The sequence below is a fragment of the Streptomyces sp. NPDC088354 genome (assembly GCF_044753585.1).
Taxonomy (GTDB): Bacteria; Actinomycetota; Actinomycetes; order Streptomycetales; family Streptomycetaceae; genus Actinacidiphila.
This window is the reverse complement of sequence record NZ_JBIVNJ010000006.1, coordinates 57,099-113,222: the sequence shown is the minus strand read 5'-3', so window position 1 is coordinate 113,222 and position 56,124 is coordinate 57,099. Positions and strand designations below refer to the sequence as shown.

Annotated in this window: 53 protein-coding genes (2 of these 53 running past the window's edge); 16 read left to right on the top strand and 37 right to left on the bottom strand. The window is 71.7% G+C overall.

Annotation, left to right across the window (positions count from 1 at the left end; genetic code table 11):
• Positions 1-322, bottom strand: partial view of a TDT family transporter gene (locus ACIP98_RS12265; protein WP_401975372.1) — the 5' end (the start) only. The gene continues 827 nt to the left of window position 1, outside the view; 322 of the gene's 1,149 nt are visible here — the first part of the coding sequence; it begins with the start codon at positions 320-322; its stop codon lies off the left edge, out of view.
• 70 nt (positions 323-392) lie between these two features.
• On the opposite strand from ACIP98_RS12265, the gene ACIP98_RS12260 reads away from it, so the two are divergent.
• From ACIP98_RS12260 to ACIP98_RS12250, 3 genes are all read left to right on the top strand, one after another.
• Positions 393-1,319 carry a LysR family transcriptional regulator gene (locus tag ACIP98_RS12260; RefSeq protein ID WP_319659619.1) on the top strand — a complete coding sequence of 309 codons (927 nt, stop codon included), beginning with the start codon at positions 393-395 and terminating at the stop codon, positions 1,317-1,319.
• Between the two features lie 80 nt (positions 1,320-1,399).
• On the top strand, positions 1,400-1,879 hold the full coding sequence (locus ACIP98_RS12255) for a MarR family winged helix-turn-helix transcriptional regulator (protein WP_401975369.1): 480 nt from the start codon (positions 1,400-1,402) through the stop codon (positions 1,877-1,879).
• A 544-nt stretch (positions 1,880-2,423) separates the two neighbouring features.
• Complete coding sequence (locus tag ACIP98_RS12250) at positions 2,424-3,143, top strand: hypothetical protein (RefSeq protein WP_401975366.1); 720 nt, start codon at positions 2,424-2,426, stop codon at positions 3,141-3,143.
• Positions 3,144-3,158: 15 nt separating this feature from the next.
• On the opposite strand, the gene pip is transcribed toward ACIP98_RS12250, so the two are convergent.
• Complete coding sequence (gene pip, locus ACIP98_RS12245; protein ID WP_401975363.1) at positions 3,159-4,124, bottom strand: prolyl aminopeptidase; 966 nt, start codon at positions 4,122-4,124, stop codon at positions 3,159-3,161.
• A gap of 180 nt (positions 4,125-4,304) precedes the next feature.
• Here pip and ACIP98_RS12240 point away from each other — a divergent pair, with 180 nt between their 5' ends.
• The 3 genes from ACIP98_RS12240 to ACIP98_RS12230 all read left to right on the top strand — a co-directional run bounded on the left by ACIP98_RS12240 (position 4,305) and on the right by ACIP98_RS12230 (position 11,200).
• Positions 4,305-4,997, top strand: coding sequence for a hypothetical protein (locus tag ACIP98_RS12240; RefSeq protein WP_401975360.1), 693 nt, complete (start codon positions 4,305-4,307; stop codon positions 4,995-4,997).
• 205 nt (positions 4,998-5,202) lie between these two features.
• A complete protein-coding gene (locus ACIP98_RS12235; RefSeq protein WP_319659624.1) occupies positions 5,203-6,366 on the top strand; it encodes an AI-2E family transporter in 1,164 nt (387 codons plus the stop codon).
• A gap of 535 nt (positions 6,367-6,901) precedes the next feature.
• The gene (locus tag ACIP98_RS12230; RefSeq protein ID WP_401975357.1) at positions 6,902-11,200 is read left to right on the top strand and encodes a discoidin domain-containing protein; all 4,299 of its coding nucleotides are present in this window, start codon (positions 6,902-6,904) and stop codon (positions 11,198-11,200) included.
• Positions 11,201-11,507: 307 nt separating this feature from the next.
• Here ACIP98_RS12230 and ACIP98_RS12225 read toward each other — a convergent pair whose 3' ends face one another.
• From ACIP98_RS12225 to ACIP98_RS12150, 16 genes are all read right to left on the bottom strand, one after another.
• Positions 11,508-12,716 (bottom strand): NAD(P)-binding domain-containing protein, encoded by a 1,209-nt coding sequence (locus ACIP98_RS12225; RefSeq protein WP_319658412.1) that lies wholly within the window; start codon positions 12,714-12,716, stop codon positions 11,508-11,510.
• On the bottom strand, positions 12,713-13,849 hold the full coding sequence (locus ACIP98_RS12220; RefSeq protein WP_401975355.1) for an ATP-grasp domain-containing protein: 1,137 nt from the start codon (positions 13,847-13,849) through the stop codon (positions 12,713-12,715). The genes ACIP98_RS12225 and ACIP98_RS12220 overlap by 4 nt, the downstream gene beginning before the upstream one ends.
• Positions 13,850-14,264: 415 nt before the next feature.
• A complete protein-coding gene (gene nuoN / locus ACIP98_RS12215; RefSeq protein ID WP_319658410.1) occupies positions 14,265-15,917 on the bottom strand; it encodes an NADH-quinone oxidoreductase subunit NuoN in 1,653 nt (550 codons plus the stop codon).
• Positions 15,914-17,509 carry an NADH-quinone oxidoreductase subunit M gene (locus ACIP98_RS12210; RefSeq protein WP_319658409.1) on the bottom strand — a complete coding sequence of 532 codons (1,596 nt, stop codon included), beginning with the start codon at positions 17,507-17,509 and terminating at the stop codon, positions 15,914-15,916. Before ACIP98_RS12210 ends, nuoN begins: the two co-directional genes overlap by 4 nt.
• Positions 17,510-17,591: 82 nt before the next feature.
• Positions 17,592-19,490, bottom strand: a complete 1,899-nt coding sequence (gene nuoL / locus ACIP98_RS12205; RefSeq protein WP_401975352.1) for an NADH-quinone oxidoreductase subunit L — start codon at positions 19,488-19,490, stop codon at positions 17,592-17,594.
• A gap of 12 nt (positions 19,491-19,502) precedes the next feature.
• Positions 19,503-19,802 carry an NADH-quinone oxidoreductase subunit NuoK gene (gene nuoK, locus ACIP98_RS12200; protein ID WP_319658407.1) on the bottom strand — a complete coding sequence of 100 codons (300 nt, stop codon included), beginning with the start codon at positions 19,800-19,802 and terminating at the stop codon, positions 19,503-19,505.
• On the bottom strand, positions 19,799-20,599 hold the full coding sequence (locus ACIP98_RS12195) for an NADH-quinone oxidoreductase subunit J (protein WP_319658405.1): 801 nt from the start codon (positions 20,597-20,599) through the stop codon (positions 19,799-19,801). Before ACIP98_RS12195 ends, nuoK begins: the two co-directional genes overlap by 4 nt.
• Positions 20,596-21,252: an NADH-quinone oxidoreductase subunit NuoI gene (nuoI, locus tag ACIP98_RS12190; protein WP_319658404.1), complete on the bottom strand. Its 657-nt coding sequence runs from the start codon at positions 21,250-21,252 to the stop codon at positions 20,596-20,598. Before nuoI ends, ACIP98_RS12195 begins: the two co-directional genes overlap by 4 nt.
• Positions 21,245-22,570, bottom strand: coding sequence for an NADH-quinone oxidoreductase subunit NuoH (gene nuoH, locus ACIP98_RS12185; RefSeq protein WP_319658403.1), 1,326 nt, complete (start codon positions 22,568-22,570; stop codon positions 21,245-21,247). The genes nuoI and nuoH overlap by 8 nt, the downstream gene beginning before the upstream one ends.
• The gene (locus ACIP98_RS12180; RefSeq protein ID WP_401975348.1) at positions 22,570-25,053 is read right to left on the bottom strand and encodes an NADH-quinone oxidoreductase subunit G; all 2,484 of its coding nucleotides are present in this window, start codon (positions 25,051-25,053) and stop codon (positions 22,570-22,572) included. Before ACIP98_RS12180 ends, nuoH begins: the two co-directional genes overlap by 1 nt.
• Positions 25,050-26,381, bottom strand: coding sequence for an NADH-quinone oxidoreductase subunit NuoF (nuoF, locus tag ACIP98_RS12175; RefSeq protein WP_401975624.1), 1,332 nt, complete (start codon positions 26,379-26,381; stop codon positions 25,050-25,052). Before nuoF ends, ACIP98_RS12180 begins: the two co-directional genes overlap by 4 nt.
• A gap of 2 nt (positions 26,382-26,383) precedes the next feature.
• On the bottom strand, positions 26,384-27,211 hold the full coding sequence (nuoE, locus tag ACIP98_RS12170) for an NADH-quinone oxidoreductase subunit NuoE (RefSeq protein ID WP_319658807.1): 828 nt from the start codon (positions 27,209-27,211) through the stop codon (positions 26,384-26,386).
• 26 nt (positions 27,212-27,237) lie between these two features.
• On the bottom strand, positions 27,238-28,584 hold the full coding sequence (locus tag ACIP98_RS12165) for an NADH-quinone oxidoreductase subunit D (protein WP_319658401.1): 1,347 nt from the start codon (positions 28,582-28,584) through the stop codon (positions 27,238-27,240).
• A complete protein-coding gene (locus tag ACIP98_RS12160) occupies positions 28,581-29,318 on the bottom strand; it encodes an NADH-quinone oxidoreductase subunit C (protein WP_401975345.1) in 738 nt (245 codons plus the stop codon). The genes ACIP98_RS12165 and ACIP98_RS12160 overlap by 4 nt, the downstream gene beginning before the upstream one ends.
• Positions 29,315-29,869: an NADH-quinone oxidoreductase subunit B family protein gene (locus tag ACIP98_RS12155; protein WP_319658399.1), complete on the bottom strand. Its 555-nt coding sequence runs from the start codon at positions 29,867-29,869 to the stop codon at positions 29,315-29,317. The genes ACIP98_RS12160 and ACIP98_RS12155 overlap by 4 nt, the downstream gene beginning before the upstream one ends.
• 15 nt (positions 29,870-29,884) lie before the next feature.
• A complete protein-coding gene (locus tag ACIP98_RS12150) occupies positions 29,885-30,244 on the bottom strand; it encodes an NADH-quinone oxidoreductase subunit A (protein WP_401975342.1) in 360 nt (119 codons plus the stop codon).
• Between the two features lie 555 nt (positions 30,245-30,799).
• Here ACIP98_RS12150 and ACIP98_RS12145 point away from each other — a divergent pair.
• Positions 30,800-31,621, top strand: a complete 822-nt coding sequence (locus tag ACIP98_RS12145) for a C40 family peptidase (RefSeq protein WP_401975340.1) — start codon at positions 30,800-30,802, stop codon at positions 31,619-31,621.
• A gap of 193 nt (positions 31,622-31,814) precedes the next feature.
• Here the strand turns inward: ACIP98_RS12145 and ACIP98_RS12140 are convergent, their stop codons facing one another.
• Complete coding sequence (locus tag ACIP98_RS12140; protein ID WP_401975338.1) at positions 31,815-32,105, bottom strand: hypothetical protein; 291 nt, start codon at positions 32,103-32,105, stop codon at positions 31,815-31,817.
• 176 nt (positions 32,106-32,281) lie between these two features.
• Here ACIP98_RS12140 and ACIP98_RS12135 point away from each other — a divergent pair, with 176 nt between their 5' ends.
• A complete protein-coding gene (locus ACIP98_RS12135; protein WP_401975335.1) occupies positions 32,282-33,670 on the top strand; it encodes an aminotransferase class V-fold PLP-dependent enzyme in 1,389 nt (462 codons plus the stop codon).
• 19 nt (positions 33,671-33,689) lie between these two features.
• On the opposite strand, the gene ACIP98_RS12130 is transcribed toward ACIP98_RS12135, so the two are convergent.
• The 10 genes from ACIP98_RS12130 to ACIP98_RS12085 form a co-directional block, all read right to left on the bottom strand.
• Positions 33,690-34,052, bottom strand: a complete 363-nt coding sequence (locus ACIP98_RS12130; RefSeq protein ID WP_319658394.1) for a DUF4180 domain-containing protein — start codon at positions 34,050-34,052, stop codon at positions 33,690-33,692.
• A complete protein-coding gene (locus ACIP98_RS12125) occupies positions 34,049-34,504 on the bottom strand; it encodes a helix-turn-helix domain-containing protein (protein ID WP_401975332.1) in 456 nt (151 codons plus the stop codon). The genes ACIP98_RS12130 and ACIP98_RS12125 overlap by 4 nt, the downstream gene beginning before the upstream one ends.
• Positions 34,505-34,566: 62 nt before the next feature.
• Complete coding sequence (locus ACIP98_RS12120) at positions 34,567-36,120, bottom strand: ABC transporter permease (protein WP_401975330.1); 1,554 nt, start codon at positions 36,118-36,120, stop codon at positions 34,567-34,569.
• Positions 36,117-37,409 (bottom strand): geranylgeranyl reductase family protein, encoded by a 1,293-nt coding sequence (locus tag ACIP98_RS12115; protein WP_319658391.1) that lies wholly within the window; start codon positions 37,407-37,409, stop codon positions 36,117-36,119. The genes ACIP98_RS12120 and ACIP98_RS12115 overlap by 4 nt, the downstream gene beginning before the upstream one ends.
• A 62-nt stretch (positions 37,410-37,471) precedes the next feature.
• Positions 37,472-38,161, bottom strand: coding sequence for a demethylmenaquinone methyltransferase (locus tag ACIP98_RS12110; RefSeq protein ID WP_319658390.1), 690 nt, complete (start codon positions 38,159-38,161; stop codon positions 37,472-37,474).
• Positions 38,162-38,216: 55 nt separating this feature from the next.
• The gene (locus ACIP98_RS12105; protein WP_401975327.1) at positions 38,217-39,272 is read right to left on the bottom strand and encodes a calcium-binding protein; all 1,056 of its coding nucleotides are present in this window, start codon (positions 39,270-39,272) and stop codon (positions 38,217-38,219) included.
• Between the two features lie 62 nt (positions 39,273-39,334).
• Positions 39,335-39,739: an imidazolonepropionase-like domain-containing protein gene (locus ACIP98_RS12100; protein WP_401975324.1), complete on the bottom strand. Its 405-nt coding sequence runs from the start codon at positions 39,737-39,739 to the stop codon at positions 39,335-39,337.
• Between the two features lie 19 nt (positions 39,740-39,758).
• Complete coding sequence (gene mqnC, locus ACIP98_RS12095; protein ID WP_319658387.1) at positions 39,759-40,958, bottom strand: cyclic dehypoxanthinyl futalosine synthase; 1,200 nt, start codon at positions 40,956-40,958, stop codon at positions 39,759-39,761.
• Between the two features lie 53 nt (positions 40,959-41,011).
• Positions 41,012-42,661, bottom strand: coding sequence for a protein kinase (locus tag ACIP98_RS12090; protein WP_401975321.1), 1,650 nt, complete (start codon positions 42,659-42,661; stop codon positions 41,012-41,014).
• Positions 42,662-42,745: 84 nt separating this feature from the next.
• The gene (locus ACIP98_RS12085; protein WP_319658385.1) at positions 42,746-43,606 is read right to left on the bottom strand and encodes a menaquinone biosynthesis protein; all 861 of its coding nucleotides are present in this window, start codon (positions 43,604-43,606) and stop codon (positions 42,746-42,748) included.
• A gap of 308 nt (positions 43,607-43,914) precedes the next feature.
• On the opposite strand from ACIP98_RS12085, the gene ACIP98_RS12080 reads away from it, so the two are divergent.
• Entirely contained in the window at positions 43,915-44,118 is a 204-nt protein-coding gene (locus ACIP98_RS12080; RefSeq protein WP_018558781.1) for a cold-shock protein, read from the top strand.
• Positions 44,119-44,268: 150 nt separating this feature from the next.
• Positions 44,269-45,120 carry a MaoC family dehydratase gene (locus ACIP98_RS12075; RefSeq protein ID WP_401975318.1) on the top strand — a complete coding sequence of 284 codons (852 nt, stop codon included), beginning with the start codon at positions 44,269-44,271 and terminating at the stop codon, positions 45,118-45,120.
• A 22-nt stretch (positions 45,121-45,142) separates the two neighbouring features.
• Here the strand turns inward: ACIP98_RS12075 and ACIP98_RS12070 are convergent, their stop codons facing one another.
• The 5 genes from ACIP98_RS12070 to ACIP98_RS12050 form a co-directional block, all read right to left on the bottom strand.
• Positions 45,143-45,439, bottom strand: a complete 297-nt coding sequence (locus ACIP98_RS12070) for a DUF4229 domain-containing protein (RefSeq protein ID WP_319658805.1) — start codon at positions 45,437-45,439, stop codon at positions 45,143-45,145.
• Between the two features lie 113 nt (positions 45,440-45,552).
• Positions 45,553-46,071 carry a GNAT family N-acetyltransferase gene (locus ACIP98_RS12065; protein ID WP_401975317.1) on the bottom strand — a complete coding sequence of 173 codons (519 nt, stop codon included), beginning with the start codon at positions 46,069-46,071 and terminating at the stop codon, positions 45,553-45,555.
• A gap of 148 nt (positions 46,072-46,219) precedes the next feature.
• Entirely contained in the window at positions 46,220-47,383 is a 1,164-nt protein-coding gene (gene mqnE, locus ACIP98_RS12060; RefSeq protein ID WP_319658382.1) for an aminofutalosine synthase MqnE, read from the bottom strand.
• A gap of 57 nt (positions 47,384-47,440) precedes the next feature.
• Positions 47,441-47,896: an Lrp/AsnC family transcriptional regulator gene (locus ACIP98_RS12055; protein ID WP_319658381.1), complete on the bottom strand. Its 456-nt coding sequence runs from the start codon at positions 47,894-47,896 to the stop codon at positions 47,441-47,443.
• 97 nt (positions 47,897-47,993) lie between these two features.
• Positions 47,994-48,746 carry a UbiX family flavin prenyltransferase gene (locus ACIP98_RS12050; protein ID WP_319658380.1) on the bottom strand — a complete coding sequence of 251 codons (753 nt, stop codon included), beginning with the start codon at positions 48,744-48,746 and terminating at the stop codon, positions 47,994-47,996.
• A 103-nt stretch (positions 48,747-48,849) separates the two neighbouring features.
• On the opposite strand from ACIP98_RS12050, the gene ACIP98_RS12045 reads away from it, so the two are divergent.
• From ACIP98_RS12045 to ACIP98_RS12035, 3 genes are all read left to right on the top strand, one after another.
• On the top strand, positions 48,850-49,926 hold the full coding sequence (locus ACIP98_RS12045; RefSeq protein WP_319658379.1) for a hypothetical protein: 1,077 nt from the start codon (positions 48,850-48,852) through the stop codon (positions 49,924-49,926).
• 210 nt (positions 49,927-50,136) lie between these two features.
• A complete protein-coding gene (locus ACIP98_RS12040; RefSeq protein ID WP_319658804.1) occupies positions 50,137-50,673 on the top strand; it encodes a rhomboid family intramembrane serine protease in 537 nt (178 codons plus the stop codon).
• Positions 50,674-50,716: 43 nt separating this feature from the next.
• Complete coding sequence (locus ACIP98_RS12035; protein ID WP_319658378.1) at positions 50,717-51,394, top strand: DUF4870 domain-containing protein; 678 nt, start codon at positions 50,717-50,719, stop codon at positions 51,392-51,394.
• A gap of 43 nt (positions 51,395-51,437) precedes the next feature.
• Here the strand turns inward: ACIP98_RS12035 and mqnP are convergent, their stop codons facing one another.
• Together mqnP and ACIP98_RS12025 are read right to left on the bottom strand one after the other, a co-directional pair.
• A complete protein-coding gene (mqnP, locus tag ACIP98_RS12030; RefSeq protein WP_319658377.1) occupies positions 51,438-52,361 on the bottom strand; it encodes a menaquinone biosynthesis prenyltransferase MqnP in 924 nt (307 codons plus the stop codon).
• Complete coding sequence (locus ACIP98_RS12025; protein WP_319658376.1) at positions 52,358-53,809, bottom strand: menaquinone biosynthesis decarboxylase; 1,452 nt, start codon at positions 53,807-53,809, stop codon at positions 52,358-52,360. Before ACIP98_RS12025 ends, mqnP begins: the two co-directional genes overlap by 4 nt.
• Before the next feature lie 88 nt (positions 53,810-53,897).
• Here ACIP98_RS12025 and ACIP98_RS12020 point away from each other — a divergent pair, with 88 nt between their 5' ends.
• The 3 genes from ACIP98_RS12020 to ACIP98_RS12010 are packed head-to-tail and all read left to right on the top strand — an operon-like array spanning position 53,898 to position 55,730.
• The gene (locus tag ACIP98_RS12020) at positions 53,898-54,311 is read left to right on the top strand and encodes a PLDc N-terminal domain-containing protein (protein ID WP_319658375.1); all 414 of its coding nucleotides are present in this window, start codon (positions 53,898-53,900) and stop codon (positions 54,309-54,311) included.
• A gap of 22 nt (positions 54,312-54,333) precedes the next feature.
• Positions 54,334-54,780, top strand: a complete 447-nt coding sequence (locus ACIP98_RS12015) for a nucleoside deaminase (protein ID WP_319658374.1) — start codon at positions 54,334-54,336, stop codon at positions 54,778-54,780.
• Entirely contained in the window at positions 54,777-55,730 is a 954-nt protein-coding gene (locus tag ACIP98_RS12010; protein WP_319658373.1) for a 2-oxoglutarate and iron-dependent oxygenase domain-containing protein, read from the top strand. The genes ACIP98_RS12015 and ACIP98_RS12010 overlap by 4 nt, the downstream gene beginning before the upstream one ends.
• Positions 55,731-55,747: 17 nt before the next feature.
• Here the strand turns inward: ACIP98_RS12010 and ccsB are convergent, their stop codons facing one another.
• A protein-coding gene (ccsB, locus tag ACIP98_RS12005; RefSeq protein WP_401975310.1) for a c-type cytochrome biogenesis protein CcsB crosses the window boundary here: on the bottom strand, positions 55,748-56,124 show its 3' end. It continues 703 nt past the right edge of the window; 377 of the gene's 1,080 nt are visible here — the last part of the coding sequence; its start codon lies beyond the right edge, outside the window; it ends in the stop codon at positions 55,748-55,750.

Genomic DNA, 56,124 nt, shown 5'->3' with positions numbered 1-56,124 from the left:
CCCAGAAGTGCGCCATGACCGGGTTGCCGGCGTGCGCCCGGCCCCGTTCGGGGTGGCGCGTCCAGTGCACGGACCAGGCGGCGGTGAGCACGACGAGCCAGGCGGCGGCCAGGGCCCAGACGGCGGTGGCGAAAATGCGCAGTCCCGGCACGTGCACCGGGAGGCCGGCCGCCGCGACGGCGACGATGCCGGTGCCCATGACGGAGGCGTACCAGTTGGGACCGAGGTCGCGGAAGAGCTGGGAGGGGTGGTCCAGCTCCCGCGGCAGGCCGGTGCGCGGGTGGGCGCCGGTTCTGGGCGGGGCGGTGAGCGAGCTGTGCATGGCCTCAGCCTCCCGCCGCCGGAAGGGCCGCGGTAGGGATCATTCCGCGATGGGGCCATAGACTCGACCTATGCCCCTGCCCGAGCGTGTGAGCGACCTGGCGGCGTACGACCTGCTGCTCTCCGTCTCCCGCCTGGGCAGTGTGGGCGCGGCCGCCCGCGCGCACGGCATCAGCCAGCCCTCCGCCAGCTCCCGGCTGCGTCATCTGGAACGCCGGCTCGGACTCCAGCTGCTGGAGCGCTCCCCGCGTGGCTCGCGGCTCACCGAGCAGGGCGCGCTGGTCGCCGGCTGGGCGCGGACCGCGGTGGACGCGGCGGCCTTCCTGGACGCGGGCGTGACCTCGCTGCTGGGCACCACGGAGAGCCGGCTGCAGGTCGCGGCCAGCATGACGGTGGCCGAGTACCTGCTGCCCCAGTGGCTCGCGGCCCTGCGGGCCCGCGCGCCGCACACCTCGGTCGCCCTGACCGCGGGCAACTCCGACGAGGTCGCCGCCGCCGTACGGGAGGGCCGGGCCCACCTCGGCTTCGTGGAGGCCCCCGACGTCCCACGCGGACTGACCGCCCGCACCGTGGGACGCGACGAGCTCACGGTGATCGTGGCCCCGGCGCATCCCTGGGCCGGGCGCCGCTCCGGGATCACCGCCGACGAGCTGTCCGCCACGCCGCTGGTCAGCCGTGAACGCGGCTCCGGCACCCGGCGCTACCTGGAACGGGCCCTCGACGGGGTGGGCGCCGTCCCCCTCGCCGCTCCCCTGCTCGAACTCCCCTCGACGACCGCCATCAAGACCGCCGTGGCCGACGGCGTCGCCCCCGCGGTCCTCAGCTCGCTCGCGCTGACCGCCGAACTGGCCAACGGCACCGTGGTCGCCGTCCCCGTGCGTGACCTCGATCTCACCCGCGCCCTGCGGCTGGTCCACCCCCGGACCAGCCCGCCGACCGGAGCGGCGGGCGAACTGGCGGCGATCGCCCGGCACGACGGCCCGCCGACAGCCGCCTGAGCCCCTCACCACGGCCTATCATTGAAGGGCGGCAACGATCCACCCAGACGGATGGTTTCCCGCTTGATACGGTGACCGACGTGACAGGACACGAGAACGCGACCCGGGACTTCGCACCCGATCCCCTGGACCGGCTCGGCTTCCTGTTGGTCCGTCACGGAGCCGTCGCCAGGAGCCGGGTTCACCACGCCTTCGCCGTCTGCGGACTGGCACCCCGTCAGGGCACCACACTGATGCTGCTCGGCAGGTCGGGCGACATGAGCCAGCAGGCGCTCGCCGGTGAACTGGGCGTGGACCCCAGCATCATGGTCGGCATCCTCAACGACCTGGAGTCCTGCCACCTCGTGGAGCGGCGGCGCGACCCCGCCGACCGCCGGCGGCACATCGTCGCCATCACCGAGGCGGGCGGCGACACGCTGACCCGGGTCGAGAAGGCCCTCCACGAGGTGGAGAGCGAACTCTTCGCCGATCTCGCCCCCGAGGAGATCAGCACACTGCGCGGACTGCTCGCCCGGGTCAGGACCAGTTCCCCGGTCGACTCCCCGTGCGACGAGGACTGAGACCACCGGCCACGGGCGGAACGCGAAGGGCGGGCGGCCGTCACGTCCGAGCGTCCCCACGCGCGATGACGGGCCACCCGCCCTGGCGGACAGGGCGACAGCCGTGTCCTGTCAGCCGCACGTACCGTCCCCACGGGCGCGGCCTCCTGCGCCTCCCTCACAGAGCGCAGGGTCTTCACCCCGTCCTCACACGTCCGGGGCGACATTGAACGTACACGACGGTTGATCGATCTCAATGATTACGACGGTGTGACCATGACCTCAGCACGACGTTTCCCGACGGCGGAATAAACGGCTCCGGATGACCGAACGCCCGCGCCTGGTGGCGTGGGGCACCTCACACCGCCTCGCAGGGCAGGGAAATCACCGCCCTGACCTGCACTTTCAAGGAATCGCTCCTGGTGGGACCGTCCTGCGCCGACCTCAAGGCCTTGCGCTGTCCGCGCCCGCTGTCGCAGAGTCCAGGACATATCCGGCCTCGTTCGCCCATACCGCGACGGGGCAACCGGGCGGGGGGCACGTTCGAAAGGGTCCTCGTCCAGCCATGGCTTCCCCACGCAGCAACCAGGCAAAGCACCGCCGCGGTCGGTCCCTGCGGTGGAAGGTGACGACGGCGGGCGTCGCAGCGGCGGCCGCGCTCGGCGGTACCGCCTGGGCGCTGCAGCAGTCCTTCCAGGAACCCGCGGAGGCCGCGGGCAAGCCCCGGCCGGCCGCCGTCTCACCGGCGCCGGCCTCCCACACCACGGCCGCCAGGCCCGACGCCGTGCCCGGCAAGGGCCTCGGCTCGGCGGACCACGGCAAGAGGACGCCGTCCGGGAAGAAGGACGACGACGGCACGAGCGGCAGGCCCGCCCACGGGTCGCCGTCTCCGAAGGCATCGGCGTCCGCCCCCGCGAAGGCCGCGCGCAAGCCCGCCGAACCCACCGAGTCCGCCGCACCTTCGCACCACCCGGCCCCGAGCGCGTCGCACACGACCCACCCGTCGCACCCCGCGGGCACCCCGACACCGGTGGTCACCCACCCGTCGCACACTCCCCCGGCCACCCCGCCCACGCCCAGCGAGCCGGCGCCCAGCACCCCGCCGGCGAGCCCGGATCCCACGGACACACCGACGCCGACACCGACACCGACACCGACCCCGACGGCCACCGTCCCGGACACGGTGACGGACTCGCCGGCCGAGGACACGGCACCCTCCGCCGCGCCGGAGCACCGGGGTCCGTCGGAGCACGGCACGTGGTGGCGGCACCGCACGCCGCGGTGACACCGCGGGCGCGGGTCAGTTCCCGCGCCCCGAGAAGCGCTCGATGGCACCCAGTACGGCCCGGCTCATCGCCGGGCTGCCGGTGTGCCCGGAGTCCTCGATGACCTGCAGCTCCGCGTCCGGCCACACCTTGGCCAGCTCCCACGCGGTCGTCAACGGGCTGCCGAGGTCCAGCCGCCCGTGAATCAGCACCCCGGGGATGCCCGCCAGCCGGTGGGCGTCGCGCAGCAGTTGCCCGTCCTCCAGCCAGGCGTCGTGCGAGAAGTAGTGCGCGCAGATCCGCGCGAAGGCGATCAGCGCGTCGTCCGCCCGGTCGCTGTACGCACCGGGCCTGCCGAGGCTCTCGTGGGCGATGACCGCGTCCTCCCATGTGCACCAGTCGCGTGCCGCCTTGGCGCGTACGGCCTCGTCCGTGCTGTTCAGCAGCCGGCTGTAGGCGGCGAGCAGGTCGCCGTCGCCGTCCTCGGGCGGGAGCGCGTCACGGAAGGCCTCCCAGGGGCCGGGCAGCAGCCGGCCGACGCCGCGGTAGAGCCAGTCGGTCTCCTCGGGCCGGGTGGTCGTGACCCCGACGATGATGATCTCGGTGACCCGCTCGGGGTGGCGCTCGGCGTACGCGAGCATGAGGGTCGACCCCCAGGAGCCGCCGTAGAGCAGCCAGCGCTCGATGCCCAGGTGCTCGCGCAGCCGCTCCATGTCCGCGATCAGGTGTTCGGTGGTGTTCTCCGCGAGGCTCACCCGCGGGTCGGAGGCGTGCGGCAGGCTCTCCCCGCTGCCGCGCTGGTCGAACATGACGACCCGGTAGAGCTCGGGGTCGAAGCCGTTGCGGGCACCCCGCTTGCCGCCGGCGCCCGGCCCGCCGTGCACGCACACCGCGGGCTTGCCCTCCGGATTGCCGCTGACCTCCCAGTGGATCAGCTGACCGTCGCCGACGTCGAGCAGACCCTGTGCGTACGGTTCGGAATGCCTGAACGGCGATGCCACGGCGGACTCTCCCTGCGAGGTACGGAACGGGTGCGGAACGTCCGTGAGGCTACTGGGCGCGCCCCGGGAGACGCCACGCACTTCCGCACGCCCTCCGCGGCACCGGTCGAGCCGCACCGAACCACCGCTATGAGCTGAAAACATCACCAAAGGTGTCAGCTCACGTCCTGGGGGAACGGCATGATCGAGGACGCGCGGGGCTTCGCGCCCGCGGACCGGCGGCCGGAGCGGCAGCGCTCCACCCGCACCCGTTTCGAGCACGCCCAGGGGTGGGTCACCGCCCTGGCGGGCATCCTCGCGCTCGCGCTCTCGGTGTCCAACTTCGTGGAGCTGCGGCGGCAGCCGGACGCGGACGTCTCGCTCCCCCACCTGGTGCGCATCGCGCAGGGCAAGGAGGTGTGGCTCTACCTCCAGCCCACCGTCTCCAGCCGGGTGCGCGCCGGGCAGTCGGCAGTCATCACCGATGTGCACCTCGACGTACTGCCGCTGGGCCGCGGGCCAGGCGCGGCACGGCCCGACTTCTTCTGGGACGAGACCGGAACACTGCGCTACGACCCCGAGACGCATGCGGCCGACTACGTCCGCACCGCCGACCCCGGCCCGCTGCTCGTCACCCAGGAGCGGCCGCAGCAGCCGCTGATGCTCTTCGACGCGATCGGCTGGAACTTCCACCAGGGCCGCTACCTGGGCCGCCTGACCCTGCACCGGGCCGGCGCGGAGAAGCCGATCACCGAGAGCTTCTGCCTGGTCGTCTCGAAGCGGGCCGCGACGACCCTCGAGGAAGCGGGCCAGTACACCTACCACGAGTTCCGCAACGACGTCCCCGGCGCGGGCACCGACCGGAACGGCTGCTACGTCCTGCCCGCCGGTTGACCCGCGGCGAGCAACGCGCCGGCGCCCCGGCTCCGCGGTCCCGACGACCCCGACGGCCCGGGACGACGCGGCGGCCGCCGGGCGGCACGGCACACCGCGCGGCGATCCCGCGGTGGGTGCCTTCGGGCGAAAGACGCCCGCGGCACGTTGCCCGGGACCGGAGCGGTGGTACGAGCCCAGGCGTACGGGAGGTGGTGGCGGGCCCATGCCCAGGCGAGCGCACACGCAGGGCGGCCCGGACCCGGGCATGCCGCCGGGAGGACGCCGGGACCGCATCCGCGCGGGCCGCCGCGCGGCAGCCGGACGGACTCCGGACAGGACCGGGCCGCGCGTGCTCCCGGCGCTCAACACGGCGGCCGCGTACAGCTGGCGGCTCATCGTCGTCGGCGTGGTCGTCTGGGGGATCTTCTCCGTCCTGGGACGCTTCCACGAGATCGCGGTCGCGGTCTTCCTGGGGCTCGTCGGCACGGCGATGCTCCGCCCGGCGGCGGACCTGCTGGCGCGGTGGATGCCGCGGCCGCTCGCCGTCGCGGCGTCGCTGCTCGGCAGCATCGTCCTCGTGCTGGGCGTGCTGGCGCTGGTCGGCGAGGCGGTCGCCCAGGAACAGGAGGGACTGCAGAAGGAGTTCGGGGCCGGGCTGTCCAGAATCGAGCGCTGGCTGGAGTCACCGCCGTTCCGCCTGGACCCGAAGGCGCTGACGGACCTCCAGTCGAAGATCGGCGACTGGCTGTCCAGCCACCGCTCGACGCTCATCAGCACCGCGCTGAGCGGCGCCGGACGCCTCATCGAGGTCCTCACGGTCTTCGCGCTCGCCCTGTTCTGCTCGGTGTTCTTCCTGCACTCGGGCGACCGTCAGTGGGCGTGGTTCTGCCGGCAGCTGCCGCTGTCGGTGCGGGACCGGGTGGCGGTCGGGGGCACGGCGGCGTGGCACACCTTCACCGGGTACACGCACGGCATCGTGCTCGTGGCCGGCACCAACGCCGTCCTCGTCGGACTCGCCCTCTACGCGCTCGGCGTGCCGCTCGCGCTCCCCCTGGCGCTGCTGGAGTTCTTCGCCGCCTTCGTGCCGCTGATCGGCTCCCCCATCGCGCTCGCGGTGGCCGCGGTCGTCGCGCTGGCCTCCCAGGGGCCGCTGATCGCGCTCGTGGTGGTGGCCCTCATCGTCGTCATCGGCCAGATCGAGGGCCATGTCCTGCACCCCCTCGTGATGAGCTGGGCCGTCCGCCTCCACCCCGTCGTCGTCGCGCTCAGCGTGATCGGCGGTGCCATCGCCGCGGGCGTCATCGGCGCGGTCGTCGCCGTCCCGCTCGTCTCCGTGCTCTGGTCCGTCCGCCAGGCGCTGCGCGCCGCGGGGGCGCAGCGGGCGTAGACGCCCGGCCCTCGCACCGGCTCCCCCGGCAGCCGCGGGCGGAGAACCGTTCCCGCCGCCCGCACGGCCGTGCCCCCCGGACGATCGGCGACTCCCCGGAGCCGAGGACTCCGGCAGGCGGGCATGCGCCGGCGGCGCCCGGCACCGGCACGCCGGGCCCGCCCGCAGGCCCTTCCCCGGGGGCCCGGAACCCGTGCGTCCGGCAGCGGCCCCCTCCCCCTCGGCGGCGCCGGCATACGGAACGAGGGCGTCCGAACATGTGGACGAGGCCGCGCCGGAGCGGCGAGGGAGCGTAGTAAAGGCGACCCACAGAGGCAAGAGTAATTGCGAATTGCGCAAAATCTTGCATGCAGGCGCAAGTACGTGCCGTGCGCACGACGCAGCAGTGCAAGCCTGTCGCGTGCATATCAAAAGGCCCGGTCGTAGGCATGGACGACCGCAATTGACTCTGCAACTATCGCCACGGTTAACGCAATTTCATGAGCGATCAACGCAACTTCTCGTTCATTCGACACACGAGAGGCATAGGGACGACATGCGTAGGAAGCACATGGTCCAGCGGCTGGTGGCGGGGGTGATCGCGGCGGGCATGGTCGTCCTCGGCCTGTCGGCGCCGCCCGCCTCGGCCGCCGGGGGGCCGAACCTCGCCGCCGGCAGAACGGCCACCGCGAGCAGTTCGCACGCCGAGTACGGGGTCGCGAACATCACCGACGGCAGCCAGGACACGTACTGGCAGAGCGCGGGCAGCACCTTGCCGCAGTGGGTCCAGGTCGACCTGGGCAGCGGGACGAACGTCGACGAGGTGGTCGTGAAGCTGCCCGCCGCGTGGGGCGCGCGCGACGAGACCTTCGCGGTGCAGGGCAGCACGGACGGCAACACCTTCTCCACCCTCTCCGGCTCCGCGGCGCACACCTTCGCGCCCGGCGCGGGCAATACCGTCACGATCGGCTTCTCGGCCGTCACGACCCGGTACGTGCGGCTGAACGTCACCGCCAACACCGGCTGGTCCGCCGCCCAGGTCTCCGAACTCGAGGTGCACGGTGCCGCCTCCTCGACGGACAACCTGGCCCAGGGCCGGACGCTGACCGCGAGCGGCAGCAACGCCCCCTACACCCCGGCCAACGCCAACGACGGCAACCAGTCCTCGTACTGGGAGAGTGCCAACAACGCCTTCCCGCAGTGGCTCCAGGCCGACCTCGGCTCCTCCGTGGGCGTCAGCAAGGTCGTGCTGAAGCTGCCGCCGGCCTGGGAGGCGCGGACGCAGACGCTGTCGCTGCGCGGCAGCACGGACGGGTCGAACTTCAGCGACCTGGTGGCCTCCCACGACTACGCGTTCACCCCCGGGAGCAACAACACCGTCACCATCAACCTGACCTCGGCGACGGTGCGCTACGTGCGGGTCAACGTCACGGCCAACACCGGCTGGGCCGCGGCCCAGTTGTCGGAGCTGGAGATCTACGGCCCGGCCACCGGTGACACCGTCGCGCCGTCCGCGCCCACCGGTCTGGCCTACACGCAGCCCGCGTCCGGCCAGATCCGGCTGACCTGGAACGCGTCCACGGACAACGTCGGGGTGACCGGCTACGACGTGTACGCCAACGGCATGCTGCGCACGAGCGTCGCCGGCAACGTGACGACCTTCACCGACAGCCAGCCCGACACCGCCACGGTCACGTACTCCGTGCGGGCCAAGGACGCCGCGGGCAACCAGTCGGGCAACAGCAACACCGTCACCCGCACCGGCGACACCGGCGGCGACACGCAGGCGCCGTCGCAGCCCGGCAACCTCGCCTACACCCAGCCCGCGTCCGGCCAGATCAAGCTGACCTGGACCGCCTCGTCGGACAACGTCGGCGTCACCGGCTACGAGGTCTACGCCAACGACCAGCTGCGCACCACGGTCTCCGGCAGCACGCTGACGTACACCGACACCCAGTCGGACTCGGCGACCGTCGCGTACTACATCAAGGCCAAGGACGCCGCGGGCAACCGCAGCGTCGCGAGCGCCACCGTCATCCGCAACGGCTCCACCAGCGGCCCCGGTTCGAACATGGCCGTCGGCAAGCCGATCACGGCCTCCTCCACCACCCAGAACTTCGTCGCGGCCAACGCGAACGACAACAGCGTCACCACGTACTGGGAGGGCGCCGGCGGCAGTTACCCCAACACGCTGACCGTCTCCCTCGGCGCCAACGCCGACGTGAGCTCGCTGGTCCTCAAGCTCAACCCCGACGGCGCCTGGGGCACCCGCACCCAGACCATCCAGGTGCTCGGCCGGGAGCAGAGCGCGAGCGGCTTCACCAGCCTCAAGGCCGCGGCGGACTACACGTTCAACCCGGCCTCCGGCAACACCGTGACGATCCCGGTCAGCGCGCGCGTCGCCGACGTGCGGCTGACGTTCACCGCCAACAGCGGCGCGGGCGGCGGTCAGGTCGCCGAGTTCCAGGTGATCGGCACCCCGGCACCGAACCCGGACCTGACGGTCTCCGCCATGTCCGTGTCCCCGAGCGCGCCGGTCGAGACCGACGCGGTCACGCTCTCCGCCACCGTCCGCAACATCGGCGACCTGGCCTCGGGCGCCACGAACGTCACCTTCTACCTGGGCACCACCAAGGTCGGCACCGCCGCGGTCGGCGCGCTGGCCGCCGGTGGCTCGACCACGGTGACGGCGAACATCGGCACCCGTGACGCGGGCAGCTACCCGCTCGGCGCGGCGGTCGACGAGTCGAACACCGTCATCGAGCAGAACGACACCAACAACGCCTACACCAGTTCGAGTCCGCTGGTCGTCAAGCCGGTCGACAGCTCCGACCTGGTCGCCGCGCCGTCCAGCTGGACGCCGGGCAACCCGGGCAAGGGCAACACCGTCACCTTCTCGGTCGCGATCAAGAACCAGGGCACCGTGGCCTCCGCGGGCGGCGCCCACGGCATCACGGTGACGGTCACCGACACCGCCTCCGGCAGCGTCGTGAAGACGCTCACCGGCTCCTACAGCGGTGCCATCGCGGCGGGCAGCACCAGCAGCCCGGTCAACCTGGGCACCTGGACGGCGGTGAACGGCAAGTACTCCGTCAAGACGGTGATCGCCGCGGACGCCAACGAGCTGGCGGTCAAGCAGCAGAACAACACCAGCACCCAGTCCCTGTTCGTCGGGCGCGGCGCCAACATGCCGTACGACATGTACGAGGCCGAGGACGGCGTCCTGGGCGGCGGCGCGCAGGTCGTCGGCCCGAACCGCACCGTCGGCGACCTCGCGGGCGAGGCGTCCGGCCGCAAGGCCGTCACGCTGAACAGCACGGGCAGCTCGGTGGAGTTCACCACCAAGGCCAGCACCAACACCCTGGTCGTGCGCTACTCCATCCCGGACGCGTCGGGCGGCGGGGGCACGAACTCCACACTCGACGTCTACGTCAACGGCACCTTCCTCAAGGCCATCGACCTGACCTCGAAGTACGCGTGGCTCTACGGCAACGAGACCGCCCCGGGCAACAGCCCCGGCGACGGCAGCCCGCGGCACATCTACGACGAGGCCAACATGCTGCTCGGCACCACCGTGCCGGCCGGCGCCAAGATCAAGATCCAGAAGGACACCGCCAACACCACCAACTACGCGATCGACTTCATCAACACCGAGCAGGCCACGCCGATCGCCAACCCGGACCCCGCGGCGTACACCGCGCCGACCGGCTTCAGCCAGCAGGACGTGCAGAACGCCCTGGACAAGGCGCGGATGGACACCACCGGCACGATCAAGGGTGTCTACCTCCCGGCCGGCGACTACGACACCTCCAGCAAGTTCCAGGTCTACGGCAAGGCCATCAAGATCATCGGCGCGGGCCCCTGGTACACCCGTTTCCACACCCCGTCGAGCCAGTCCAACACCGACGCGGGCTTCCGCGCCGACTCCACGGCCAACGGCTCGTCCTTCTCGGGCTTCGCGTTCTTCGGGAACTACACCTCCCGCATCGACGGCCCCGGCAAGGTCTTCGACTTCGCGAACGTCGCCAACATCACCATCGACAACGTCTGGAACGAGCACACCGTCTGCCTCTACTGGGGCGCCAACACCGACAACGTCACCATCACCAACTCGCGCATCCGCGACACCTTCGCCGACGGCATCAACATGACCAACGGCAGCACGGACAACCACCTCGACAACATCGAGGCCCGTGCCACGGGTGACGACAGCTTCGCGCTCTTCTCCGCGATCGACGCGGGCGGCGCGGACGAGAAGAACAACCTGTACGAGAACCTGACGTCCCTGCTGACCTGGCGCGCCGCGGGCATCGCGGTCTACGGCGGCTACGCCAACACGTTCCGCAACATCCTCATCGCGGACACGCTGGTGTACTCCGGTGTCACGATCAGCTCCCTGGACTTCGGCTACCCGATGAACGGCTTCGGGACCGACCCGACCAACATCCAGAACGTCTCCATCGTCCGCGCCGGCGGACACTTCTGGGGCGGTCAGACCTTCCCGGGCATCTGGCTCTTCTCGGCCTCGAAGGTCTTCCAGGGCATCCGCGTCAGCGACGTGGACATCGTGGACCCGACCTACAGCGGGATCATGTTCCAGACCAACTACGTCGGCGGGCAGCCGCAGAACCCGATCAAGGACACGATCCTCACCAACGTGACCATCACCGGTGCCCACCGCAGCGGTGACGCCTTCGACGCCAAGTCCGGCTTCGGACTGTGGGCCAACGAGATGCCGGAGTCCGGCCAGGGCCCGGCGGTCGGCTCGGTCACCTTCAACAACCTGCAGTTCAACGACAACTACCAGGACATCAAGAACACCACGTCCACCTTCACCATCACGCGCAACCCGTAGCCGGTACGCCCCGGCCGGTGGTCCCGGCCGGGGCGCACGGCGCACACGAGGCGGGGGGGGGGGGGGGGGGGGGGGGGGGGGCCCCCCGGGGGGGCCCCCCCCCCCGGGGGGGGGGGGGGGGGGGGGGGGGGGGCCGCCCCCCCCGGGGGGGGGGGGCGCGGGGCGGGGGGGGGGGGGGGGGGGGGGGGGGGGGGGGGGGGCCCCGGGGGGCCCCCGGGGGGGGGGGGGGCGGGCCCCCGCCGGCCCCGCGGGCGGGGGGGGGGGGGGGTCTGGCGCCCCCCCCCCCCCCGCCGCGTGCACGGAACAACTAGCGCCCGTACGCCGCCGTCACCGCCCGGGCCAGTCGCGGCGACGCCCACTCCGTGCCGCACACGAAGCGCAGCACCGGCCCGAAGGTGGCCGCCGCCGGCAGCCCCGTGAAGTACAGCCCCGGCACCGAGGAGCAGAAGTCGGCGCCCAGGCGCGGGGAACCGCCCGTGCGGGCCAGCGCGGCGCGCAGCTCCGGTGCGAGGAAGTCCAGCGCGTCCAGGTCGACCCGGTAGCCGGTGGCGGCGATGACGTGGTCGGCGGCGAACTCGGCGGCCCGCCCGCCGGGCGCCGCCGTGGACAGCACGACCTTGCCCTCGCCGTCGAGACGGGCGCTGCGCAGCGCGTGGCCCTCGCTGACCGCGACCTTCCCCTCGAAGCGCTCCCGCAGCCACCACGCCCCCAGCGGCCCCAGGACGCGCCGTACCAGGTACAGCCGCAGCGACGTGGGCAGCGGACGGAAGTACTGGGCGTGGTAGGAGAAGGCGTACAGCGACCAGGCCCGCCCGAAGGGCGACTCGGGCCGCAGCCGCGGCTGGCGGTCCGGCGGGTCGCCGAAACCGACCGCTCGCCGGCCGCGGGCCAGCAGCCGCACCGTCGCGCCCGCCTCCGCCAGCAGCGCGGCGCTCTCCAGCGCGGACTGGCCCGCACCGACCACGGTCACCTCCCGCCCGGCGAACCGGGCGAGGTCGGTGTGCTGGGAGCTGTGCGAGACCGGTCCACCGGCCGACGGGCCGTCCGGGGACAGGCCGCGCAGCAGGTCGGGGGTGTGGGCGAAGCCGAGCAGGCCGCTGGCGACGACCACGGCCCGCGCCTGGAACTGCTCCCCGGAGTCCAGCTTGAGGTCGAATCCGCCGCCCGGCCGCCGGTCGACGGACACGACGCGCACCTGCTCCAGGTCCGGCACAAGCCGCTGCTGGAACCACTGCCCGTAGCGGACGAACGTCTCCGAGGGGATCAGGTCCCAGTCGGTGACCAGTGGCCGCTCCCCCATCTCCCGGCAGAAGTCGGGCAGCGTGTACCCCTTCCGGCCGGTGGAGATGTTGGAGGCGGGCGGCGTGGACTTCAGGACCATGCCGGCCGGCATGTTCTCCCGCCAGCTGACCATCGGATCACCGAAGGTACGCACGGGCACGCCGCGTTCACGCAGGTGGGCGGCGATGGACAGGCCGTACGGCCCGGCTCCGATCACGGCTACGGGCGTCGTCATGAGGGGTCCTTTCGCAACGCGGTTCGACGTCGTGACCGGTACATCTGGATCAGGTGCCGCGCGCCCGGGCGGACGAAGCGGGCGAGCATGGTGACGAAGGGCTTCAGGTCGTCGGCGGCCAGCCAGGCCAGCTCGGTGCCGCTGGCGCGGGCGGGCGCGTGGGGTGTGGTGTAGCCGCTGCGCCGGTAGGCGAGCAGCGCGGGCAGGTCGATGTTCTCCACGACGAAGCGGCGGCCCTCCAGCTGGCCCGCGCGTGGGATCTCCCGGCCGGTGAGGTCCAGGTGCTGGGCCCGGACCACGTCGATCCCGGCCGCCGACTCGAAGAGCCGGAACTGGGCGCCCATGCGCGGGTTGAAGTCCAGCAGTTTGTAGCGCCCGTCGCGGCGGTCGTAGCGCCAGTCCAGGTCGGCGATCCCCTGGAAGCCGACGCTCTTGCAGAACTGCGCTGCCAGGGCCGCGAGTTCGGGGTTGGCCACGACGTACGCGCAGGCGGTCATCCCGGCGTGCGGTGGCCAGGAACGGACCTTGACCCCGGTGAACAGCACCGGCTCGGCCGCGCCCGCGCCGAAGTACGCGTGCACGATCCAGTCCTCGGCCTCCTCGCGCGGCAGGTACTCCTGGAGGATGACGCCGGGCTTCGGCCCCCAGCCGCGCGCCAGTTCCAGCAGTTCCCGCGGCCCCGCGATCCGGGTCGTGCCCGGTACGGCGGGCGCCCTCCGGCGCACGAAAGCCTCCCGGTTCTTGGCGACGACGGGAAAGCGGGCGGTGGCCGCGAACTTCTCCACGTCCTCGTAGGAGTCCGGGAAGGCCGCCTGCGGCGACGGCACGCCGTACTGGACGCACAGTTCGTGCAGCCCCTGCTTGCTCGCCAGCCGCCGCGACAGCCCCGGGTCCTCGGTGCGCGGGAACAAGAAGAATTCGGCGAGTTCGCCGGCGTGCTCGGCGATGAGCACGGCCGCCTCCTCGTCGGTCGGGATGAGCACCGTCGGGCGCCCGATCCGGCGCCCGATGCCGCATAACCCCTCGACCAGCCGTTCCGCGGGCTCCAGTCCGGTGGTCGGCCAGACGAAACGGTCGCGCAGATAGCGCGAGGCGGCGGCAGGCGTCCGCCGGTCCTCGGTGACGGCGTACATGGGGACGCCGAGCCTCCCCAGACTCCGGATCGCTCCCACCCCGCCGTGGTGCAGCGGATAGTTACCGATTTTCACGATCAATCCGGGCACGGCAGGATCGATCGCGAACGCGGACCTCACCACGTAATCCCCCCAATGATCACGGTTTCATCGGCCCACCCCGACCGTGACCTGAAAGGAAGCTAAGCCCGAATTGACCGCGTCGGCAAGACTTTTCCGGACATTGCGAACTCTTTAGGCAACGTCCCGCGGGCCGTCGCGTGTCGCTCCGCCGCAGGTCACAGCAGTGGTGGTGGTGGCGGGTCCGGAGGGGCGCGCGGAGACCGGGAACGCTCCCAGCGGTGCCCGGGAGCCCGCACACGCCGACGCGCCCCGGAGCCTGCTGGGCTCCGGGGCGCGTCGGGGCGGTGCGGGGTCAGCGGATGAACGTGCCCGCCTGGTTGGCCAGATCCAGGAAGTACTGGGGCGCCACACCCAGCACGACCGTGACGGCGACGCCGATGGCGATCGCGGTCGACGTGAGCGGCGACGGCACGGCGACCGAGGGGCCGTCCGCCTTGGGCTCGCTGAAGAACATCAGCACGATGACGCGGATGTAGAAGAAGGCCGCGATCGCCGACGACAGCACACCCACGATGACCAGCGGCACCGCGCCGCCCTGCGCGGCGGCCTTGAAGACCGCGAATTTCCCCGCGAAGCCGGACGTGAGCGGGATGCCCGCGAAGGCCAGCAGGAAGACCGCGAAGACGGCGGCGACCAGCGGGGAGCGCCGCCCCAGGCCCGCCCAGCGCGACAGGTGGGTGGCCTCGCCGCCGGCGTCGCGCACCAGCGTGACGACCGCGAAGGCGCCCAGCGTCACGAACGAGTAGGCCGCCAGGTAGAAGAGCACCGACGAGACGCCCTCCTTCGAGGTCGAGATGACACCGGCCAGGATGAACCCCGCGTGGGCGATGGAGGAGTACGCCAGCAGGCGCTTCACGTCCGTCTGCGTGACGGCCACGATCGCGCCGACCAGCATGGTGAGGATCGCGACGCCCCACAGCACCGGCCGCCAGTCCCACCGCAGTTCCGGCAGGACGACGTACAGCAGGCGCAGCAGCGCGCCGAAGGCGGCGACCTTGGTGGCCGCGGCCATGAAGCCGGTGACCGGGGTCGGGGCGCCCTCGTAGACGTCCGGCGTCCACATGTGGAAGGGCACGGCGCCGACCTTGAACAGCAGGCCCATGCCGACGAGCGCGGAGCCGATCAGCAGCAGCGCGTCGTTGCCCGAGGAGCCGGCGAGCGCCGGGGTGAGCTTGGCGGTGCCGTCCACGACCGAGGCGATGCCGGAGTACGAGACGGTGCCCGCGTAGCCGTACAGCAGGGCGATGCCGAACAGCAGGAAGGCCGAGGAGAAGGCGCCCAGCAGGAAGTACTTGACCGCGGCCTCCTGCGACATCACGCGCCGGCGCCGCGCCAGGGCGCAGAGCAGGTACAGCGGCAGGGAGAAGACCTCCAGCGCCACGAAGAGCGTCAGCAGGTCGTTGGCGGCCGGGAAGACCAGCATGCCGCCGACGGCGAACAGCAGCAGCGGGAAGACCTCGGTGGTGGTGAAGCCCGCCCGGACGGCGTCCTTCTCCTGCTCGCTGCCGGGCACGGCGGAGCCCTGCGCGGCGAAGGAGTCCACGTGCCGGCCGTGCGCCTTGGGGTCGAGGCGGCGCTCGGCGAAGGTGAACACCCCGACCAGGCCCACCAGCAGGATGGTCCCCTGCAGGAAGAGCGCGGGGCCGTCGACGGCGACCGCGCCCATGGCGGCGATGTGCGCCTTCGTGGTCGCGTAGCCGCCCGCCGCGAGTGCCACGACCGCGGCGAAGGCGGCGGCCATGCCGAGGACGGCCAGCCCCACTTGGGCGGTGTAGCGGGCCCGGCGCGGCAGGAAGGCCTCGACGAGGATGCCGAGGACGGCGGCGCCGAAGACGATCAGCACCGGCGCCAGCTGGGCGTACTCGATCTTCGGCGCGGTGATCTTGTCGGCGGCGAGCGGGGCCGCCGTTGTCCACAGGCTGTGGACAGCACCTGTGCTGCTCACTTGGAGGCCTCCAGCGCCGGCTTGGGGTCGGTCTTGTGCACGTCGGACAGCGTCTGCTGGACCGCCGGGTTGACGATGTCGGTCACCGGCTTGGGATAGACGCCCAGGAAGACCAGCAGCAGGATCAGCGGGGCCACCACGGCGACTTCGCGGACCTTGAGGTCGGGCATGCCCTCGACCTCGGCCTTCACCGGACCGGTCATCGTCCGCTGGTAGAGGACGAGGACGTACAGCGCGGCGAGCACGATGCCGACGGTGGCGATGATCCCCAGCGCCGGGTAGCGGCTGAACGTGCCGACCAGGACGAGGAACTCACTGACGAAGGGCGCGAGCCCCGGCAGCGAGAGGGTGGCCAGACCGCCGATCAGGAAGGTGCCGGCCAGGACCGGGGCGACCTTCTGCACCCCGCCGTAGGCGGAGATGAGCCGGGAGCCGCGGCGGGAGATCAGGAAGCCCGCGACCAGCATCAGCGCGGCGGTGGAGATGCCGTGGTTGACCATGTAGAGCGTCGACCCGCTCTGGCCCTGGGTCGTCATCGCGAAGATGCCGAGCACGATGAACCCGAAGTGCGAGATCGACGCGTAGGCGACCAGCCGCTTGATGTCCCGCTGGCCGATGGCCAGCAGGGCGCCGTAGATGATGCTGATCACCGCCAGCACCAGGATCACCGGCGTCGCCCACTTGCTGGCCTCCGGGAAGAGCTGGAGGCAGAAGCGGAGCATCGCGAAGGTGCCGACCTTGTCGACGACCGCGGTGATGAGCACGGCGACCGGCGCCGTGGACTCCCCCATCGCGTTGGGCAGCCAGGTGTGCAGCGGCCACAGCGGGGCCTTGACCGCGAAGGCGAAGAAGAAGCCCAGGAACAGGGCGCGTTCGGCGGTGGTGGACATCTCCAGCTTGCCCGCCGCCCGCGCGTTCAGGATCTCCTGGAGGGAGAAGGTGCCCTGGCCGAGCTGGTCGGCGGTGACCGCGTACAGCCCGATGACGGCGGCCAGCATGATGAGTCCGCCGACCAGGTTGTAGAGCAGGAACTTCACGGCCGCGTACGAGCGCTGACGGGCCGCCTCCTCCTCGCCGTGCTCGTGGGCACGGTCCCCGAAGCCTCCGATGAGGAAGTACATCGGGATGAGCATGGCCTCGAAGAAGATGTAGAAGAGGAAGACGTCGGTGGCCTCGAAGGAGATGATCACCATCGCCTCGACCAGCAGGATCAGCGCGAAGAAGCCCTGCGTCGGCCGCCAGCGGCGGTTGGGGTTCTTCTCCTCCAGGGGGTCGGCGTCGTGCCAGCCGGCCGCGATGACGAAGGGGATGAGCAGCGCGGTGAGCCCGATGAGCGCGACCGCGATGCCGTCGACGCCCAGCTCGTAGCGGACGCCGAAGCTGGCGATCCAGGGGTGCGACTCGGTCAGCTGGTAGCGCGCGCCGCCCGGCTCGAAGCGGGCGACCACGAGCGCCGCGAGCACGAACGTGGCCAGGGACACGCCCAGCGCGAGCCATTTCGCGGTCCCTCGCCGGGCCGCCGGGACGGCGGCCGTGGCGATCGCCCCGAGCGCCGGGAGCCCGGCGGTCACGGTGAGCAGCGGGAAGGACATCAGGCAACACCCCTCATGAGCGGGAGCCGCTGGGCGGCCGGGAGGACGGGTACGGCTGCCGTGCCGGGCCGGTGGAGCCGCATCACGCCACCCCCCGCATCAGCAGCGTCGCCGCCACCAGCACCGCGGTGCCGGCCAGCATCGACACGGCGTAACTGCGCACGTAGCCGTTCTGGAGGCGCCGCATCCGGCCGGAGAGGCCGCCGACGGCGGCCGCGGTGCCGTTCACGACGCCGTCCACACCCTTGTGGTCCACGTAGACCAGGCCGCGGGTGAGGTACTCGCCGGGCAGCACGAGGGCGACGTGGTTGAAGTCGTCCTGGAGCAGGTCGCGCCGGGCGGCGCGGGTCAGCAGGTTGCCGCGCGGGGCGACGGCGGGGACCGGGCGGCGCCCGTACACGGCCCAGGCCAGGGCCACTCCGAGGAGCATCACGACCAGGGTGGCGGCGGTGATGGCGCCGGCGCCGATCGGCGGGTGCCCCTCCTCGTGGCCAGTGACGGGTTCCAGCCACTTCACGAAGGACTCGTTGAAGCTGAACAGGAAGCCCGCGAAGACCGAGCCGAAGGCCAGGACGATCATGGGGATCGTCATCGACTTCGGCGACTCGTGCGGGTGCGGCTCGTGGCCGTCCGCGTCGGACTGCCAGCGCTTCTCGCCGAAGAAGGTCATCAGCATCACGCGGGTCATGTAGAACGCGGTGATCGCCGCGCCCAGCAGGGCCGCGCCGCCGAGGATCCAGCCCTCGGTGCCGCCCTTGGCGAAGGCGGCCTCGATGATCTTGTCCTTGGAGAAGAAGCCGGACAGGCCGGGGAAGCCGATGATGGCCAGGTAGCCGAGTCCGAAGGTGACGAAGGTGATCGGCATGTACTTCCGCAGGGCGCCGTACTTGCGCATGTCCACCTCGTCGTTCATGCCGTGCATGACCGATCCGGCGCCGAGGAAGAGGCCCGCCTTGAAGAAGCCGTGGGTGACCAGGTGCATGATCGCGAAGACGTAGCCGATCGGGCCGAGGCCCGCGGCCAGCACCATGTAGCCGATCTGCGACATCGTGGAGCCGGCCAGCGCCTTCTTGATGTCGTCCTTCGCGCAACCGACGATCGCACCGAAGAGCAGCGTGACCGCGCCGACCGTGACCACGGCCACCTGGGCAGTGGGCGCGGCGTTGAAGATCACGCCGGAGCGGGTGATCAGGTAGACGCCCGCGGTCACCATCGTCGCCGCGTGGATCAGGGCCGAGACCGGGGTCGGGCCCTCCATCGCGTCGCCGAGCCAGGACTGCAGCGGGACCTGGGCCGACTTGCCGCAGGCGGCGAGCAGCAGCATCAGGCCGATGCCGGTCAGGATCCCCTCGCCCGCCTTGTCCACCTGGCCGAAGAGCGGCTCGAAGGTGAACGTACCGAAGGTGGTGAACATCAGCATGATCGCGATGGACAGGCCGACGTCACCGACGCGGTTGACGATGAACGCCTTCTTGGCCGCCGTCGCCGCGCTGGGCTTGTGCTGCCAGAAGCCGATCAGCAGGTACGAGGCCAGGCCCACGCCCTCCCAGCCGACGTACAGCAGCAGGTAGTTGTCGGCGAGCACCAGCAGGAGCATCGCCGCGAGGAAGAGGTTGAGGTAGCCGAAGAAGCGGCGGCGCCGCTCGTCGTGCTCCATGTAGCCGATCGAGTAGATGTGGATCAGCGTGCCCACACCGGTGATCAGCAGGGCGAAGGTCATCGACAGCTGGTCGAGCTGGAAGGCGACGTCCGCGTGGAAGCCGCCGACCGAGATCCAGGTGAAGGCGGTGGAGTGCAGCGCGCGCTGCTCCCCGCTGCGGCCGAGCATGTCGAAGAAGAGCACCGCCGCGACGACGAAGGACGCGGCCGCGAGCACGGTGCCGATCCAGTGGCCCGTACGGTCCAGCCTCCGGCCGCCGGTGAGCAGCGCACCGGCGCCCAGCAGCGGCAGGAGGACGAGCCATCCGATCAAGTAGTCCACTGTCGCTACCCCTTAGAGCTTCATCAGGCTGGCGTCGTCGACCGAGGCCGAGTGGCGGGAGCGGAAGATCGTCACGATGATCGCCAGGCCCACGACCACTTCCGCGGCGGCGACGACCATCGTGAAGAAGGCGATGATCTGGCCGTCGAGGTTGCCGTGCATCCGGGAGAAGGTGACAAACGCCAGGTTGGAGGCGTTCAGCATCAGCTCGATGCACATGAAGACGATGATCGCGTTGCGCCGGATCAGCACCCCGGCCGCGCCGATGGTGAACAGCAGCGCCGCCAGGTACAGGTAGTTGACCGGGTTCACTTCGACGCCTCCTCAGTGCGCTGCTCCAGCTCGGCGACCTTGGCGACCGCCTCGGCGGAGACGTCGCGGTACTGGCCGCGCCCGCGCAGCGTCGGGCTGACGCTGAGCTCGGAGACCGTGCCGTCCGGCAGCAGGCCGGGGACGTCGACCGCGTTGTTGCGGGCGTAGACGCCCGGCGCGGGGAGCGGGGGGAGCTGCTTGCCCTCGCGCACCCGCCGCTCGGCCAGCTCGCGCTGGGTGGCGCGGGCCTCGGTGCGCTCGCGGTGGGTGAGGACCATCGCGCCGATGGCCGCGGTGATCAGCAGCGCGCCGGTGATCTCGAAGGCCCACACGTACTTGGTGAAGATCAGCGACGCCAGTCCCTCGACGTTGCCGCCGGCGTTGGCCTGACCGAGCCCGGTGAACTGCTTGAGCGAGGCGTTGGCGATACCCGCGATCAGCAGGACGCCGAAGCCGATCCCGGCCCCGGCGGCGAGCCAGCGCTGCCCCTTCAGCGTCTCCTTGAGCGAGTCGGCGGCGGTGATGCCGACCAGCATGACGACGAAGAGGAAGAGCATCATGATCGCGCCGGTGTAGACGACGATCTGCACGACGCCGAGGAAGTACGCGCCCTGGGCCAGATAGAAGACCGCCAGGACGATCATCGTCCCGGCGAGCGACAGTGCGCTGTGCACGGCCTTCTTCATCAGCACGGTCGCGAGCGCCCCCAGCACCGCGACGGTGCCCAGCACCCAGAACTGGACCGCCTCCCCAGTGGAGGTGGTGTACCCGGCCGCCAGCGTGGTCAGCCCGTTCATGCCTCGTCTCCCGTCCCGGCCGGTGCGGTGCCGCCGGTCGCGGGGACCTGCACGTCGGCCGTTCCGTCACCCTCCGGCTCGTCCCGCACCGTCTCGTCGGGCTTCTCGCCCTTGGAGACCGCGACCTGCCGGACGGTGCCGGGGGCCGCGTGCGTGACCGCGCCGCGGTAGTAGTCGCCCTCGTCGGTGCCGGGGAAGATCGCGTGCGGAGCCTCGACCATGCCCTCGTCCAGGCCGGCGAGCAGCTGCTCCTTGGTGAAGATCAGCGACTCGCGGCTGCTGTCGGCGAGTTCGTACTCGTTGGTCATCGTCAGCGCCCGCGTCGGGCAGGCCTCGATGCACAGCCCGCACAGGATGCAGCGGGCGTAGTTGATCTGGTAGACGCGGCCGTAGCGCTCGCCCGGCGAGTAGCGCTCCTCGTCGGTGTTGTCGGCGCCCTCGACGTAGATCGCGTCGGCGGGGCAGGCCCAGGCGCACAGCTCGCAGCCGACGCACTTCTCCAGCCCGTCCGGGTGGCGGTTGAGCTGGTGGCGGCCGTGGAACCGCGGCGCGGTCGGCTTCTTCTCCTCGGGGTACTGCTCGGTCAGCCGCTTCTTGAACATGGCCTTGAAGGTCACGCCGAAGCCCGCGACCGGGCCCAGGAACTCAGGCATCGTCGGCCTCCTTGCCTACGAGTTGACGCTCCGCACGGGACGGCCGCCGCGGGACGGGCGGCAGCTCCTGGCCGGGCAGCGGCGGCACGGGGAACCCGCCCGCCATGGGGTCGAACGGCTCCGGCGGCCCCGCCGCGGCGGCCGCCTCCTTGTCCTTGTCGCCGCGGTCCCGCAGGACGTCGAAGGCGAGCGAGACCAGGAGCAGCAGGACGACGGCACCGCCGACGTAGAGCAGGATCGACTGGAAGCCGTAGTTCTCGTTGCGCAGCGCCCGGACGGTGGCGACGAGCATCAGCCACACCATCGAGACCGGGATGAGCACCTTCCAGCCCAGCTTCATCAGCTGGTCGTAGCGCACGCGGGGCAGCGTGCCGCGCAGCCAGATGAAGAGGAAGAGCAGCAACTGGACCTTGACCACGAACCACAGCAGCGGCCACCAGCCGTGGTTGGCGCCCTCCCAGAAGGTGCTGATCGGCCACGGGGCCCGCCAGCCGCCCAGGAAGAGGGTGGTCGCGACCGCCGAGACGGTCACCATGTTGACGTACTCGGCGAGCATGAAGAGCGCGAACTTGATCGAGGAGTACTCGGTGTTGAAACCGCCGACCAGGTCGCCCTCGGACTCCGGCATGTCGAAGGGGGCGCGGTTGGTCTCACCGACCATCGTGCCGATGTAGATGATGAAGGACACCGGCAGCAGCACGATGTACCAGCGGTCGTGCTGCTGGGCGACGATCTGCGAGGTCGACATCGAGCCGGAGTAGAGGAACACCGACGCGAAGGCGACGCCCATCGCGATCTCGTACGAGATCATCTGCGCGCAGGAGCGCAGGCCGCCGAGCAGCGGGTACGTCGAGCCGGACGACCAGCCGGCCAGCACGATGCCGTAGATGCCGACGGACGCGGTCGCCAGGATGAACAGGATGCCGATCGGCAGGTCGGTGAGCTGCATCGGCGTGCGCTGGCCGAAGATCGAGACCTCGTTGTCGGCCGGCCCGAAGGGGATCACCGCGATCGCCATGAACGCCGGGATGGCCGCCACGATCGGGGCCAGCACGTAGACGACCGCGTCGGCCTTCTTGACGATCAGGTCTTCCTTGAGCATCAGCTTCACGCCGTCGGCGAGCGACTGGAGCATGCCCCAGGGGCCGTGCCGGTTGGGGCCGATGCGCAGCTGCATCCAGGCGACGACCTTGCGCTCCCACACGATGGAGAACAGCACGGTCAGCATCAGGAACGCGAAGCAGAAGACCGCCTTGACGGCGATCAGCCACCACGGGTCCCGCCCGAACATGGACAGGTCCTCGACGGACATCGTCATCACTGGGCCACCTCCTTCGTGGGCGCGGCCACCGTGACGACCTGGCCGGGCAGGGCACCGGTGTCCGAGACGAGGCCGCCGCCCACGGAGTTCAGCGGCAGCCACACGACGCGGTCGGGCATCTCGGTCACCATCAGCGGGAGCCGTACGGCACCGGCGGGGCCGGTGATCTCGGCCTCGGCACCGTCGGTGAGGCCGATCTCCTCCGCCGTGGCCGCCGACAGGCGGGCGACCGCCGGGTGGCGGGTGCCGGCGAGGGCGTCGTCGCCCTGCTGGAGCAGGCCCTGGTCGAGCAGCAGCCGGTGACCGGCGAGTACCGCCTCGCCGACGCCCGGCTTGGGGATCGGGCGGCCGGTCTCGCGCGGCGCGGCGGCGCGCGGGCCGTCGAACGGGGCGAGCCGGGTGAGTTCGGCGCGCGCCGCCTTCACGTCGGCGAGGCCGAGGGGGACGTCGAGCGCGTCGGCCAGCATCGTCAGCACCCGGGCGTCCGGGAACTGGTGGCGCTGGACCTGCTGCGCCGGCTTGATCGCGGTCTCGAAGAGCCGCACCCGGCCCTCCCAGTTGAGGAAGGTGCCGGCCTTCTCGGCGACCGCGGCCACCGGCAGGACGACGTCCGCCCGCTCCGTGACCTCGCTCGGCCGCTGCTCCAGGCTCACCACGAAGCCGACCGCGTCCAGTGCCTCACGGGCCTTGGCCGGGTCGGGCAGGTCGGCGACCTCCACACCGCCCACGAGCAGCGCGCCGAGTTCACCGGCCGCCGCCGCCTCGACGATCGCCGCGGTGTCGCGGCCGAAGCGGGACGGGAGCGTGGCCACGCCCCAGACCGCGGCGACCTCGTCGCGGGCCCGCGGATCGACGACCGGGCGGCCGCCGGGCAGCAGCCCCGGCAGGGCGCCCGCCTCGACCGCGCCGCGCTCACCGGCCCGGCGCGGGATCCACGCCAGGCGGGCGCCGCTGGCCTCGGCCAGCCGGAGCACCGCGGTCAGCGCGCCGGGAACGGCCGCCAGCCGTTCGCCGACCAGGACGACGGCGCCCTCGGCACGCAGCGCTTCGTGCGCGGCGCGGCCGTTGGCCTCCAGACCCGTACCACCGGCGAGCGCGTCCAGCCACTCGGTCTCGGTGCCGGGCGCGGCGGGCAGCAGCGTGCCGCCGGCCTTGCCCAGTCCCCGGGTGGCGAACGGGGCCAGCGCGAAGGTGCGTTGACCGTGCTTGCGCCAGGCCTTGCGGAGCCGCAGGAAGACGCCGGGCGCCTCCTCCTCGGCCTCCAGCCCGGCCAGCAGCACCGCGGGGGCCTTCTCCAGCAGGGTGTAGGTGACGCCGTCGCCCGACAGGTCCCGGCCGCGGCCCGCCACGGCGGAGGCCAGGAAGTCGGCCTCCTCGGCGGAGTGCGCGCGGGCCCGGAAGTCGACGTCGTTGGTGTCCAGGACGACGCGGGCGAACTTGGCGTACGCGTACGCGTCCTCGACGGTCAGCCGGCCGCCGGGCAGCACGCCGGTGCGGCCACCGGCCGCGGCCAGCCCGCGGGCCGCCGCCTCCAGCGCCTCCGGCCAGCTCGCCGGCTCCAGCTCACCGCTGTCGGCGTTGCGCACCAGCGGCGTGGTGAGCCGCTCGGGCCGCTGCGCGTAGCGGAAGCCGAACCGGCCCTTGTCGCAGATCCACTCCTCGTTGACCTCGGGGTCGTCCTGCGCGAGCCGCCGCATGACCTTGCCGCGCCGGTGGTCGGTGCGGGTGGCGCAACCGCCGGCGCAGTGCTCGCACACGCTCGGCGAGGAGACCAGGTCGAAGGGGCGGGAGCGGAACCGGTAGGCCGCCGAGGTGAGCGCGCCGACCGGGCAGATCTGGATGGTGTTGCCGGAGAAGTACGACTGGAAGGGGTCGCCGTCCCCGATGCCGACCTGCTCCAGCGCGCCGCGCTCCAGCAGCTCGATCATCGGGTCGCCCGCCACCTGCTGGGAGAAGCGGGTGCAGCGCGCGCACAGCACGCACCGCTCGCGGTCCAGCAGGATCTGGGTGGAGATCGGCATCGGCTTGGCGTAGGTCCGCTTGCGTCCCTCGAAGCGGGTGTCGGCCTGGCCGGCGGACATCGCCTGGTTCTGCAGCGGGCACTCGCCGCCCTTGTCGCAGACGGGGCAGTCCAGCGGGTGGTTGATGAGCAGCAGCTCCATCACCCCGCGCTGGGCCTTCTCGGCGACGCCGGAGGTGAGCTGGGTGCGTACGACCATGCCGTCCGTGCAGGTGATCGTGCACGACGCCATGGGCTTGCGCTGGCCCTCGACCTCCACGATGCACTGCCGGCAGGCACCGACCGGGTCCAGGAGCGGGTGGTCGCAGAAGCGCGGGATCTCGATCCCGATCATTTCGGCGGCCCGGATCACCAGCGTGCCCTTGGGCACCGACAGTTCGATGCCGTCGATGGTGACGGACACCAGGTCCTCGGGCGGCACCGCTGCCTCTCCGGAAGCGGCGTTCGTGGTGACGGTCACGCGTTCACCTCCAGGTGAGACTTGTCGGCCCAGACCGTGGACTTGGACGGGTCGAAGGGGCAGCCGCGGCCCTCCAGGTGCTCCACGTACTCGTCGCGGAAGTACTTCAGGGAGGAGAAGATCGGGCTGGCCGCTCCGTCGCCGAGGGCGCAGAAGGACTTGCCGTTGATGTTGTCGGCGATGTCGGCGAGCTTGTCGAGGTCGGCCAACGAGCCGCCCCCGCTCTCAATGGCTCGCAGCAACTGGACGAGCCAGTAGGTGCCCTCGCGGCAGGGGGTGCACTTGCCGCAGGACTCGTGGGCGTAGAACTCGGTCCAGCGCGTGACGGCGCGCACCACGCAGGTGGTCTCGTCGAAGCACTGCAGCGCCTTGGTACCGAGCATCGATCCGGCGGCGCCGACGCCCTCGTAGTCCAGCGGGACGTCGAGGTGCTCGTCGGTGAACATCGGGGTGGAAGAGCCGCCCGGCGTCCAGAACTTGAGCTTGTGGCCCGGACGCATGCCGCCGCTCAGCCCGAGCAGCTGACGCAGGGTCACCCCGAGCGGCGCCTCGTACTGGCCGGGGTTGGCCACGTGGCCGCTGAGCGAGTACAGCGTGAAGCCCGGGGACTTCTCGCTGCCCATGGAGCGGAACCACTCCTTGCCCTTGGTGAGGATCGCGGGCACCGAGGCGATCGACTCGACGTTGTTGACCACCGTCGGGCACGCGTACAGGCCCTCGACCGCCGGGAAGGGCGGCCGCAACCGGGGCTGGCCGCGCCGGCCCTCCAGCGAGTCCAGGAGCGCCGTCTCCTCGCCGCAGATGTACGCGCCGGCGCCGGCGTGCACGGTCAGCTCCAGGTCGAAGCCGCTGCCCAGGATGTTCTTGCCGAGGAAGCCGGCCTCGTACGCCTCGGCGACCGCGTGGTGCAGCCGCCGGAGCACGGGGACGACCTCGCCGCGCAGATAGATGAAGGCGTGCTGGGAGCGGATCGCGTGGCAGGCGATCACGATGCCCTCGATCAGCGAGTGCGGATTGGCGAACATCAGGGGGATGTCCTTGCAGGTGCCCGGCTCCGACTCGTCTGCGTTGACGACGAGGTAGTGCGGCTTGCCGTCGCCCTGCGGGATGAACTGCCACTTCATCCCGGTCGGGAAGCCGGCGCCGCCGCGGCCGCGCAGACCCGCGTCCTTGACGAACGCGATCACGTCGTCCGGGGGCATGGCGAGCGCCTTGCGCAGGCCCTCGTACCCCTCGTGCCGGCGATAGGTGTTGAGCGTCCAGGACTGCGGGTCGTCCCAGAAGGCCGACAGAACGGGTGCGAGCACCTTCTCCGCCGAGTCAACCATCGTCACTGCTCCCCCTCGCCTTCGTTCGTGCGCTGCTCGGTGACGGGCCCGGCGGGGTGGTCGGGGTCGGAGACCGCGGACTCCTGCGGGGCGTCGTGGGAGCTGGCGTGCGCCGGCGGCGTCTCGTCCCCGGGAGGGGCGGAGGTCTGCCGCGGCACTCCGCCGCCGGAACCCGGCAGGGCCTCGCCGCGGGAGAGCCTGAGGCCCGCCAGCGAGGCCGGGCCCGCGCCGCCGCTCGCCTCGACGGCGCCGGGGCGCTCGTCGGGGAACCCGGCGAGGATCCGGGACGTCTCCTTGTATGTGCACAAGGGAGCGCCCCGGGTGGGCTCGACGGTCCGGCCGGCGCGCAGGTCGTCCACGAGCCGCTTGGCCGACTGCGGGTCCTGGTTGTCGAAGAACTCCCAGTTGACCATCACCACGGGGGCGAAGTCGCAGGCCGCGTTGCACTCGATGTGCTCCAGCGTGACCTTGCCGTCCTCGGTGGTGCCGCCGTTCTCGACGCCGAGGTGCTCCTTGAGCTCGTCGAAGATCGCGTCCCCGCCGAGCACCGCGCACAGGGTGTTGGTGCAGACCCCGACCTGGTACTCGCCGGACGGCGCCCGGCGGTACATCGTGTAGAAGGTCGACACCGCCGTCACCTCGGCCGTGGTCAGCCCGAGCATCTCGGCGCAGAAGCGGACCCCGGTACGGGAGACGTAGCCCTCCTCCGCCTGCACCAAGTGCAGCAGCGGAAGCAGGGCGCTGCGGCTGCCGGGGTAGCGCGCGATGACCTCGCGCGCGTCCGTCTCCAGGCGCTGCCGCACGTCGGCCGGGAAGTCCGGCGCGGGCATCGCGGGGATGCCGAGTGATACCTCAGTCACCGGTCGACGCCTCCCATCACGGGGTCGATGGACGCCACCGCGACGATGACGTCGGCGACCTGGCCGCCCTCGCACATCGCCGCCATGGTCTGCAGATTGGTGAAGGACGGGTCCCGGAAGTGGACGCGGAAGGGGCGGGTGCCCCCGTCGCTGACCACGTGGACCCCGAGTTCGCCCTTGGACGACTCGACGGCGACGTACGCCTGGCCGGGCGGCACCCGGAAGCCCTCGGTCACCAGCTTGAAGTGGTGGATCAAGGCCTCCATGGAGGTGCCCATGATCTTCTTGATGTGGTCCAGCGAGTTGCCGAGCCCGTCCGGGCCGAGCGCCAGCTGCGCGGGCCAGGCGATCTTCTTGTCGGCGACCATGACCGGGCCGGGCTGCAGCCGGTCCAGGCACTGCTCGACGATCTTCAGCGACTCGCGCATCTCGTCCAGGCGGATGAGGAAGCGGCCGTAGGAGTCGCAGGTGTCGACGGTCGGGACGTCGAACTCGTAGTTCTCGTAACCGCAGTACGGCTGCGACTTGCGCAGGTCGTGCGGCAGTCCCGTGGAGCGCAGGATCGGGCCGGTGGCGCCGAGCGCCATGCAGCCGGCCAGGTCCAGGTAGCCCACGTCCTGCATCCGGGCCTTGAAGATCGGGTTGCCGGTGGCGAGCTTGTCGTACTCGGGGAGGTTCTTGCGGAACTTCTTCACGAACTCGCGGATCTGGTCCACGGCGCCGGGCGGCAGGTCCTGGGCGAGACCGCCGGGGCGGATGTACGCGTGGTTCATCCGCAGGCCGGTGATCAGCTCGTAGATGTCCAGGATCATCTCGCGGTCGCGGAACCCGTAGATCATGATCGTGGTGGCGCCGAGTTCCATGCCGCCGGTGGCGATGGCCACCAGGTGCGAGGAGATGCGGTTCAGCTCCATCAGCATCACGCGGATGACCGAGGCGCGGTCGGGCACTTCCTCGGTGACGCCGAGCAGCTTCTCCACCGCCAGGCAGTACGCCGTCTCGTTGAAGAACGGCGTCAGGTAGTCCATGCGCGTCACGAACGTGGACCCCTGGGTCCAGGTCCGGAACTCCATGTTCTTCTCGATGCCGGTGTGCAGGTAGCCGATGCCGCAGCGGGCCTCGGTCACCGTCTCGCCGTCGATCTCCAGGATCAGCCGGAGCACACCGTGGGTGGACGGGTGCTGCGGACCCATGTTGACGACGATGCGCTCGTCGTCGGCCTTGCCGACGGTCTCGGACAGTTCGTCCCAGTCGCCGCCGGTGACCGTGAAGACCCGGCCCTCGGTGGTGTCCCGCTCCGAGGCCTGCCGGGGTGCTGCGTGCGACGTGCCGTGCGTGCTCACGAGTACGACCTCCGCTGGTCCGGAGCCGGGATCTGGGCGCCCTTGTACTCGACGGGGATGCCGCCGAGGGGGTAGTCCTTGCGCTGCGGATGGCCCTGCCAGTCGTCCGGCATCATGATCCGCGTCAGGGCGGGGTGACCGTCGAAGACGATCCCGAAGAAGTCGTACGTCTCGCGCTCGTGCCAGTCGTTGGTCGGGTAGACCTCGACCAGCGTCGGGACGTGCCGGTCGGCGTCGGAGACGCTCACCTCCAGCCGGATCAGCCGGTTGTGGGTGATCGAGCGCAGGTGGTAGACGGCGTGCAGCTCGCGGCCCTTGTCCTCCGGGAAGTGGACGCCGCTCACCCCGGTGCAGAGCTCGAAGCGCAGGGCGGGGTCGTCGCGCAGGGTCCGGGCGACGAGGGGCAGGTGCTCGCGCGCGACGTGGAAGGTGATCTCGCCGCGGTCGACGACGACCTTCTCGATCGCGTTGTCCGGGACGAGGCCCTGCTCCTCCAGGGCGCCCTCCAGCTCGTCGGCGACCTCGTCGAACCAGCCGCCGTAGGGGCGGTTCGCGGCACCCGGCAGGCGCACCGTGCGCACCAGCCGTCCGTACCCGGAGGTGTCGCCGCCGTTGTTGGCGCCGAACATGCCGTGCTGGACGCGGATCGCCTCGCCGTGGTCCCCGCGCTGACCGGGCAGGCCGCTCGCCTGCACGTCGCTGTCCGGGTTCGGGGTGTCCGGGGAATCCGTCATCGGAGAAGCCCCTTCATCTCAATGGTCGGCAGCGCCTTCAGCGCCGCCTCCTCCGCCTCGCGCGCGGCCTGTTCCTGGTTCACGCCGAGCTTGCTGTGCTGGATCTTGTGGTGGAGCTTGAGAATGGCGTCCATCAGCATTTCGGGACGGGGCGGACATCCGGGGAGATAAATGTCAACAGGGACCACATGGTCAACACCCTGCACAATTGCGTAGTTGTTGAACATCCCGCCGCTGGATGCGCAGACGCCCATCGAGATGACCCACTTGGGATTGGGCATCTGGTCGTAGACCTGGCGCAGGACGGGGGCCATCTTCTGGCTCACCCGGCCGGCCACGATCATCAGGTCCGCCTGGCGCGGGGAACCGCGGAAGACCTCCATCCCGAAACGGGCGAGGTCGTACCGGCCGGCCCCGGTGGTCATCATCTCGATGGCGCAGCAGGCCAGACCGAAGGTCGCCGGGAAGACCGACGCCTTCCGCACCCAGCCCGCGGCGGTCTCGACCGACGTCAGCAGGAATCCGCTCGGCAGCTTCTCTTCAATACCCATGGCTTTTCTCCGCCCCTAGTCCCATTCCAGACCGCCGCGACGCCAGACATAGGCGTATGCGACGAAGACGGTGAGCACGAAGAGGAGCATCTCGACGAGCCCGAAGATCCCCAGGGAGTCGAAGGAGACCGCCCAGGGGTAGAGGAAGACGATCTCGATGTCGAAGACGATGAAGAGCATCGCCGTCAGGTAGTACTTGATCGGGAAACGGCCACCACCGGCCGGATGCGGAGTCGGCTCGATGCCGCACTCATACGCCTCCAATTTAGCCCTGTTATACCGTTTTGGGCCGATAATTGAGGCCATGATCACGGAGAAGATCGCGAAGCCGGCCGCGAGGCCGCCCAGCACGAGGATGGGCGCGTAGGCATTCACGTCCCCGCTCCTTCCAGTCGACGGTGACTGATGACGGACCGTGCCCGGGCGGGTGCGCCACGCCACCTAGATCCTCTCTATGTGAGGCAGTTCACAAGCCCGAACTGCCCGCATCTTATGCCTCCTGGTCTGTGATCTGCGACACGGGGTTCCCACCGGACTTTGTGATCTACACCACCCGTCGGAGGATCCCCCGTCCGGATGAGCGGTGATCTTCTCACGCAGGTCTCTCAAATGATCACCAGAAGTCATATTTGCTCGCGTTATCGCTGGCCAGAGGGGGTGGCTCACTATCAGGCCATCGCGGCTCAAAGCAAATTGGAGCTCCCCCAGGCGGCGTGATAGCGCGCCGCCGCCCGTCCGGGTGAGGCCGGAAAGTCCGTGCTGACGGCGGCAGAAGGCACGTGAACGCACGCACGAGGAAATGGACTTGGATATCCGATTCATCCCGAATCAGGAAGATCAAAAAAGGGACAATAGCACTGGGGTGATGCCAACTGTGGCGCATCACACTTTTGTTGAACGGAACCGATTCCGCCTGATACCCAAGAGCGCATGCACCTTCAGATCTCGCATATACGCCGCCGGCGACGCGCCACGCAGAGCACCAACTGGGTGCGCCGCGCTGGAGTCGCCGGCGGCGTCATCGGAACGCTCGCCCTCACCGGAATGTCCGCCCCGGCGAACGCAGAACCGACGGCCGCCGACCCGGCGACCACCGGAAGCATCCCGGTCATCCCCGCCCTCTCCACCGAGGCGAGCGCCGCGCAGGCCGCCGCCGCGATCGACGAGACCGTCGTCGAACAGCAGCTGGACGCGGCCCGCGACGAGGCCCGCGCCGAGGCGATGAAGGCCGCCGCCAAGAAGAAGGCCGCCGCCGACGCCCGCAAGGCCGCCGCCGCCAAGGCCGCCGAGGCCCGGGAGTCCGCCACGGCGTCCCGCTCGGCCGGACGCACCGCGCTGGCCGGCTCCGACCCCGCCTCCGCCCCGTCGGTCGCGTCGGTGTCGAGCTCCGCCGCGAGCGGCAGCGTCGCCTCCGTGCTCAGCTTCCTGAAGGCCCAGGTCGGCAAGCCGTACGTGTACGGTGCCACGGGCCCCAGCGCGTACGACTGCTCCGGCCTCACCCAGGCCGCGTTCCGGACCATCGGCGTCGAGCTGCCGCGCACCTCCCAGGCGCAGTCGACCTTCGGCACCCAGGTCCCCGTGAGCGAGGTCCAGCCGGGCGACCTGCTGTTCTGGGGCGGAGTCGGCTCCGCCTACCACGTCGCCGTCTACGTCGGCGACGGCCAGTACCTGGACGCGGCCAACCCGAGCAAGGGCGTCGTGATCCAGCAGATGGCCTATTACATGCCCACCTCCGCCGTCCGCGTGGCCTGATCCCGCGACCCCGTCCCCACGGGAGGGCCGCCGCCCGCACCGGCGGCAGGTCCCTGGCGCCGCCGTGCCCCGGCGCACCCGCGCACCCCGCTCGTGAAGGCGCGCACACGCCCTTACGGGGCCGGGCCCGGCCCCGCCGCAGTGGCGGGGCCGGGCCCGGGTCGAGGGACGGTGACGGGAGCGTGAACGGGGATCAGCGACGGACGCAGACCTTGTGGGCGGGGTGCCAGACCTTCTCCCAGCGGACGGAGCCGTGGGCCGGCCCGCCCCGGCGGTCGCGGTCGCCCCGGCCGGCGTGGCCGTCGCGGCCGTCGCGTCCGGCGTGGCGGTACGTCCAGTAGCCCTTGTGCCAGGTGCAGTGGAGCTTCTTGCCGTGCCCGGAGCCGTGTCCGGACGGGGCGGCGGAGGCGGTGGCAGTCATCCCGCCGGCCGCGAGCAGAACAGCGGCGGCAGCGGTCGCAAGGGACTTCGCGAAGGTGTTCATGGTGTGGCCTTCCTCCCGTTGAGGGTGGTGTCCCCGGTGGGGTGAGCAAAAGTATGGGCACACCATCACGAACCGCGCATTTCGGGCTGATGCCCCCAACACCCCCTCCCCGCACGTGACATCGATGTCAGATGGGACGGCCGTCCCGCCGCTCCCCCGCCCCGTATGGTGTTCGTATGTTCGACACCGTGTCCCCCGCCGGGTTACGCGCGACCGAATACGCCTACCTGGACGAGAAGCAGCACGTCTACCTCGACCACACCGGCGCCGGCCTCCCCGCCGGGCACCAGCTCCGCGCCCACGCCGACCGGTTGACCTCGGACGCGTACGGCAATCCGCACTCGCAGAACCCCACCTCCACCGCCTCGGAGGAACTGGTCGCCCGGGCCCGGGCCGCCGTGCTGCGGCACTTCCGCGCCGACCCGGCCGAGTACGCGGTGGTCTTCACCGCGAACGCCACCGGTGCGCTGCGCCTGGTCGGCGAGGCCTACCCGTTCGGCCGCCGCGACCGCCTGGTGCTGCTCGCGGACAACCACAACTCCGTCAACGGACTGCGTGAGTTCGCCCGGTCGCGCGGCGCCCGCACCACCTACGTCCCGCTCGACCTGCCGGACCTGCGTACCTCCGACGCGGCCGTGCGCGCCGCCCTGTCCGGCCGCCGCCGGGGGCTGTTCGCGTACCCGGCGCAGAGCAACTTCACCGGGGTGCGGCACCCGCTGCGCTGGATCGGCGAGGCGCGGGACGCCGGCTTCGACGTGCTGCTGGACGCGGCCGCCTTCGCCCCGGCCGGGCGGCTGGACCTGTCGGCCGTGCACCCGGACTTCGTGGCGGTCAGCTGGTACAAGGTCTTCGGCTACCCCACCGGCATCGGCTCACTGATCGTCCGCCGCGACGCCCTGCCGCGGCTGCGCCGGCCGTGGTTCTCCGGCGGCACGATCCACGTGGTCAGCGCGCGGGCGCAGTGGCACCGCATGGCCGGCGACGAGTCCGCCTTCGAGGACGGGACGCTCAACTTCCTCCACATACCGGACGTGGAGACGGGACTGGACTTCATCGGCGCCGTCGGGGCGGACACGGTGCGGCGCCATGTCGCCGAGCTGACCGCCGCGCTCCTGGACGGCCTGCGCGGCCTCGCGCACAGCTCCGGCGCCCCCATGGTCCGGCTGTACGGGCCCAAGGACACCGCGGACCGCGGCGGCACGGTCGCGCTCAACTTCCTCGACGTCCGCGGGGAGGTGGTCGACGAGCGCGTGGTCGCCCGGGACAGCGCGGCGCACGGCATCTCACTGCGCACCGGCTGCTTCTGCAACCCCGGCGCCGGCGAGGCCGCGTTCGGCATCGGCATGCAGGAACTGCGCCGGGCGGCCCGGGCACCCCGGGGCGCCGGCGGCACGATCGACGACTACCTGGACCGCCTGGCGCTGCCCTCCGGAGGCGCGGTGCGCGTCTCGCTCGGCCTGCCCTCCAACCGGGCGGACGTGGACGCGTTCCTCGCCTTCGCCGCCGCGGCCTACCGCGACCGCGTCCCGGACACCGCCGGCCTGCCCCCCAGACTGCGCTGCTGATCAGCCTGCTGACGCACCATCAGCTCGTCAGCCGGGCGTCCAGCTCACCGAGATCGGTCACGAACCACACCTGCTCGCCGCGGTTGGACTCGCGCACCAGGTCGCGCAGCGCCGTGCTGGCCCCGGTGTACGCGGACACGTCGCCGACGACCACCAGCCGCAGCCGGTAGGTGACGAACTTCTGCAGGATCTCGCCCGCCACCCCGGTGCGCAGCGCGAAGAAGCGCTCGTCGAACCGGGACACGGGCACGGCCACCACCTCGGCGCGGGAGAAGGCCGCGCCGATCACGTCGAGGGCGTCCTGCGGGCCCGCGATGCTCGGGCCGTCCTCCCCCACGAGCAGGACGGGCACGCCCGCGCGTTCGGTCACCACGTCGGTCATGGCGTCGGCCTTCCGGTCTCGTCGAGGAACATGCCGTTCTCCGCGCCGAGAACGCCGTCGATGACGGCCAGCACGTCGCTCGTGGGGGCGAGCCCGCCCAGCACCACGACCGTGAGCCGGGCGCGCGGCTCGTCGTACACCGTCTGGATGCGCACCGGCTCCGCGCTGTCGCGCGGCATCCGGGCACCGGCGGCGAGCAGGGTGCCCAGGCGGTCGGCGGCCGCCGCCCCGATCCCGTCGAGTTCGACGATGGCGGAGACCTCGGCCCGCCGCGGGGGCGGTGCGGGGGCGGGTCGCCCGGTGAGCGCGTCGAGGTCGGCCGGCGCGACGCGGTACTGCTTGCCGATGCGCACGGCCTTCAGCCGCCCGTCGCGGATGTAGCCGCGCACGGTCCGCACATGCAGTCCGAGCCGGTCGGCGATCTGGTCGACCGAGTACCAATCCTGCCCCATGCTTACGCATCCTACCCATCATGCGTAAGGATGGAGAAGGTTGTGTAAGCGTGAGTGCGCTCTCACCCCCGCCGCACCGTGCGGCACCGGCGCGCCAGCACGATCCAGGTCCCCGCGAGGAAGAGCAGGGTGAAGCCGGCCAGCAGCGCGTCCCCGAACACCGCGGGCCGGCCGAAGGTGTCGCCGTACGAGGCCAGCAGCGGCGGCCCGAGCGGCGAGCGGCCGCGGGTCCACAGCTCCTCCAGGCCGATGGCGCTGCCCAGCGCCTCGTACGCCCAGCGGTTGGTCATCGCACCGCTCAGCACCCGACCCGCCCAGGCCATCTGCGGGACGGGCACGAAGGCGCCGGAGAAGAGCACCTGCGGGAAGCAGAGCAGCGGCAGCAGCAACGTGGCCTGCGCGGGATGCGAGACGCACGCGGAGGCGAGCAGCCCCAGCGCCAGCGCCGCCGCGGACGCGAGCAGGGTGGTCGTCAGGAGCGAACCGTAGACGTCCCACCCCGCGGCCGGCAGCCGGTCCAGGGCGCGCAGCACCGCGAGCAGCAGCACGTCCGCCGCCGCGAGCACGGGCAGCAGGACCGTCAGCTTGGCCAGCACATAGGGCCCGAGCCGCAGCACGGTCAGCCGTTCCCGGCGCACGACGGGCAGTTCGGCGCAGATCTGCAGCAGTCCGTAGGCGAGCCCGAAGAAGAAGGCCCCGAAGGCGATCCAGAACAGGATCATCGCCGAGGAGGACGGCATGGGGGTCTCCGGGTCGAAGGCACCGGGCTTGAACAGCAGGGCGAACATCGCCACGATCATCACCGGCGACCCGGCGAGGACCGCCCGCGACAGCCGGTCGCGCCGCAGGATCTCGGCGTTGCGCCGGGTCAGCAGCGCCCACTGCCGCACCGCGCCGAGCCGGGGGACGCCGGGTCCTGCGGCCTCCGTCACCGACGGCAGCGGCTCGGGGGACTCGGCGGCGCCCGTGTGCCGCGCGCCGGCCGCGACCTTACCGTAGACCTCCTCCACCGTCGCCGCGCCGAAGGCCGCGCACAACTGCCCCGGCGGGCCGTCGTAGGCGATCTCCCCGTCGGGCGCGAGGAAGACCACCCGGTCGGCGCGGACGAGGTCGGCCGGGGTGTGCGTGGTGAGGACGACGGTGGTCCCGGCGGCGGCCAGTTCACGAAGGGTGGCCACGAGCGCGGCGCCGGTGGCCGGGTCGAGGCCGGAGGTGGGCTCGTCGAGGAAGAGCACGCCGGGCCGGGTGAGCAGTTCGACGGCGATGCTGACCCGCTTGCGCTCGCCGCCGCTGAGGGTGGCGACGGTCTGCCGCTCCTGCCCGGTCAGCCCCAGCTCGCACAGCACCCGCGCCACCGCGTCGTCCACGGCGGCCGCGCTCGTGCCCGGCGGCATGCGCAGCCGGGCCGCGTACCGCAGCGTGCGGCCCACCGGCAGTTCGCGGTGGATGATGTCGTCCTGCGGGACGAAGCCCGTCGCGTCGCCGCGCGGGACGGCGCCCCCCGTGCCGCGGAGCCCTGCCAGCGACTCCAGAAGAATCGTTTTCCCTGCACCGCTGCCACCGGCGACGGCGGTCACCCCGCCGGTGGCGCGGACGGTTAAGCCCGGCGTCGTCACGACCGCGGGGCCACCTTCGACAGGCCGTTGATGACCCGGTCCATCGCGTCGCCGCCGGACGGGTCGGTCAGGTTCGCCAGCAGCTTGAGCGTGAAGCGCATCAGCAGCGGGTGACTGAGCCCGCGCTGCGTCGCCACCTTCATGACCTTCGGGTTGCCGATCAGCTTCACGAAGGCCCGGCCGAGCGTGTAGTAACCGCCGTAGGTGTCCTTCAGGATGCGCGGGTAGTTGTGCAGCGCCAGCTCCCGCTGCGCCGCGGTCCCCCGCGCGTGCGCCTGGACGATGACGTCGGCGGCGATCCGGCCGGATTCCATCGCGTAGGCGATGCCCTCGCCGTTGAACGGGTTGACCAGACCGCCGGCGTCGCCGACGAGCAGCAGGCCGCGGGTGTAGTGCGGCTGGCGGTTGAAGGCCATCGGGAGCGCGGCGCCGCGGATGGGCCCGGTCATGTTCTCGGGGGTGTAGCCCCAGTCCTCGGGCATGGACGCGCACCAGGCCTTGAGGATCTCGCGCCAGTCCAGCTCCTTGAAGGAGGCGGAGGTGTTGAGCACGCCGAGGCCGACGTTGGACGTCCCGTCGCCCATGCCGAAGATCCAGCCGTAGCCGGGCAGCAGCCGGGGGTCGCCCGGGACGCGCCGGTCCCACAGCTCCAGCCAGGACTCCAGGTAGTCGTCGTCGTGGCGGGGCGAGGTGAAGTACGTGCGGACCGCGACGCCCATCGGACGGTCCTCGCGGCGGTGCAGGCCCATCCCCAGCGAGAGCCGGGTGGAGTTGCCGTCGGCGGCCACGACCAGCGGGGCGTGGAAGGTGACCGGGGTCTTCTCCTCGCCGAGCTTCGCCTCGACCCCGGTGATCCGGCCGGTGCGCTCGTCGCGGATCGGACCGGAGACGTTGCAGCGCTCGTACAGCCGCGCACCGGCCTTCTCGGCCTGGCGGGCCAGGACTTCGTCGAAGTCCTCGCGCTTGCGGACGAGTCCGTAGTCGGGGTACGAGGCCAGGTCCGGCCAGTCGAGCTGGAGGCGGACACCGCCGCCGATGATGCGCAGGCCCTTGTTGCGCAGCCAGCCCGCCTCCTCGGAGATGTCGATGCCCATCGCGACGAGCTGCTTGGTCGCCCGCGGGGTGAGACCGTCGCCGCACACCTTCTCGCGGGGGAACGCGGTCTTCTCCAGCAGCAGGACGTCCAGACCGGCCTTCGCCAGGTAGTACGCGGTCGTCGAACCGGCGGGACCGGCCCCGACGACGATCACATCGGCACTGCGCTCGGAGGCGACGGTCGTGTCAGTCACGGTCGGGATCTCCCGTCGGTATGGGTCATCGGCGTTGAGAGTCTATGAGGCGGCGCCCCGGGTCAGCGCACCGCCCGGTGCAGTGCCACGATCCCGGCCGACAGGTTGCGCCACGCGACCTTCGACCAGCCGGCCCGGGACATCCGTCCGGCCAGCGCGGGCTGGTCGGGCCAGGAGCGGATCGACTCGGCGAGGTAGACGTACGCGTCGGGGTTGCTGCTGACCGCGCGGGCCACCGGCGGCAGCGCCCGCATCAGGTACTCGGTGTAGACGGTGCGGAACGGAGCCCAGGTGGGGTGGCTGAACTCGCAGATGACCACGCGCCCGCCGGGCCGGGTGACGCGCAGCATCTCGCGCAGCGCGGCGTCGGTGTCGTGGACGTTGCGCAGCGCGAAGGAGATGGTGACGGCGTCGAAGACCCCGTCGGCGAACGGCAGCCGGGTCGCGTCGCCCGCGGTGAGCGGCAGCGAGGGATGCCGGCGCTTGCCCTCGCGCAGCATGCCGAGCGAGAAGTCGCACGGCACGACGCTCGCCCCGGCCCGCAGGAAGGGCAGCGAGGAAGTGCCCGTGCCGGCGCCGAGGTCCAGCACCCGCTCGCCGGGCCGCACGTCCAGGGCCTGAGCGACGGCCTTGCGCCAGCGCCGGTCCTGCCCGAGCGAGAGCACGTCGTTGGTCAGGTCGTAGTTGGCGGCGACGTCGTCGAACATCGCGGCGACTTCGTGCGGCTGCTTGTCCAGGGAGGCTCGGGTCACGCCCCCATTGTTCACCCGGCGGCCCCGGGCCCCGCGCAGGGGCCCGGGGGAGCCGTCACGGGATGCCGAGCGAGGTCTCGCAGTGGTCCGCGCGGTCGCGGCGGCCGGCTTCGCCGTCGCAGACGTCGCGGTCCGCTCCGCCGTCGATCCGGTCCTCGCCCGGGCCCGCGCGGACGACGTCGTCACCGGGACCGGCCACCAGCAGATCGCGGCCGCCCGGCGCGCCGTTGCTCGCGTCGCGGGCGACATTCGTGTTGTCGCCGAAGACCGTGTCGCGGCCGCGGTGCCCGGTGATCACGTCGTCGCCCGCCGAGGTGACGTGGTCGCCGGAGTTGTCCCCGATCAGCGTCTCGTCGGCGGCGCCGCCGATGATCCGGTCGTTTCCTGAACCCGCCGCGGTGCGGCCCCGGCTCACCGAGAAGTTGTCGCCGACGACCTCGAGGCCGCCGTCGGCGCCGAGGTCGAGGAGGTCGTCCCCGCCGCTGCCGACGGCGTTGAGGAAGGCGAAGCTGTCGCCGACCAGGCGGTCGGCGCCGGGACCGCCGTTCAGGACGTCGTCGCCCGCGCCGAAGGCGTTGCCGGTGTCGGCCGCGGAGTCGCCGGTCATCAGGTCGTTGCCGGGACCGCCGTCGATGCGGTCGTCGCCGCCGCCGAAGGCGTCGCCCGCGGTGGCGCTGTTGTCGCCCGCCGCGCGGTCGTCGCCCTCCCCCAGGATCAGCAGGTCGTCGCCCTGGCCGACGGCGTCGCCGCTGTCGGTGAACAGGTCGCCGGCCGCCAGGTCGTCGCCGCCGCCGGTGGCGATGCTGTCGTTCCCTGGGCCGCCGCTGACCCGGTCGTTCCCGGCGAGGGAGCAGATGCGGTCGTCACCGCCGCCGCCGTCGATGCGGTCCGGCCCGGCGGAGCCCACGATGACGTCGTCGCCCGGGGTGCCCTGGATGCCGCCGGAGCCGGTGATCGTCGGCACGCGGCCGAAGCACAGCGCCGCCCCGGCGGAGGGCGCCTCACCGGCGGCGGCCGCGGGGAGGGCCACGAGGGCGACCGCCGCGAGCACGGCGATCACCGGGGCCGCGAGGCGGCCGGAGAGGACGCGGGGTACTGATATGTCCGGCATGACCGGAACCTAAGCGACGGCCTGTCAGCCGGCCACCGGTGCACGGCGGCCGGGTGATCGCCTCACGCCCTGCGGTACAGCAGCCGTCCCCCGACGACCGTGGCCAGGCACGCGCCGCTCCCGTCGACGACGGCGAAGTCCGCCCGCGCGCCCGGGGCCGGCTCGGGTGCCCGGCGCGCGGGCAGCAGCCCGCTGCGGTCCAGCGCGGAGCGCAGCGCGGGGTCGTCGGGAAGGGCCGCCACGGCGGTGACGCCGCGGGACAGCAGGGCGTGCACCCGCTCGCGCGGGCTCGGCGCCGGCGGCAGCGCGCCCTCGTGGGTCAGGCCGGGCCGCAGCGTGCCCGGCCAGGACCTGACCCGGGCTCCGGGACGGCTCGCGCGCAGCGCGTCCAGCGGGCCGACGGCGGCGATGGTGCCGCCGTCGACCACCAGGGCCGCGCCGTCCGCGCCGGCGTGGATCGTCAGCATCGCGGACCGCGGGCGCGGGTCAGGAGGTGCTGATCAGCTTGAGCTCGGGGTGCGCCGTGCCGCCCTCGATGGCGGTCGACGACAGGTGCGAGACGACGTGGTCGTCGACCGGGTCGTTCGCCGGGTCGTCGTGGACCACGAGGTGCTCGTACGTGGTGGCGCGCTGGGCCGGGACGCGTCCCGCGGCCCGGATCAGGTGGATCAGCTCCATGCGGTTCGAGCGGTGCTTGGCGCCGGCCGAGGAGACGACGTTCTCCTCCAGCATCACCGAGCCCAGGTCGTCGGCGCCGTAGTGCAGCGACAGCTGGCCGACCTCCTTGCCGGTGGTGAGCCAGGAGCCCTGGATGTGGGCGACGTTGTCCAGGAAGAGCCGGGCGATCGCGATGATCCGCAGGTACTCGAAGAGCGTGGCCTGCGTGCGGCCCTTCAAGTGGTTGTTCTCCGGCTGGTAGGTGTACGGGATGAAGGCCCGGAAGCCGCCCGTGCGGTCCTGGACGTCCCGGATCATCCGCAGGTGCTCGATGCGCTCGGCGTTGGTCTCGCCGGTGCCCATGAGCATGGTGGAGGTGGACTCCACGCCCAGGTTGTGCGCGGTCTCCATGATCTCCAGCCAGCGCTCGCCGCTCTCCTTCAGCGGAGCGATCACCTTGCGCGGCCGCGCCGGCAGCAGCTCGGCGCCGGCGCCCGCGAAGGAGTCCAGGCCGGCCGCGTGGATGCGGGTGATGGCCTCGTCCACCGGCACCTTGGAGATGCGGGCCATGTGCTCGACCTCGGAGGCCCCGAGGGAGTGGATGACCAGCTGGGGGTAGGCCTGCTTGATGGCGCTGAAGTGCTTCTCGTAGTACTCGACGCCGTAGTCCGGGTGGTGGCCGCCCTGGAACATGATCTGGGTGCCGCCGAGTTCGACGGTCTCCGCGCAGCGGCGCAGGATGTCGTCCAGATCGCGGGTCCAGCCCTTGGCGGTGTCCTTGGGCGCGGCGTAGAAGGCGCAGAACTTGCAGGCCGTGACGCAGACGTTGGTGTAGTTGATGTTGCGCTCGATGATGTACGTCGCGATGTGCTCGACGCCCGCGTAGCGACGGCGGCGCACCGCGTCCGCGGCGGCGCCGAGTGCGTGCAGGGGTGCGGAGCGGTAGAGGTCGAGCGCCTCCTCGGGGGTGATGCGGCCACCGTCGGCGGCACGGTCGAGGACGGACTGCAGGTCGGCGTTCTCGCTCACCGGGCATCCCTTCCGAGGGGTTGTGACGGACCCGCTCAGCCTACGCCAGGGGTTCAGCCGCCCTGCTTCCTGAGGTCGCCTTCCGGGTTCCCGGCCAGGGAGTCGCCCGACCGGTAGTGCAGCGAGCCGTCGTCGTCGAGGGTGAAGCGCTCGTCGGCCGAGCCGTCCGAACACACCCCGGGGTGCGGGTTGGTGCCCCCGCTGGTGTCCAGCACGATCCACCGCTCGGTGGCCGTGGCGAGCTTCCACTGCCCGCTGCAGTCGTAGGTCTGCCCGAGCAGCGACAGCACGCTCTTGTCGTGGCCGACCACCGCGCCGACCTTGCCCGGGGTGATGGTGATCTCGAAGGTGCCGGGGACGCCGTGGGCGGTGACGGTGTCGCCCTTCCACGTGCCGGCGAAGGCCGCGGGCAGCGACGCCAGCCGGGGCACGGAGGGGGTCGCCGAGCCGTGCGACGGCGACGCCGGCGCCGACACCGAGGCGGTGGACCGCGAAGTGGCCGGGCTCCCGCCGCCCTTGCCCTGGTCGTCGGCCCGGCCGCCGTCGTGGAGCACGAGCCCCAGCGTCACCGCCGCCGCCACCAGCACGACGCCGGCGCCCGCCAGCGACGCCGCCCGGCCTCGGCGGGGCACGGCCGGGGTGGTGACCGGCGGCGGCGTGGCGGCGAACGAGGACGGCACCGCGTCGTGCGGCTCGGTCAGCCGCGGCGGCGGGCCGAAGGTGCCGTACGAGGGATGGGAGCCGTACGAGGAGCCCGTGCCGCTGTCCGTGCCGGCAACGCCGCCCAGCGCGCCGGGCGGCGGCGTCGGCTCCAGGTCCAGCAGTTCCACCGCCTGGCGGCCGAGCCGCTCGGTCAGCGCCGCGGGGAGCCAGCCGCCGTGCACCAGGGAGGCGGCCCCGCCGTCCGGCGCGAGCAGGCCGGCGAGCTGACGGGGCGTGGGACGCGCCGCGGGGTCCTTGGCCAGGCAGGACTCGGCCACACCGCGCAGCCCGGCGGGCATGCCCTCGAACTCGGGCTCCTCGTGGGCGACCTTGTACAGCAGCACGGCCGCGCTGTCGCCGGGGAAGGGCCCCTGTCCGGTCGCGGCGAAGACGATCACCGCGCCGAGGGCGAAGACGTCGGCGGCCGGCCCGGTCGGCCGGCCGGTGACCTGCTCGGGCGCCATGTAGCCGGGCGAGCCGACCACCACGCCCTTGCTGGTGAGCGCCGCGGTGGCGTCCATGGCACGGGCGATGCCGAAGTCGATCAGCACCGGCCCGTCCAGCGAGAGCAGCACGTTGGACGGCTTGATGTCGCGGTGCACCAGGCCGCGTCCGTGCACCTCCTCCAGCGCCTCGGCGAGACCGGCGCCCAGCGCTCGCACGCCGTCCTCCGGCAGCGGCCCGAAGGTCTTCACGGCGTCGGACAGCGCGGGCCCGGCGACATAGCGGGTGGCCACCCACGGCACCGGCGAGTCGGTGTCCGCGTCGAGCACCGGGGCGCTCCACGCACCGCCGACCCGGCGCGCCGCCTCCACCTCGCGTTGGAAGCGGGTGCGGAACTCCAGGTCGTCGGCGAGTTCCGAGCGCACCACCTTCACGGCCACCGTCCGGCCGCCCGGGCTGCGCCCGAGGTAGACCCGGCCCATGCCGCCGGCCCCCAACCGGCCGAGCAGCCGGTAGGGACCGATCGCCGTGGGGTCGTTCGCCTGCAGCGGTTGCATCTGCGCGCCTCTCGCGGTGCGGAAGGTCGAAGAACAACGGGAGTTCCCCGGATATGCCGGGCAACCTACGGGAAGCCGGTGAAATCAGAGAAGGTGTACCCGCGCCCGGGGCGGGAACCCCACGCGGCGGGCGAACTCGGCGATGCCCGTCAACTGGTCCTGGCCGAGGGAGAAGTCCAAGGTGGTGAAGTAGCGCTGCAGGGTGTCCGCGTCGAAGGACTCCCAGCGGGCGGCCTGTTCCGCGACCTTCTCCACCTCCTCCATGCTGAGGTCGCGGGAGGCGAGGAAGGCCCGGTGCACCTCGCGCACCGCCTCGGGGTGCGCGGCCAGGTAGTCCCGGCGGGCGGCCCAGACGGCGAAGACGAAGGGCAGCCCGGTCCACTCCTTCCACATCAGGCCGAGATCGTGGACCTCCAGGCCGAGCCGCGGCGCGTCGTGCAGGGAGGCGCGCAGCGCGGCGTCGCCGATCAGGACGGCGGCCTGCGCCTCCTGCATCATCAGCGACAGGTCCGGCGGGCACGTGTAGTAGTCGGGCTCGACCTTGTACTGCTCGGCGAGCAGCAGCTCCGCGAGTCGCACGGACGTGCGACTCGTGGAACCCAGGGCGACCCGGGCGCCGTCCAGGCTGCCGAGCGGGACCTGGCTCACGATGACGCAGGACATGACGGGGCCGTCGCAGCCGACGGCGATGTCCGGGAGGGCGACGAGCTCGTCGGCGTGGCGCAGGTACTCCATGAGCGTGATCGGGCCCACGTCGAGGTCTCCGGAGACGAGCTGGGCGCTCAGCTTCTCGGGGGTGTCCTTGGTGAGCTCCAGGTCCAGCAGGGCACCCGTTCGGGCCAACCCCCAGTAAAGAGGTACGCAATTCAGGAACTGGATGTGCCCGACGCGAGGCCGGGTCCGGCGCTCACCACCGGCGGAGGGAAGGGGCGCAGATTTGTCCACATCAGGAGGCTAGACCCCCGCTCCGGCGATCTTTCGCCGGGGCCCGCCGGGGAGTCGCACCGGACACTGCCCGGAGGCCACGGGTTCACCGCGCGTTCGAGCTTTAGGCGGTCCGGGTGAATGGGGATCTTGTTGCTCTTCCCCGGCGAGGATGCTCCGTGCTACTGTCGTCGCAAGTTGCAGTTTGGTTTCCCTTGCAGTACAAAGCCTGCGGAGCATGTGACCGCGGGCTTTTGTAGTTTTCAGACTTCTTGCGGTTAGCAGGGCAGGTTCTGGAGCAGGGCAACCCTTTGGCCCAAGGAGGGCTTATGGCTACCGGAACCGTCAAGTGGTTCAACGCCGAGAAGGGCTTCGGCTTCATCGCCCAGGACGGCGGCGGCCCCGATGTCTTCGTCCACTACTCCGCGATCAACGCCAGCGGCTTCCGCTCGCTGGAGGAGAACCAGGCGGTGACCTTCGACGTCACGCAGGGTCCGAAGGGCCCGCAGGCGGAGAACGTCGTCCCCGCCTAATTGCGGACAGACGTGTAGTACCCGATTAGCAGTACCCAAGGAGCCCCGCGCTGTGTGCGGGGCTCCTGCCTTTTCCGGCGGCGGTCGGCGGGCGGCCCGAGGGATTTCGGAGGGGTGAGCGTTACTTCGGGTAACATCGCTCTCACGTCAATGCGCCGCGGCTTCGTCGGGGGGACTTCCGTGCCACTGCTGCTGACCCTCGCCAAGGGGGTGCTGACCGGCTTCGGCAAGCGTCCGGCGGCCGACGCCCCGCTGCCCGCGGAGCGTCCGACCGCGCCGGCGGTCCGGGTCGACCCCGGCCGCGTCGCCGCCTACGCACGTGTGTGCGGTTTCCCCGCGCCGGGGACGGCCGTACCGCTGACCTACCCGCACGTCCTCGGGTTCCCGCTCGCCGCGCGGCTGATGGCGCGACGCCGCTTCCCGCTCCCGCTGCTCGGGCTGGTGCACACCGCGATCGAGATCACGCAGCACCGGCCGCTGCTGCCCTCGGAGACCCCCGGCATCACCGTCCACGCGCGGGAGCTGCGCGCGCACCGGCGCGGAGTGGAGGTCGTCGTCGTCACGGAGGCCCGGATCGACGGCGCGGTGGTCTGGGAGGACCGCAGCACGTACCTGGCCAGGACCGGCGGGCCCGCGCCCACCGCCGCCCCGCCGGAGGCACGGCGTCCGCTGCCGGAGGTGGCTCGGTGGCGGCTCGCCGCCGACCTGGGGCGCCGGCACGCGGCGGTCTCGGGCGACTGGAACCCCCTCCACGTGCATCCGCTCACCGCCCGGCCGCTCGGGTTCCCCCGGGCCATCGCCCACGGCATGTGGACCGTCGCCCGGTGCGCGGCCGAGGTGGTCCCGGGCACGGCCCGGGGTGTCGTCCTGCGCGCGCGGTTCGCGGCACCCGTCCTGCTGCCCACCACGGTCGTCCACGCCGCGGACGCCGGTGCGTTCGAGCTCCGCTCGGCCGACGACCCGTCCCGCCTGCACCTGACGGGCTCGGTGCGGCTCCTGTGAACCCGGCCGTCAGGCCGCGGGGTCAGCTGCCGGTCGCGGCGCGCGAGGCGTCGTCCGCCTCGTCCTCCTGAGCGGCGCTGGCGGCCAGGTTGGCCCTCGTGCGCTCCACCCGGGTCGAGACCTGCACGGAGGCCTGCTCGCGCAGGCCGCGCAGCACCACGAAGCTGAGCGGCGCGCTGATCACCAGGGCCAGCAGCATGACCCACAGCAGGTTGGAGTCGCCGAGGCCGGCCGGCAGCACGTGGACGTAGACCAAACCCCAGATGGCGAGGAAGCAGGCCGCGAAGAGGCCAAGGCGCATCAGGGAGTAGCGCAGCATGGGACTCGGCTTCCAGCTCACGGCGATGCCACTTCCTTCGGTGTGTTCGGCGGTCCGGTCCGCGGAACGCAGCGGACGTACTGCCCCACCAGTGAAGCACGCGGCCTTCACGCTCAGAGCAGCGGGAGCCACATCGTCATCTCGTCGCGGTCGTCACCTGCGGCGACACGGATCGCCCCGGGCGTCCTGCCGACCTCCTTGTAGCCCACGGAGGCGTAGAAACGGTCCAGGCCCATGCCGCTGCGGCAGGTGAGCCGCAGTCCCTCCAGGCCGAGTTCGCGGGCCGCGCTCTCGGCCTCGCGCAGCAACTCCGCGCCGTGACCCCGGCCCTGGTGGGCGGGGTCGACCATGACGGTGTAGAGCCAGGCCCAGTGGCCCATCAGGCGGTGGTTGTTGAGGGTCAGGAACGCCGTCGCGACCAGGCGCCCGTCCTCGAATCCGGCGATCAGATGCGCCCTGCCCTCGGATATCGCCTCGCAGCGGCCCTGCGCCTGCGGGACCACGTCGGCGGCGGTCACGGGGGCCACGAAGCCGACGGCGCCACCGGCGTTGGTGACGTCCGTCCAGAGGGTCACGAGCTGGTTCCGCAGGTCGGCGGTGAGCTCGGGGTCGAGGGCGAAGCGCAGTGCCATGGCGAAAACTGTAAGGACCCGCCCTGACGGCATCTGAAGCCGGTCCGGACTCCGGGCGACGCTCAGGTGAAGCGCGGGCCCCGGGATTCCCGGGGCCCGCGGCACGCCCGCGGCACGCCCGCGGCACGCCCGCGGCACGCGGAACGGGTCAGAAGCGCATCGGCTGCGGCGACTCGCGGCGCGCGGCGTCCGGGCCCGGGTACTCGCGGATGATCTCGTAGCGGGTGTTGCGCTCGACCGGGCGGAAGCCCGCGTCCGTGATGAGCTCCAGCAGGTCCTCGCGGGTGAGCTTGTTGGGCGTGCCGTAGTTGTCGGCGTCGTGAGTGATCTTGTACTCGACGACCGAGCCGTCCATGTCGTCCGCGCCGTGCTGCAGCGCCAGCTGCGCGGTCTGCACGCCGTGCATGACCCAGAAGACCTTCACGTGGGGCACGTTGTCGAACAGCAGCCGGGAGACGGCGAAGGTCTTCAGCGCGTCGGCGCCGGAGGCCATGGTGGTGCGGGCCTGGAGGGTGTTGCGGACCTTGCCGTCCTTCAGGTCGACGAAGTCGTGCTGGTAGCGCAGCGGGATGAAGACCTGGAAGCCGCCGGTCTCGTCCTGCAGCTCACGCAGGCGCAGCACGTGGTCCACCCGGTGCCGGGGCTCCTCGATGTGCCCGTACAGCATGGTGCACGGGGTCTTCAGGCCCTTCTCGTGCGCCAGGCGGTGGATGCGCGACCAGTCCTCCCAGTGGGTGCGGTGGTCGACGATGTGCTGCCGCACCTCCCAGTCGAAGATCTCGGCGCCGCCGCCGGTCAGCGACTCCAGGCCGGCCTCGATCAGCTCGTCCAGGATCTCGCTCGCGCTCAGTCCGGAGATCGTCTCGAAGTGGTGGATCTCGGTGGCGGTGAACGCCTTGAGGGAGACGTTCGGCAGCGCCTCCTTGAGCGCCTTGAGCGAGCGCGGGTAGTAGCGCCACGGGAGCGTGGGGTGCAGGCCGTTGACGATGTGGAGCTCGGTGAGGTTGTCCCCCTCCATCTCCTTGGCCAGCCGCACGGCCTCCTCGATGCGCATCGTGTACGCGTCCTTCTCCCCCGGCTTGCGCTGGAAGGAGCAGTAGGCGCAGGAGGCCGTGCACACATTGGTCATGTTGAGGTGGCGGTTGACGTTGAAGTGGACGACGTCACCGTTCTTCCGCGTCCGCACGTGGTGGGCGAGGCCGCCCAGCCAGGCGAGGTCGTCGGACTCGTAGAGGGCGATGCCGTCCTCACGGGTCAGCCGCTCACCCGCCCGGACCTTCTCCTCCAGCTCCCGCTTGAGCCCAGCGTCCATGCCTCGCCTCGCCTCCATACTGTCCTTGACCGGCAGACAACCCGATCGACCTTACGCCTACATGGTCTCGGGCAGTTCCCCGACCCGGTTCTCCCACTTCGTGGACAGCACGATGGTGGTGCGGGTGCGCGCGACGCCCTTGGTGCCGGACAGCCGGCGGATCGTGTGCTCCAGGCCGTCCACGTCGGGGACGCGGACCTTGAGCATGTAGGAGTCGTCGCCGGCGATGAACCAGCAGTCCTCGATCTCGTCGAGATCGCGCAGCCGGGTGGCCACGTCCTCGTGGTCGGCGGCGTCGCTGAGCTGCAGGCCGACCAGGGCGGTGACGCCGAGGCCGAGAGCGGCGGGGTGAATGGTGGCCCGGTAGCCGGTGATCACGCCGGCCTGCTCCAGGCGGTTGATCCGGTCGGTGACACTGGGACCCGACAGACCCACCAGCCGGCCCAGCTCGGCGTACGAGGCCCGGCCGTTCTCACGGAGGGCCTGGATGAGCTGCCTGTCCACCGCGTCCATCAGACTGGACCCCTTCATTCATGCCGTGATTGCGCTGTCGGGACAAGAATCTAAGGCATCGGCGGGCATGTGCCTTGTGCATTGAGCGGCGCCGGCCTCATTCGCCGTCATCCGCCTCCACAGTCCCGGGCATCCCCGTCATCCCGGCCATATCGTCCGCGTCCCTCGTCACGGCGGTCCCGGCAGCCGCTTGCGCTGCCCCCAGTTCCCCCTCCCAGCGGTGGTAGAGCTTGTGCGGCACCCTGGCGGCGTCCAGCACCCGCCCGGCGACGAAGTCGACCAGGTCCTGGATGTGCCGGGCGCCCGCGTAGAACGCCGGGGACGCCGGCAGCACCACGGCGCCCGCCTCGTCCAGCGCGACCAGGTGCCGGAGCGTCTGCCCGCCGAGCGGGGTCTCCCGTACGGCGACGACCAGCGGCCGCCGCTCCTTCAGGGTGACACTCGCGGCGCGCTGCAGCAGGTCCTTGGAGAGCCCCAGCGCCACCCCGGCCACACAGGCGGTGCTCGCCGGGACGATCAGCATGCCCTTGACGGGGTACGAGCCCGAGCTCGGCCCGGCCGCCAGATCCCCGGCGGCCCAGTGGCGCACCCGGGTGACATCGGCCCCGAAGCGGTCCGGGGTGCCGTCGGCGCCGCGGGCCAGCCAGCGGGACAGGTCCTCGCGCCAGTGGCCGTCGCGGAAGGGGGCCCCGGTCTCGTCCAGCACCGTGAGCCGCGCGGCCCGGCTGACCACCAGGTCGACGGCCTCGCCCGCGTCCAGCAGCGCCCGGATCACGGCGGCCGCGTACGGCGTCCCGGAAGCCCCGGAGACCCCGACCACCCAGGGCGTCCCGCGCCCGCTGTCGTCCATGTGGCGAGCCTATCCGGCCGCTCGTACAACCTTCCGGCCAGCTCACGGGTCAGTGAGGTGTTCATGTAACGACCAAGGGGTTGGGGAGAACACCATCAACGCCATGCGCAAGGGCATCGCCGCCGCGGGCTGCGCCGCCTTCATCGCCACCACCGCCGCCGCGTGCGGCACCGCCGGGAACCTGAGTGCCGGCGCCAAGGTCCAGCAGGCGCTGGACCGGCTCGGCGAGCAGAAGGCCGCCACGCTGTCCGTCGGCTTCGGCGGCAGCGAGCAGCAGATCTGGTCCGCGCTCAAGGGCGCGGACGGTTTCACCCGGGCCGACGCGAAGCTGCTCGCCGGTCTCGACGTGTCGCTGTCCATGAGCGCCACCACGCCGCTGAAGGACCTCAAGAGCGACAAGGACAACGCCTCGGTCGCGCTGCGGGTCTCGCTCGGCCAGGGCAAGGACCTGCTGGAGATCCGCAGCCTCGCGGGGAAGCAGGCCTACTTCCGGGCGGACGTACGGCAGTTCCTGTCGCTCGCCGGCGATCTCGGCGCCAAGCAGGACGACGCCGATCTGCGGGAGTTCCGGCAGATGCTCGACGCCGCCGACGGCCTGCCCTCCTCGTTCAAGTCCGTGAAGGACGCGCTCGGTGGCAAGTGGGTCTCCGTCGATCCCAAGGCCTTCGAGGAGTTCTCCAAGAGCATGGCCGAGGGCAGCCAGGGCGGCTCGCCGCTGCCGGACCCCTCGGCGCTGGACGCCAAGACGCAGGAGCGGATCACCAAGGCGCTGCGCGAAGCCCTGGAGCACAACGCGAAGTTCACCGACGCCGGCACCAAGGACGGCGCCGACCACGTCACGGTCACCTTGGCCGCCGGGAAGACGGCCGACGCGCTGGCCGACGCCCTCGAACCGCTGGCGGACCAGCTGCCGGACGGGTTCTCGGCCGCCGACCTGAAGCAGGTACCCGACAAGGACGTCAGTGTGGACGTCGCCGTCAAGGACGGCACCCTGTCGGGAATCAGCCTGGACCTCGACCAGTTCGACACCGGCGACGAGATCCACGGCGCGCTGCCGCTGACCGTCGGCTTCGCCCCCGACGCCCGGCCCGTCTCGGCCCCGGCCGGCGCCACCCCGCTCGACCCCCAGGACATCATGGGTGCCGTGATGCAGCTCATGGCGGGCGGAACGGACGCCTGAGACGCGGAACCGCCGCAAACCCCCATGTCGTTGTCTACCGTGGGAAGTCCGGGGAAGTCCGGCCGGACCGACGGACGGTGGACCACCACGAGGGGGGATCCTGTGGCGTACGAACCCATCGCCGGCCACGATGCCGGTGACGCCCGGCACGGCGCCCGCGACGGCGCGGTGCCGGGCCCGGGCGTCCGGGCCCGCGCGGCCGGGGCGCTCATGCTCACCTGGGTCGGGCTGCTCTGGCTGATCGAGTCGATCGACATGATGACCCACCACGCGCTGGACACCTTCGGCATCGTGCCGCGCGAGGCCGGGGAGTTGCGGGACATCGTGCCGGCGGCCTTCATCCACTTCGGCTTCGACCACGTCGCCGCCAACAGCCTCCCGCTGCTGGTGCTCGGGTTCCTGGCGGCGCTGCGCGGCACCCGCCGCTTCCTGAGCGTGGCCTTCGTCATCATCCTGTGCAGTGGCCTGGGCGTGTGGCTGGTCGCGCCGCCGCACACCAACACCGCGGGCGCGTCCGGGCTGGTCTTCGGCCTCTTCGGCTATCTGCTGGTGCGCGGCTTCGTGGACCGGCGGCTGATCGACATCGCGGTCGGCCTGGTCGTCGCGGTGCTGTACGGCTCGATCCTGTGGGGCGTGCTGCCCACCGCGCAGGGCGTGTCCTGGCAGGGCCATCTCTTCGGCCTGGCGGGCGGTGTGGCGGCGGCGTTCCTGTTCCGGGACCGCCCCGCCGACGGCTTGATCCGCTGAGGCCGTAGGATCCGGGAAACACGATCACGGGGGGCGGTCGCGCATGACCGATTTCAGCAAGCACGAAGGCATACCGCCGCAGGACGCGGCACCTCGGCAACCGCCGCAAGGGCCGCCGCAGGGGGCCCCGCAGGACCCGCCGCCGCCGGGACCCGGCCCGTGGGCCGCTCCCGGCCCCGGCGCGGGACCGTTCCCGCCGCCGCCCCCGCCGTACGGCCACCCCGGCCCCGGCTGGGCGGGCGCCCCGGGTTATCCGCCGCCGTTCCCGCCGCCGCCGATGCGGCCGCCGACCGGGCCGGCGATGTGGGCGCACCTGAGCGCCCTGATCACGGTCCTCGTGGGCTCCAGCATCTGCTGCCTCGGCTGGGCGCTGGGCTGGATCCCGCCGCTGATCATCCGCAGCAACGAGCAGAACAAACACGACCCGTTCATCCGCCACCACGCCGCGCAGGCCATGAACTTCGGCATCACCGCCGCCATGACCGTCCTGCTGGGCGGGGTCGGCTACATCGCCGGCTTCGGTGGCGTGATCTGGCACGGCGAGGACGACGGCCCGATCGCCCTGGCCATCGCCGGCTTCGGCCTGCTCGGGCTCTGCGCGCTCCACATGCTGCTCGGGATCATCTTCTGCGCCATCGGCAGCACCAAGGCCAACAGCGGCCAGTGGTGGCGCTATCCGCGGTTCGTCGCGCTGCCCTTCCTCAAGTCCGAGCAGGGCTGAGCAGGGCCCGGGAGTTCCCGGGGTCCGGGGGACCCGGCGGCGTTCAGACGCCGAGTCCCCGGACCGTCAGGTCCAGCAGGGCGCACACGAACAGCGCCATGCCGATGAAGCCGTTGACCGTGAAGAACGCGCGGTTGAGCCGGCTGAGGTCGCCGGGTTTGACGATGCTGTGCTCGTAGACGAAGGCGCCGCCGACGATCAGCATGCCGACCCACCAGAACGCGCCCGCGCCGACGGCCAGTCCGTACCAGACCAGCAGCACGGTGGTCACCACGTGGCTGACCCGCGCGCCGTACAGGGCGCCGTCGATGCCGAACCGGGCCGGCACCGAGCGCACGCCGTGCGCCCGGTCGGCGGCGACGTCCTGGCAGGCGAAGATCAGGTCGAAGCCGCCGATCCAGATGCCCACCGCGAGCCCGAGGATCACCGCGTCCCAGGACCAGGAGCCGGAGACCGCGAGCCAGGCGCCCACCGGGCCCATGGCCTGGGCGAGTCCGAGGATCGCGTGCGGGTAGTCGGTGAACCGCTTGCCGTACGGGTAGACCACCATCGGGACCACCGCGATCGGCGCCAGCGCCAGGCAGAGCGGGTTGAGCAGCGCGGCCGCGCCCAGGAAGAACACGACGGCGATCAGCGCGCCGGTCCACGCCGAGCGCACGGACACGGCGCCGGTGACCAGTTCACGCCCCGCCGTGCGCGGATTGCGGGCGTCGATCTCGCGGTCGATGATCCGGTTGCAGGCCATCGCGAAGGTGCGCAGGCCCACCATGGCGACCGTGATCAGGAGGAGCTGCCACCAGTGCACGCTCCGGTCCTGCGCGAACATCGCGCTGAGCGCGGCGATGTAGGCGAAGGGCAGCGCGAAGACCGAGTGCTCGATCATCACCAGCCGCAGGAACGCGCGGACTTTGCCGTCGGGCCGGGGCGAGGGGCCGAAAAGGTCCGGGGTCGCGGATTCCGCGCTCACAGGCCGTACTCCTTCCAGCGGCGGTCGACCTTCGCGGCGGTCTCCGGGTCGGAGAGCACCATCTCGGGCCAGCCGCCGTCGCGGGTGTAGCCCTCCTCGGGCAGCTTCCGGGTCGCGTCGATGCCCGCCTTGCCGCCCCAGAACTGCTGGTAGGAGGCGTGGTCGAGATGGTCCACGGGACCCTCGACGACCGACAGGTCGCGGGCGTAGTCGGTGTTGCCCAGCGCCCGCCAGGCGACCTCGTGCAGATCGTGCACGTCGCAGTCGGCGTCGACCACGACGATCAGCTTGGTCAGCGACATCATGTGCGCGCCCCAGACGGCGTGCATCACCTTCTGCGCGTGCTTGGGGTACTTCTTGTCGATGGAGACGATCGCGCAGTTGTGGAAGCCGCCCGCCTCGGGCAGGTGGTAGTCCACGATGTCCGGCACGATGATCTTCAGCAGCGGCAGGAAGAACCGCTCGGTGGCCCGGCCCAGCGGTCCGTCCTCGGTCGGCGGCCGGCCGACCACGATGGACTGCAGCAGCGGGCGCTTGCGCATCGTCACGCAGTCGATGGTCAGCGCGGGGAAGGGCTCCTGCGGGGTGTAGAAGCCGGTGTGGTCGCCGAACGGCCCCTCGGGCAGCGTCTTCCCGGGCTCCAGCCAGCCTTCCAGCACCACCTCGGCGTGGGCGGGCACCTGGAGCGGGACCGTCTTGCAGTCGACCATCTCGACACGCTTACCCCCGACGAAGCCCGCGAAAAGGTACTCGTCGATGTCGCCGGGGAGCGGGGCGGTGGAGGCGTACGTCACGGCCGGCGGGCAGCCGAAGGCGATGGCGACCGGCAGCCGCTCACCGCGCCGCTGGGCCACCTGGTAGTGGTTGCGGCTGTCCTTGTGGATCTGCCAGTGCATGCCGATGGTGCGGCGGTCGTGCCGCTGCAGCCGGTACAGGCCGAGGTTGCGGACGCCGGTCTCCGGGTCCTTGGTGTGCGTCAGGCCCAGGTTGAAGAAGGAGCCACCGTCCTCGGGCCAGGTGAACAGCGCGGGCAGCGCGTCGAGGTCCACGTCGTCACCGGTGAGGACGACCTCCTGGACGGGCGCGTCCTTGACCTTCCTCGGCGGGACGTGGGTCATCCCGGCGAGCTTGCCGAACGCCTCGCGCACCCCGACGAAGCCCTGCGGCAGTTCCGGCTTCAGCAGCCCGCCGATGCGGTCGCTGATGTCGGCGTAGGACGTCAGGCCCAGCGACTTCAGCAGCCGGCGGTCGGTGCCGTACACGTTCATCGCCAGGGGCATCGAGGAGCCCTTGACGTTCTCGAACAGCAGCGCGGGGCCGCCCGCCTTGTTCACCCGGTCGACGATCTCCCCGACCTCCAGGTACGGGTCGACCTCGGCGGTGACGCGCCTGAGGTCGCCCTCCTTCTCCAGGGCCCTCAACAGCGAGCGAAGATCGTCGTAAGCCATGCTGTCCAGTATCCGGTACGCACTACTCTTGACCCGTCACCGGGGCCCTGTCATGCCCCGCCGTCGCTGCCTGGGGGGCATTACCGCGATGATCCGGCTTCTCCCGTTCCTGCTGGTGCTGGCGTTGATGATCTACGCCTTCATCGACTGCCTCAACACCCCCGAGGAGCAGGTCCGCGGCCTCCCCAAGGTCGTGTGGATCATCATCATCCTGCTCTTCGGCGAGATCCTGGTCGGCCCGGTCGTCTGGCTGGTCGCCGGCAAGCACCGCACCGGGCCGGCGGGCGGCAGCACGCCCGCGGAGTGGCACCGCAACCACCGCACGCAGTGGGTCGCCCCCGACGACAACCCGGCGTTCCTCCACTCGCTCCGCGAGGAGAACAAGCGGGACGAGGACCTGCTGAAGAGCTGGGAGGCCGACCTGCGCCGCCGCGAGGAGGAACTGCGGCGCCGCGAGAACGGCTCCGGCGGCACGCACGGCGAAACCCCGCCCCGCGGCTGATCCCCGCGGGACACTGGCCGTCATGGACAACGCACAGGCGATGCTCGCGACGGCCGTCGCCGAGGCCCGCGCCGGCCTCGCGGAGGGCGGCATCCCCATCGGCGCCGCGCTGTACGCCGCGGACGGCCGCACGGTCCTGGGCCGCGGGCACAACCGCCGCGTGCAGGACGGCGACCCGTCGGCGCACGGCGAGACCGCCGCCTTCCGCGCGGCCGGCCGGCAGCGCACCTACCGGGGCACGACCATGGTGACCACGCTGTCGCCGTGCTGGTACTGCAGCGGCCTGGTGCGGCAGTTCGGGATCTCCCGGGTGGTCATCGGCGAGGCCCGCACCTTCCACGGCGGCCACGACTGGCTGGCCGGGCACGGAGTGGAGATCGTCCTGCTGGACGACCCCGAGTGCGCCGCCCTGATGACCGAGTTCATCGCGGCCCGCCCCGATCTGTGGAACGAGGACATCGGCGCATGATCCCCACCATCGACCTCGGCCCCTGGCTCACCGGCGATGCCGCCGACCGCGCCCGCCTCGCCCGAACCGTCGACGAGGCCCTGTGCACCGCGGGCTTCCTGCTGGTCACCGGGCACGGCGTGGACCCGGGACTGCGCGCCGCCATCAGGGAGTCGGCGCGCGGCTTCTTCCTGCTGCCCGCCGCCGCCAAGCAGGCGTACGCGGTGCGGGTCGGCGGCCGCGGCTGGCTGGGGCCGGGCGCGGAGGCCAACGGCTACGCCGAGGGCACCGCGACGCCGCCCGATCTGAAGGAGTCCTGGTCCTTCGCGGCCGAGGAGCCCACCGGCGACCCGGCCGTCGACGCCGAGTGGTTCCTGCCCAACGTCTGGCCGTCCCAGGTCCCCGGACTGCGGCCGCTGGTGACGGCCTACACGGCGCGGATGCGCGCGCTGTCGGACCGGCTGCTGGAACTGCTGGCCGCCGCTCTGGGCGCGCCGCCGGACTTCTTCACCCGGCACACCGGACATCCCACCTGGGGCCTGAACCTCAACTGGTATCCCGGTACGGAGATCGTCGGCGAGCCCGCGCCCGGCCAGTTCCGGATCGGCCCGCACACCGACTTCGGCACGGTCACCGTGCTCGACCGCCAGCAGGGCAAGGGCGGTCTGCAGGTCCACACCGACGCCGGCGGGTGGCAGGACGCCCCCTGGCACCCGGACGCGTTCACCGTCAACATCGGTGATCTGATGGCCCGCTGGACCGGCGACCGCTGGCGCTCCGGCCGGCACCGCGTGCTGCCTCCGCCGGCCGACGCGCCGGCGGAGGAGCTGATGTCGCTGGTGTGGTTCTACGAGTGCGACCCGGGCACCCGGGTCGCCCCGCTGCCCGCGCCCGTCGGCCGGGTCGCGTACGAGCCGGTGGACTCGCACGCGTACCTGCGGGCCAAGCTGGACGCGATCAGCGTGGACTGAGCGGCCCGTGAGGGCGCTCAGACGCCGGCGTAGGAGTGCTTGCCGGTGATGAAGATGTTCACGCCGTAGTAGTTGAACAGGAAGCAGGCGAAGGCGAGCAGGGCCAGGTAGGCGGCCTTGCGGCCCTTCCAGCCGGCGGTGGCGCGGGCGTGCAGGTAGCACGCGTAGACCACCCAGGTGATGAAGGACCAGGTCTCCTTGGGGTCCCAGCCCCAGTAGCGGCCCCAGGCGGCCTCGGCCCAGATCGCGCCCGCGATGATCGTGAAGGTCCACAGCGGGAAGACCATGGCGTTGACCCGGTACGCGAACTTGTCCAGGCTCGCGGCGGCGGGCAGCCGGTACATGATGCCCGCCCAGGTGCCCTCGGCCTTGCCCGAGGCCGCGAGGGACGTCT

What these genes read in the sequence shown, in the direction of transcription:
- ACIP98_RS12260 (WP_319659619.1), top strand. Translation starts at nt 393, where the DNA reads ATGCCCCTGCCCGAGCGTGTGAGCGACCTGGCGGCGTACGACCTGCTG.
- ACIP98_RS12250 (WP_401975366.1), top strand. Translation starts at nt 2,424, where the DNA reads ATGGCTTCCCCACGCAGCAACCAGGCAAAGCACCGCCGCGGTCGGTCC.
- ACIP98_RS12240 (WP_401975360.1), top strand. Translation starts at nt 4,305, where the DNA reads ATGATCGAGGACGCGCGGGGCTTCGCGCCCGCGGACCGGCGGCCGGAG.
- ACIP98_RS12235 (WP_319659624.1), top strand. Translation starts at nt 5,203, where the DNA reads ATGCCCAGGCGAGCGCACACGCAGGGCGGCCCGGACCCGGGCATGCCG.
- ACIP98_RS12230 (WP_401975357.1), top strand. Translation starts at nt 6,902, where the DNA reads ATGCGTAGGAAGCACATGGTCCAGCGGCTGGTGGCGGGGGTGATCGCG.
- ACIP98_RS12225 (WP_319658412.1), bottom strand. Translation starts at nt 12,716, where the DNA reads ATGACGACGCCCGTAGCCGTGATCGGAGCCGGGCCGTACGGCCTGTCC.
- ACIP98_RS12220 (WP_401975355.1), bottom strand. Translation starts at nt 13,849, where the DNA reads ATGTACGCCGTCACCGAGGACCGGCGGACGCCTGCCGCCGCCTCGCGC.
- ACIP98_RS12210 (WP_319658409.1), bottom strand. Translation starts at nt 17,509, where the DNA reads ATGTCCTTCCCGCTGCTCACCGTGACCGCCGGGCTCCCGGCGCTCGGG.
- ACIP98_RS12195 (WP_319658405.1), bottom strand. Translation starts at nt 20,599, where the DNA reads ATGAACGGGCTGACCACGCTGGCGGCCGGGTACACCACCTCCACTGGG.
- nuoI (WP_319658404.1), bottom strand. Translation starts at nt 21,252, where the DNA reads ATGCCTGAGTTCCTGGGCCCGGTCGCGGGCTTCGGCGTGACCTTCAAG.
- nuoH (WP_319658403.1), bottom strand. Translation starts at nt 22,570, where the DNA reads ATGACGATGTCCGTCGAGGACCTGTCCATGTTCGGGCGGGACCCGTGG.
- nuoF (WP_401975624.1), bottom strand. Translation starts at nt 26,381, where the DNA reads ATGGTTGACTCGGCGGAGAAGGTGCTCGCACCCGTTCTGTCGGCCTTC.
- nuoE (WP_319658807.1), bottom strand. Translation starts at nt 27,211, where the DNA reads ATGCCCGCGCCGGACTTCCCGGCCGACGTGCGGCAGCGCCTGGAGACG.
- ACIP98_RS12160 (WP_401975345.1), bottom strand. Translation starts at nt 29,318, where the DNA reads ATGACGGATTCCCCGGACACCCCGAACCCGGACAGCGACGTGCAGGCG.
- ACIP98_RS12155 (WP_319658399.1), bottom strand. Translation starts at nt 29,869, where the DNA reads ATGGGTATTGAAGAGAAGCTGCCGAGCGGATTCCTGCTGACGTCGGTC.
- ACIP98_RS12145 (WP_401975340.1), top strand. Translation starts at nt 30,800, where the DNA reads ATGCACCTTCAGATCTCGCATATACGCCGCCGGCGACGCGCCACGCAG.
- ACIP98_RS12140 (WP_401975338.1), bottom strand. Translation starts at nt 32,105, where the DNA reads ATGAACACCTTCGCGAAGTCCCTTGCGACCGCTGCCGCCGCTGTTCTG.
- ACIP98_RS12135 (WP_401975335.1), top strand. Translation starts at nt 32,282, where the DNA reads ATGTTCGACACCGTGTCCCCCGCCGGGTTACGCGCGACCGAATACGCC.
- ACIP98_RS12130 (WP_319658394.1), bottom strand. Translation starts at nt 34,052, where the DNA reads ATGACCGACGTGGTGACCGAACGCGCGGGCGTGCCCGTCCTGCTCGTG.
- ACIP98_RS12125 (WP_401975332.1), bottom strand. Translation starts at nt 34,504, where the DNA reads ATGGGGCAGGATTGGTACTCGGTCGACCAGATCGCCGACCGGCTCGGA.
- ACIP98_RS12105 (WP_401975327.1), bottom strand. Translation starts at nt 39,272, where the DNA reads ATGCCGGACATATCAGTACCCCGCGTCCTCTCCGGCCGCCTCGCGGCC.
- ACIP98_RS12100 (WP_401975324.1), bottom strand. Translation starts at nt 39,739, where the DNA reads ATGCTGACGATCCACGCCGGCGCGGACGGCGCGGCCCTGGTGGTCGAC.
- ACIP98_RS12090 (WP_401975321.1), bottom strand. Translation starts at nt 42,661, where the DNA reads ATGCAACCGCTGCAGGCGAACGACCCCACGGCGATCGGTCCCTACCGG.
- ACIP98_RS12080 (WP_018558781.1), top strand. Translation starts at nt 43,915, where the DNA reads ATGGCTACCGGAACCGTCAAGTGGTTCAACGCCGAGAAGGGCTTCGGC.
- ACIP98_RS12075 (WP_401975318.1), top strand. Translation starts at nt 44,269, where the DNA reads ATGCGCCGCGGCTTCGTCGGGGGGACTTCCGTGCCACTGCTGCTGACC.
- ACIP98_RS12070 (WP_319658805.1), bottom strand. Translation starts at nt 45,439, where the DNA reads ATGCTGCGCTACTCCCTGATGCGCCTTGGCCTCTTCGCGGCCTGCTTC.
- ACIP98_RS12065 (WP_401975317.1), bottom strand. Translation starts at nt 46,071, where the DNA reads ATGGCACTGCGCTTCGCCCTCGACCCCGAGCTCACCGCCGACCTGCGG.
- mqnE (WP_319658382.1), bottom strand. Translation starts at nt 47,383, where the DNA reads ATGGACGCTGGGCTCAAGCGGGAGCTGGAGGAGAAGGTCCGGGCGGGT.
- ACIP98_RS12055 (WP_319658381.1), bottom strand. Translation starts at nt 47,896, where the DNA reads ATGGACGCGGTGGACAGGCAGCTCATCCAGGCCCTCCGTGAGAACGGC.
- ACIP98_RS12050 (WP_319658380.1), bottom strand. Translation starts at nt 48,746, where the DNA reads ATGGACGACAGCGGGCGCGGGACGCCCTGGGTGGTCGGGGTCTCCGGG.
- ACIP98_RS12045 (WP_319658379.1), top strand. Translation starts at nt 48,850, where the DNA reads ATGCGCAAGGGCATCGCCGCCGCGGGCTGCGCCGCCTTCATCGCCACC.
- ACIP98_RS12040 (WP_319658804.1), top strand. Translation starts at nt 50,137, where the DNA reads ATGCTCACCTGGGTCGGGCTGCTCTGGCTGATCGAGTCGATCGACATG.
- ACIP98_RS12035 (WP_319658378.1), top strand. Translation starts at nt 50,717, where the DNA reads ATGACCGATTTCAGCAAGCACGAAGGCATACCGCCGCAGGACGCGGCA.
- ACIP98_RS12025 (WP_319658376.1), bottom strand. Translation starts at nt 53,809, where the DNA reads ATGGCTTACGACGATCTTCGCTCGCTGTTGAGGGCCCTGGAGAAGGAG.
- ACIP98_RS12020 (WP_319658375.1), top strand. Translation starts at nt 53,898, where the DNA reads ATGATCCGGCTTCTCCCGTTCCTGCTGGTGCTGGCGTTGATGATCTAC.
- ACIP98_RS12015 (WP_319658374.1), top strand. Translation starts at nt 54,334, where the DNA reads ATGGACAACGCACAGGCGATGCTCGCGACGGCCGTCGCCGAGGCCCGC.
- ACIP98_RS12010 (WP_319658373.1), top strand. Translation starts at nt 54,777, where the DNA reads ATGATCCCCACCATCGACCTCGGCCCCTGGCTCACCGGCGATGCCGCC.